The organism is Bartonella sp. AD24XZML, assembly GCF_042196485.1.
Classification (GTDB): domain Bacteria; phylum Pseudomonadota; class Alphaproteobacteria; order Rhizobiales; family Rhizobiaceae; genus Bartonella.
Genome location: NZ_JBHIQH010000052.1, coordinates 115,343 through 173,013, shown reverse-complemented (window position 1 = coordinate 173,013; position 57,671 = coordinate 115,343). Strand labels below are relative to the sequence as shown.

Sequence of the window (57,671 nt, the reverse complement as noted above, 5' to 3'; positions counted from 1 at the left end):
TACCCTTCATAAGCACCCTTACGAAATGAGCAAAAGAAAGCCCTAAGACATGGCTCTTTAAAAAGCAACACAAAACAAAGTCAAACAAGCAACCGATTATCCAGTATGAAAAACGTGCGACAAACAACCTTAATCCTCATTTGAAAGCTTCTTAATCAAAAAGGCTTCATTTTAAAAATTCTTCATTAAAGATGAAATATCTCACAGCCCCCACATTTATACAGCCCCTACATTCATCAAGGCATCTCTTATAAAAGCATCTTTTTATAAAGGCATTTTCCACTTATAAAAACAGCTTCTTTCGATAATGCATTCCGTCCTTTAAACGACATCCCCTCGTCTTATGATGAGATCCATTAAAACGGAAAATTTATACTCTATAAAGGATACTTACAAAGGAAATACCAAACAAAATAGCGAGATCATTCACAGTTTATTTTAAGCCGATAAATGATATTTTATTTGAAAATATAGGGCATCTTATGCTATTATAATAGAATGCGGAGGTTTGCTTTTTGCCGCTCTCTGCTACTCAATAGAAGACAACATATCTCTTATAAAGGATAAAAGTGTGCTTAACAGCGTGATGTATATCAAATATCTTGAGAAAGCGCCCAACAACAAAAAATAAGAGAACCCAAATAACAAGCTCCCAACTTAAGAAAACAATGACCTTTCAAAAGTGGAATTGAAAAATTTCCACAAAGCGCTCGTGAAAAAAGAGACAAATAATCCCATTAGAAAAAACTTCCTATTAGAAAGACGATGACATGCCCTTGAAATCCATTGTTATTTTTTCATTCACATTTGACAAAAATTTTCCTTCAATCTCTCAAGAACAGTTAAGAAATATTTAGAAAGCAAATAATCCGCTAGCAATAAAAAAATAAGCATGACAGGGGAGGAAAATAAGACTGATAGGGATAAGATAAAAAAGGTAAGAAACCACCTTAAAAATGATTTTTTCGCCCCACACCGTTGCTTTTCTTTGCATTTAAAACGCCTTTAGTATCGTTTGTTTTTTGATCTGCAACGGCTGATATTTCCCAGTATTTGCTCACTCCCCCAGTATTTTCCTCCTTTTAAGTATTTTCCCCCTCTTAAGTATTGGCTCCCTTTTAAGTATTTGCTCCCCCCAATATTTGCGCCAAGTGCTTTTTACATCACTGTCCCCCATCAACAGACAGTTTCTTTTTCATTCAAATGGTTAAGTTCATGAAAATACGTAAAAAACGCGGTAGATCGAGAATAACAGGAAAGCGAGAGCCCAATAGCTGTATTTCACGTGCCCAAAATTCCAGCGAATCTGCGCTTCAATCTGCGATTGAAATGCGTGCAAAACACTTTGGTTTAAGCTTCGAAGAAGCGAAAAATCCGCTTGTCGGAACCTATATTGGGCGTCTTTGTTTGCTTGGCTATAAAGAGGCTTCATCAGGCATCAGTAAAGAGCAATATGACACGGCGCAACAATACTTGCAAATTAGAAACGACTATTTATGTGCAAAAGGTTTACCAAACGGTTATTATGATGGTTTTATGCACAGCGCATCAGATGAGAAAGCAAAAAAGCAATGGGTCCAAAGAGCAACGGAACACTATGAAGATATGCAAGAAGCGATTAAAGAAGCACAATATCTACATCGTCAACACAACTTTCATGCGGCATTACACTATCTTGTTATAGAAGATCAACCGCTGCCTAATCTTGTTGGTTCGTTGCGTATTATTCTTGATGCCCTTTATAAACATTTTGACAGTTCTACCCAAAAGAGCCTTGGCTAAAACACCCATCATTTTCTCCCCCTCACAGGATAAAGATTCTCCCCCTCCTTTATAACATGCCTCTTTATAACCAGCGCCTTTATAAAGCCCCCCTTTGGCAAGTGACACTTGAGATCCACTGAGCATGCCCTTTCATAAAATTTCATGGGTTAACAAGCTTAAAAATATCCACCACGCCCTTTAAAAAAATACTTCAACTGTCAAAGAGACTTAACCTTATATCTACCCATGCCTCACTTATCCATGCCTCAAAGGACAATATTTCACGGCATATTCACGGCATGGGCAGGATAAATATTGCCCCCTCTTTAAAACAGCAACATTCTCCCCTCTACCCCCCATTGTAACAAATCACCCTCATCATACGCTTCCCCCAATATCGCGACATCCTTAGCTCTTCAGATAATTCATTATCGTCATTTTACGTCTTTTCTTGTACAATTCTATATGGCTCTTCTGATCTTATGACGGACAAGAGCTATGGCTTTTATTTCAGCATAATCTGGGTTTCTCATTCAAGATAAATAACGATAAAATATCCACTATAAATCAATAGCTTATCATTAAAATAACCCGTTTTTTTGACACAATTAAAAGCATCATCCTTTAAAGGAAAGAAAAAGCCCCTACCAACAATCTCCTCCATCATCAACAACGTATACCAGCAATCATCCCACCCCCATCACACCACCACTAATACGACAGCCAGCACAGCCCCAATCACCCTCACAAATCGCCAACACCTAAAGCTTTGCCCCAGCAACACCTTCCAGCCACCGCCTTCCCAATTTCATCAATAAAATACCACGGATTTCAAAACCACAATTTTCCCTTCATCTTGTCCCCTCCTTTCTCAAAGGAGAAAATGTTTTTTACCACATCAAAAACTTTTCCATTAAAACAAGATATTTTGCTACATAGCCAATGAATGAGCTTTTTTCTGTAGATTTTTTCCCGCGATAAAGGAGGAAAAATTATCGTTTTGCGGTTGACAGAATATGAAAAATCGTATTTAATGATAGATGCGGTAAGGGGTTTTCTGCGTCCAGATTTCATCATAAAATTTTCGCATTATTATAGGCTGTTATAAAACAGTGTGTCTCGCGACAATGTTTAAAACTTTACGGTTTGAAGGTATCTTTCGTCTTTTTCTGACTGTTTTCTTTTGCATCACCCAATTTGCATCACCAACAACTCTATAATTTTGAGATTTTCAAAACAAGCCGTATTCACGGGCTCCCAATAGAACGCCCTAATAACCCCCCATAAAATACCAATATAATACATCACAGCAATGATGAGCAATACACGCATAAAAATATGAAAACGGCATCATTATGCTCTCATCGCCTCACCTTTCAAGATGCAAAGGCTTGTTTTTCAAAACATTGTTTAGCCAGAATTGAAGAAGATAATATCACTTATTGATCATCAACATAGAGGCTAAGATTATGAAGCCACAAGATTCTCCCCCACCTCATTCCTCACAAACACCAGAAGGAGCAAGTGCACCTGAAGGAGCGCATGCAAATGCATCATTAGACACTCTTACTGCACATTTAGAACAGCTTAACATTGAAAAAATAAAAAACACCCCTTTCAACCGTGCAGAGTTAAAAGATATTGTTGCTGGTTTAGAACAGCATAATGCCGATGGCAGTTGGATCAAAAATTATTATGATATTTTAGATCTTTACATGATGCCAGCTTTGGTCGATCAAGCAAATCGTAAATATCCAGAGATGAATCTCAAACTTACAAGCCCCCCTGACGGCTTTGCCCTTGCACTCAAAGAAACGCTCGAAAAGGGCATAAAATCTTCTAGGCTGATCGTTAACGCACAAGATAGGGGAATTCATTTTGCGGTTGTCGATCATCAAACCATTGATAATAAAACATCTTTGATCTTTTTTGAACCGACCTTACTGCGTGACACGCTTCCCGCATTACTTGCATTAAGGACGCGACAATCCATTGAACATCACCAATTTCCGAATATTCATTTTGCCATGGTAGAAATGGATATTCAACGAAGCTCCTCTGAATGTGGGATGTTCAGCTTAAGCCTTGCCAAAAAGCTTTATCTTGAAGCTCAAAAATTAGAAAGACTACACAAAGATAATATTAAGGGTGTGTTATGTGAACCAGACACGCCTTTACCTGCTGAAAAATTAGATCCATATCTTCCAGCTCGTTTATACAAACACGTGCAAGGCAGAAGACGTCTTGGGGAGTATTTAACAGCCAACCCAGAAGCAGCACAGGAGAAAGTAAACAAAAAAGGCGAAACCCTAACCGAAAGATTTGAGAGAAGCCTGGTAGCAACAGAGACAAAAACTGTTTCTGTTTCACAACACAGAAAAAGAGCCACAGAATACAAATCTCTAATGATGTAATAAGCGTTTTGGCCAGAGCCATATTCCACATCCACAAAGAATGAAGCTCTGTAGCTTTACGGTAAGGCATAAATTGCTGTTAGCAAATCTTCTTTTCCCTTTGAAAGAGGTAAAGATGCAAACAGTAAGCAACGTGATCTCTTAAAAGATAAAAAGATACCTTACCTTTGACTCTGAAAAGCGTGGGATTTTGTCTTTCGTAATTTAAATAAAGATGATTTCATCTCTTTGTTTTTTCTAGCTAAAAATCTTTCCTGCAAACATTGTTTAGCCAGAATTGAAGAAGATAATATCACCTATCGATTATCAATATGGAGGTTAATAGTATGAAGCCACAAGATTCTTCCCTCCCTCATTCCTCACAAACACCAGAAGGAACAAGTGCAAATGAATCTTTAGAAGACCTTATTGCACGTTTAATGCAAAGTTCCATCCAAACAGAAGAAGAACATGTTGCACCGAGTTCTGACGAATTAAAAGATATTATTACAGGCTTAGAGAGAGATCTTGTCACCGGCCGTTGGATTAACTCTTATTATGAAAACACAGATATTAGATTGATGCCGGCTCTCGTAGAAAAAGCAAACAGCAAATATCCAGAAATGAATCTCAAATTGGCTCTTACAGCAGAAGAGTTTTCGCACGCACTAAAAGAAGTCGTTGAGAGCGACGCAAAATCTGCCCGATTTATAGTCAATTCAGGAAGCAAAATCCACTTTGCCGTCCTTGATTATAAAAAAGTTGATGACAAAATCTCTTTGATTATGCTTGAACCTACAACCTTTCAGAATATCACGGCTTGCAAACTAGGGATAAAAATAAATCAAACCCTTCAATGTCTTCAACTGCCTCCTTATTCTTTTACCACGGCAGAAATGGATATTCAGCGAAGCTCTTCTGAATGCGGGATGTTCAGCTTAAGCCTTGCCAAAAAGCTTCATCTTGAATCTGATAAATTAGCAAGATTGCACAAAGATAATGTTAAGGGTGTATTATGTGAACCCAATTCATCTTTATCTGCTGAAAAGTTAGATTCCTATCTTCCAACCACTTTTTATAAACACACACAAGGAAGAAGACGTCTAGAACACTATTTAAAAGCCAATCCCGATGCTGAACATGAAACAGTCAACAAAAAAGGCGAAACCCTGAGGGAGAGATTTGAAAAAAACTTAAGAGAAACAGAGGGAAAAACTGTTTCCGTTTCCTCCCACCAAAAAAGGCTCACTGAATACAAATCTTTAACGATGTAAGTGAGGCTTTTTCCATATTCCTATTCATAAAAGAACGAAGAGAGGCTGCTTTACAGCTAAGATTTCTCTAAACAAACCAGCTTTTGCGCTCATAAAACAAAAATAGCAATCAACTTTCCTCTTAAAGAAAAAACACCATTGTCCTATAAAAACCAGCCCCTCTTAAAATTGTATCAAAATTCTACAGCTCTTGTTAGCCTAAAGCTCTGTGTAACAATGAGACTATTTGGATAAGCAAAACGTTTGATACATAAAATATTTAATGCTTTCGTCTTCAGTAAAAGCATATGTCTTGTTTTTCTGAGAGTATCCACTTCGTATCTCAAACACCCCCACATCAATGCCATACGACCAAACAACCGCAATAGACCACACTTATCGTGCATCAACCCAACAGCTGCCCGCACCCCAAGAAGGCTCCATCAAAAACACCAGCCCAACCATTATTCCACTTGACCAACCATTACCCCACTTGGCCAACCATTCCCCATTCCCTAAGATGTCACAACCAACCTTTTGATTTCATAAAAGTTTCACATCTCTTCTGTTTTTGAAGCGTGAAAAAATTCATTTTTAATCTGTCAACCAGCCTCACGTTACCGTGAGGCTTTATTTTATGGAGAAGCAAATGAGAAAAATATCAGCAGCAGGGCTTGCACTCATTAAACAATGGGAAGGATTGCGTTTACATGCCCATAAAGATGCCATCGGGGTGTGGACAATTGGCTATGGTCATACCAGCACGGCTGGCAAACCGTTCGTTCACAAGGGCATGATCATTACTGAAAAACAAGCAGAAGAAGTTCTTTCTCAAGATTTAAGACAATTTGAAAATACCGTTGAAAAACATGTGACGGTTTCTTTAACGGATGAACAATTCGCCGCGCTCGTATCGTTTTGCTATAATATAGGAACATCGGCTTTTTGTAATTCGACCCTGCTCAAAAAACTCAATAATGGCGAATATGAAGCCGTCCCTGCTGAGTTACAAAAGTGGACTAAAGCAGGAGGAAAACGTCTTCACGGTTTAGTGCACCGTCGTGCAGCAGAATCGGGATTATGGGCAAAAGGAGCTTATGTTTCTCCCAACTACCAAACTGTAGAAACGCAAGCTCCAATGGGATTTTTCAAAGCAGAAGCGCTTACACCGATTATTGGTTCTTTTTCTGGACTTGGGGGCTTATTGGCAGGCAATGGTCCCATCCAATGGGCATTAGCAACCATTATGGTTTTAGCCGCCTGCGTTGGCATTTTCTTTGTGGCAAAACGGTTTCTGGAGCAGCGCTTATGATGTGGTGGTTGAAAAAAAATCTGATGATAACAGGAGCGGCTCTGACCGCTTTTTTTATCGCTTTAGCAAAAGCTTTCACTCTTGGAAAGAAAGTTGAACAACAAAAGCAAATAGAAAAAACGCTAAAGTCATCAACAACACGGCTAGAGGTGGAAAATGAAATTAATCAAAAAAGTGATGCTGATGTACGCGCTTCTCTTACTCACTGGTTGCGCGATAAAAACAATCAATGAGCCTTTTTCTTGCGTTGGTTGGATGCCCATTTATTTAGACAAAAAAGATCTCAATATCATCAGTTCAAATCTCGCAAGAGATATTTTAAAGCATAACAAACAAGGGGAAGGCTTGTGTGGGTGGAAACATGACTAGAAAAAAAACAGAAAAACAAACAGAGCTTACAGAAAAGGAAAAAGAAATCCTACAAGAAATCATCACAACGTATAAAAGTGTAAAAATGATGTCACGCTATACGAAGTGGATTATATTCATCATTTTCTTATTAGCACTTGATTTTTCACGGATCATAGATGTGCTGGGAAGTATTTTTACACAAAAATCGAATATTCAGCTCTAAAATAAATAAAAAACGTGAGACGTGTTAAATCTTTTAAAAAGATAAAAAGCCATTCGTTATTTTTTGAAAACATGGAGATTTTATTGATGATTTTTTCATGTCTCACGAGAATTTTTTACACGCCTCACAAACGTCGTGCTCTTCACAAACGCTTTCATGAAATGAATTTAGGGGTATGAAGAGAGATTTTTAACCAACGCGTAAGTCAGCAACTTTGGTAACATAAGAAAAGGATCATACCAACATACATTTTTTTAATAATCTATTGATATCCAAATGATTTTATACTCTTCATAAATAGCATTGCCAAGAATTTGTATTAAAAGATATTTCTTTTAAAGAAGTGCATAAACAAACAATGTAATGGTAGCCTTACATAAAGCCTCTCATCTTTACGTTGAATAAAAAAAGCAAGCCGGCTCCTCCCACCCTCCCAATGCCCTGCCTCCCAATTCCCTTATGTTCTATGCATAAAAGTCAAGTTGAAGAGAATATATGGAAAATCCTTGGCTCGAAAATATGAAAAGAAAGCATGAGGCTACAACAGAATTTCGCGTGCCTTTATCATCAGAAGCATTAAAAATTCTAACACAAGCGCGCCTATTGTCTCGTCATGATTTTTTCGGCTACCTGTCATGGTCCCCTTAGCTCAAAAATTGCTCCCCACTTAAGAATTTTCTGTCACAATATAGGCAACAAACAGAACTTGAGTATAACAATATGGGTTTGGCTCCAGTTTAGGTGATGAGCTTACCGAAAAAAAGATGAGAGCAAGGCGAAAAATTAGCTTTTATCTTTAAGCTTCTCAAATGGAGCAGTCCCCTCATTCCAAAAACTACCCAAACAGAAAAATGCTTGTCCCAGTATATAAAAGCCCTTTAACAGAGCAAACCCTTATTTTTTTCATACAAAAGCTTGAAATACCAGCATCTTATTCATAAAAAAACAAACCAGCCCCATCATGCTCTTTTCAACTCTGTCTTTCCAACGCTCAATAGGTACTAACTCTTAACTACTGACTCTTCTTAACTACTGACTTTTAATGATTAGGTTGGTTCATAAAAACCGTAGTGACCTCTCACCCTATGAAGCACAAACACAGGATTTTTTAACGGGGCATGCATAAACCTGAAATGAAAAAACAGAACTGTATTAGGAATAAATGATTATAAATCAAAGAGTTATATTTTTATTAGCACAATATTTTCAAAGGAAACCACGATCCCCGCACAATAGAAACATTTCATAAAAACAAGAGAAAAAGCCAAGAACCGAGAATGAGATTCATTCACAATAACGGTAGATCAACCAGTGGAGAATAGAACAATCCTATAAGATAAAGAAACTGTCATAAAAGGAAAAACTGTATGAAACGTGAAAAAGCATAAAAAAAACGGGCACAGAAGACCCGTTTCTTTATTATTTCTATGGAAAAGAGCTTAGAAATCCATTCCACCCATTCCGCCCATTCCACCAGCAGGCATCGGAGGCATTGGTGTATCTTTCTTTGGAACTTCAGCAACCATTGCTTCTGTTGTGATCAGAAGGCTCGCAATTGAAGCCGCATTCTGAAGAGCAGAACGCACAACTTTCACGGGATCAACAATTCCCAAAGCAATCAAATCACCGAATTCACCAGTTGCGGTATTGTAACCATAAGTGTCAGCATTATTTTCCAGCACTTTGCCCACAATAATAGCAGCTTCTTCACCAGCATTGCTTGCAATCTGGCGCGCTGGTGCTTGTAGAGCACGACGAACGATACTAATACCAGCTTCTTGGTCAGGATTACTTCCCTTAACGGTCAACGCATTTGCTGCACGCAACAATGCGGTACCACCACCAGCAACAATACCTTCTTCAACAGCAGCACGTGTTGCATTCAAAGCATCATCAACACGGTCTTTCTTTTCTTTCACTTCAACTTCTGTTGCACCACCCACACGGATAACAGCAACACCACCAGCGAGTTTAGCAAGTCTTTCTTGCAATTTTTCACGGTCATAGTCAGAAGTTGTTTCTTCAATCTGAGCCTTGATTTGATTGACGCGAGCAGTAATTTCAGCCTTTTGTCCAGCACCGTCAATAATGGTGGTGTTTTCTTTAGAAATATTCACTTTCTTTGCACGTCCAAGCATATCCAAAGTGACATTTTCAAGTTTAATGCCCACATCTTCAGAAATAACCTGTCCGGATGTCAAGATAGCGATATCCTCTAACATTGCTTTACGACGGTCACCAAATCCAGGAGCTTTTACAGCAGCAATTTTCAAACCACCACGCAATTTGTTGACAACGAGCGTTGCCAAAGCTTCACCTTCCACATCTTCAGCGATAATGAGAAGTGGTTTTCCAGACTGAACAACAGCTTCAAGCACAGGAAGAAGAGATTGCAAATTAGACAATTTCTTTTCGTGAATGAGAATGTAAGGATCATCAAGATCAGCGACCATTTTCTCAGCATTTGTGACAAAATAAGGGGAAAGATACCCACGGTCAAATTGCATTCCTTCAACGACTTCTAATTCCGTTTCAGCGGTTTTAGCTTCTTCCACGGTAATGACGCCTTCATTGCCCACTTTTTCCATAGCATCAGCGATCATTTTACCGATTTCAGCAGCGCCATTAGCGGAAATTGTTCCCACCTGTGCAATTTCTGCTGAAGTTTGGATTTTTTTTGCTTTTTTGAAGAGGTTTGCCACCACTTCTTCAACAGCAGCATCAATCCCACGTTTAAGATCCATTGGGTTCATGCCCGCAGCAACAGCTTTAACACCTTCTTGCACAATAGCTTGTCCTAAAACAGTTGCTGTTGTTGTTCCATCACCAGCAATATCATTGGTTTTAGAAGCAACTTCGCGCAACATTTGTGCACCCATATTTTCGAACTTATCTTCCAGTTCGATTTCCTTTGCAACGGATACACCGTCTTTTGTGATGCGAGGCGCACCGAATGATTTATCAATCACCACATTGCGACCTTTAGGGCCGAGTGTCACCTTAACAGCATTAGCAAGGATGTCGACACCGCGCAACAAACGCTCACGCGCTTCACGGCCAAATTTGACTTCTTTAGCAGCCATTTAATTTCTCCTTGGAGTTTTCTCAAAATAGTACACAATGAAAAATTAAGCGCTTCAATTAGCCCATAATTCCCATAATGTCAGATTCTTTCATAATGAGGAGGTCTTCCCCATTAATCTTGACTTCAGTTCCAGACCATTTTCCAAACAAAATACGGTCTCCTGTTTTGACTTCTAAAGGCACGCGCTTTCCGTTATCATCGAGAGCGCCATTGCCAACAGCAATCACTTCGCCTTCTTGGGGTTTTTCTTTTGCTGTATCAGGGATGATAATCCCACCAGCCGTTTTATTTTCAGATTCAACCCGACGGACAACGACACGGTCGTGAAGTGGGCGGAATTGTATATTAGCCATGTTTTAAATCCTTAAAACTGAACATAATTGCATTAATCTTAAAAGTTCTTGCTAGCACTCTCAAACTACGAGTGCTAGCATGTGTTAGATATAAAATCGGCATCTCTCAATGTCAAGAATAGTCATAAAAATAATTTCTCTAAATGAAGCTTCAAAGTCTTGCCTCTTATTGCACTTTCGCGTTATCTATCTTTTTTGAGAACCCGTGAACAAAAAAGGATCTTATCATGGTTGAAACACGTCAGGAAACGGATAGCTTTGGAACGATTTCGGTACGTCAAGATCGTTATTGGGGCGCACAAACTGAACGTTCTCTGCATAATTTTAATATTGGCAGTGAAAAGCAGCCTCTTGCCATCATCTATGCTTTAGTCCTTGTCAAAAAAGCAGCAGCGATTGTAAATATGGACAAAGGAAAACTACCAGAAAATATTGGAAAAGCAATTATTGCCGCCGCTGATGAAGTGCTTGCTGGCGATTTTGATACACATTTCCCACTATCCGTCTGGCAAACAGGTTCTGGCACACAAAGCAATATGAATGTCAATGAAGTCATTGCTAATCGTGCTAGTAAGATTTTGGGAGGAAAACTTGGAAGCAAAAAACCAATTCATCCCAATGACCATGTCAATATGAGCCAATCATCGAACGATTCCTTTCCCACGGCGCTTCACATTGCCACCACGTTGCAAACACGCCAACACTTATTGCCAATCCTTGAAGCTCTTATTGCGACATTAAAACAAAAAGAGCAAGAATTTGCAGATATCATTAAAATCGGCCGCACCCATACCCAAGATGCAACCCCTTTAACCTTAGGGCAAGAATTTTCAGGCTATCGTGCCGCATTAGAAGCCAATCTTCAACGCATTGAAAATGCTCTAACCGATGTCCAAATGCTTGCTCAAGGTGGTACGGCTGTTGGCACAGGGCTGAATGCGCCAAAAGGTTTTGACGTTGCTTTTGCGCAAACAGTGAGCACTCTCACAAGAATAACATTCCAAACTGCCAGCAATAAATTTGAAGCACTTGCCCATCATGGCGCCCTTGCGCATTTCCACGGAAGCTTGAATGCTCTCGCTGCTGATCTGTTTAAAATTGCCAATGACATTCGGTTTTTAGGCTCTGGTCCACGTTCTGGTTTAGGGGAACTCAGTCTTCCTGAAAATGAACCCGGATCTTCTATTATGCCCGGCAAAGTTAACCCCACGCAATGTGAAGCCTTAACCATGGTTGCATGCCAAGTTTTTGGTAATCACACCAGCGTAACCTTTGCCGCAAGCCAAGGACATTTTGAACTCAACGTTTATAAACCTGTTATTGGCTATAACGTTTTACAATCAATTACCCTTCTTGGTGATTGCATGCGTTCTTTTGATATGCATTGCATTCAAGGATTACGGGCCAATCGTGTTCATATTCACTCGCTCATGGAGCGCTCACTCATGTTAGTCACAGCTCTTGCACCAGAAATTGGCTACGAAAAAGCTGCTGAAATTGCCAAAGCAGCGCATAAAAATGATACAACTTTGCGCACCGAAGCATTAAAAGCAGGCGTTTTTGTAGAGGATTATGACCGATTAGTTGATCCCAAAAAGATGATTGCTCCCCAATAAACAACCCACTAAAAAAGATGCAAACATCTTAAAACAAATCTTTTTGTCAAAAGATCGGGGTGTAAACACCCCGATGATGACCGATAACAATTACCCACAGCGTTCATTTTAGACTCTGATCCGCATTTATGCTATGGGTGGTTTTGTTGCTTATATTGTACTTAAAAAGCACAACGATTTTGGAAAAGCATGAATAATCATGGCGCAACACCCAATGGCTATACTGGCAGAAAGTGATTTAAATGGATATGACCTTAAGGTGTTTTTCATTCTAGCTTCGCGTCTTGATTTTGAAAATCTATTAGCTATCAACCAAACAGAATTAGCTCAAAAAAATCGGTATTATCGGTATTAATAGACATAATTTCAATCGAAGTATAAAAAGATTAATGAATTCATCGTAGTTACGCTTTACAATGTTATCATTATTGATAACATTGGGTAGATAACTCTTATCTCAATAAGATAATGTGTTTATTTATAATGATAATCTAGCGTTATCCATATTGAACGAGAATCCTAAATACCGTAAGATTTTCTCATTTTAAATCGGTCCCATGTTGCATCAATCAAAATCACTGACTTGCACATCACAAACGCAATGAATGTATGAATAGAAATTGTATCCGATAAGGACAAAAACACCTCTAATGAACCACCTTAAGTGCCAAGGACTGTCACAACGGACAAAGGGACCTGTCACAACATTGTGGAGAGGACTGTCACAACACCCCACGAACTGGCAAATACTGGCAAATATAGTAATGGTACCGGCTTGCTCCTTTATGAAGCGTAAAAGAGATGCTCAATAGATTTATTATTATACCATTCACAATCGCTGTCATAAAATGGGTTTAGGAATATTGAGAAATGTCTCTTTTATGAAGCGTGAAGATGGGGGTGCTCAATAGAGGAACAGCTGTTGGAACAAAATTCAATGCACCGAAAGGTTTTGACCTTTGCTGAAACAATCAGCTCTCTAACGGGGATATACTTGACAGCTCGCAAGAAATTTGAGGCATTTGCCCATTATGGCGCCCTCACCCATTTCCACAAAAACCTGAATGCATGCGCTAATCTCTTTAAAATAGCCAACGACATTCAGTTTTTAGGCTCTCATCCACGTTCCAGCTTTAAGCGAACGAAAAGAAGAATTTATCGTTTACATGGCGCATAAGAAACCTCATGAGACTTGAGATTCTCGTACTTTTCTCCTTCTTATTCTTCGTATTCCATTCAATCAATCAAAACTATTCGCTTGGATTATCATAAGCAAAAGTGGCATATAGATAAAAAAAGAAATAAAGTCGCTCATCCTCTCAAGTGCTCAAAAGGCTATCGCAATACAAAGCTACGCAATATCAGAAACGAGCAACGAATATGATGGTGCCAATATGCATTTTTTACGATCAATTGAATATGTAAGCACATAGATGTCAATCATAATGGATAATACATTTAATAACAAAAAGTGTTTTAATATGTATAAAACAATGTTTTTTATATAAGTAAAAAGCTTATTTACTATACTATAATTTTTTCTAAAACACAGAGAACATTGAAAGAGTATAAAAAAATCCTGAAAAATCAATATAAACGCGGGATAATAGCATGAAAACAAGTTTTAAGAACGCTTAAATATGGATAATTATAGAGTTTTTGAGTGTTTTAGTTTTCATAATGATATTAAGTATAGATTTTTTTAACCAATTTGTATATAATACGATTTGTATCTGAAATAAATTGGGGACGTTTTTATGAAAACAAAATGTTTAGTTGCACTATCTATTTTCACCTTCATTACCGCTTCAACAGCGCAAGCAGCAGATACGGTAATCTTTAAGCAATCAGAACCGAAGGTTTCATTGCAAGATGTTTCATCGTCACGTATTTCACCGGTTACTGTTTCTGCGCCTTTTTCTTGGTCTGGTTTTTATTTTGGAGGACAAATTGGATATTTTTCCAATAAAAATACTCTAAATTACGCACAAGAAGCTAGGGACGGAAAATGGGCTTGGGTTGATAGAGATTTATCACCGAAACTATCAGGATTGAGAGCAGGTTTGTATGCAGGTTCTAATATTGATCTGGGAGATCTTGTTTTCGGTTTTGATACCGACATGGTCTGGTCTGGGAGGAAAAGCACCCAAACAGACAATGGAAAGAAAATTCTAGATGAATTAGACTCTATTAACATTGCCTTTAAAGACGCTGGGATTCCTATCATAAAATCTGCAGCTCAGGGTAAAACGATATCCAACTATGGTGACATTGTTGTTAGCAGTGTAACACTGAAAGAAAAATGGTCTGGTGCCACGCGCGCGCGTATTGGTTTTGCTTCCCATCGTCTTATGCCTTATATTGCAGGGGGTATAGCCTATACACAGATGCAATATATCATGTCACTTTTATCAAAATCGCAAGAAGATTCGACAATTTTTGCTTCTGGCAATGTGTTAGATGAGACAAAAACAATGTTTGGTTACACTGTTGGTGGTGGTTTTGATCTTGCAATGACAGATAATATTATTATGCGTACAGAATATCGTTATTCAGATTTTTTTAAAAAGAAATTTGCAAACGATAACCTTAAAATCTCTTCTCAAACGCATGATGTTCGCTTTGGTATCGCTTATAAATTCTAAGTTTTGTAGAAAAATTGAACGATTAAAAAACCCTGTTAAAAACGGGGTTTTTTAATGCCCCTTTCCCCCTAAAAAGACGTAGATTCTAAAAACCAGTACTAAACTGTAAACAAATAGTCACGAAACGATAAAGCCTCTCCCTCTTTTAAAGCAAGTTTCTATCCTCTCAGCCTTTCATGTCGTGCATTGGGAATATAAAAGCTTTACCATCATACCATTGGGCGCCATCGTAAAATAAATGAGAGCCGTTATTTAAGAGATATTTCTTTAAAATAAATATGGATATTGTGCATCATTGCAGTTTTATAAGATAATGTTGACTTGCCTCCCCGCTCTTAAAGGATAAAGATTCTAAAAACCCATTTTTAAACACCATGTCCGTTTATAAAAGCACAAAAACCCTTGGGGACTCTTGGGGGATTTGGGCGGGCTTCTCTGGGCTCCTCATGGAATGCCCTTAAACCTACAGCAAGACAAACACACTGAAAAATATCCAACACACACCGAAAAAATACTGTAACGTTTCAAGGAAGTATGCCCTATATTACCACACTTCAAACAACAGTATTTTACCGCTATTGTATGCCAGAGTGGAAAGAGGATATTGCGGTTCTCTGTTTATGTAATTTCTGTAACGGGGAGACAGCTTCATTTAGGGAGCACATGAAGTTTTCAAAGTAAAAACCAATTTCCAATCTTACCATTTCCCTCTGCTTTACGACTTTCAAAAGCCTCTAAAGCATAATCTTTTAAGCCTCTACTCCTGTCTTTTAAAGAGAGGAAATTACACATTACCCCATGTTTTTGTTTCTCACATATCTTTTTGGCGATCACACCCTTCATATCATACGGCAGCGCTTCAAACCAAACACACTCAAATTCAAGATACTTGGGTTGCCAATTCACATGCGTGTTTTAAAGAAACATCTCTCAAAACCCTCAAGCCCATTTTGCGACAGCACCCACAGGAATATAAAATCTATAGAGCACCATCTCTACACTTCAATAAAAGTGCAAGCTGGCACCATCCATCATACACTTTACCTCCAATGATGCCGTTCTATCAAACTTATGTAAATATANTCTTGATCATAGTGTGCGGCATGTGTTGAAAGATTTTCTTTTGTGGCAATATCTGCATAAAAAAAGCTTATGGGAACTTCCAATTTTTGGGCGATTTTGAGTAAACACCCTGCGCTTACACGATTGAAGCCTTTTTCATATTTTTGGATTTGTTGGAAACTGACACCTAAATAGCTTCCTAATTCTTTTTGAGAAAGCGCCATGGCAATTCTTTTTTGACGAATTCTTTTGCCTATCAGAATATCGATAAAATTTGGATCTTTGGTTTGCACTTCAAGCCCCCCTCCGGTTGCGAGCGCCCTCGCATTGGTATTCCGGGAGTCTAAAAGTACTGAATCCGAGTCAGTTTTTTTGCTTTTAGTGCTTAAAGCACCTGGACATAGCAAAAACTCCCGGAATTCCGGGATACCCACAAAAGTGGGCTCAATTGTACGCTCGGATTTAGGGCTTTTAGTTCCCTATTGGTCGTTGCGTATACGACCAAAATTACAGTATTCATTTATAAGGCAATTTCAGAAAATTGGCAAGAAAAATCAAAATAATCTCAAAGACTATAAGATTGGGTACTTTTTAAAAAAGTGCGAAATATGGATTGTAAATCGCGTCTTTTTCCTATCAAAATGTCGATAAAATTTGGATTTTTAGTTGGCACTTCAAGCCCTCCTGCGGTTGCAAGCGCCCTCGCATTGGTATTCCGGGAGTCTGAAAACACTGACTTGACTCAGCTTTTTGCTTTTAGTGCTAGAGCGCACCTGGACATAGCAAAAACTCCCGGAATTCCGGGATACCCACAAAAGTGGATTCAATTGTACGCTAGGGTTTAGGGCTTTTAGTTCCCTGTTGATCGCTGCGTAGACGATCAAAATATCTTTTAAATGATAAAGTAATTTCAGAAGATTGGCAAATGAAAATAGTTTTTATTTATAAACTTTATTTTTTAATGAGAGGCTTTTCGCCTCTCAAACTCTCCGGAACGCTCACCAAAATCATGAGATCAGACCGTTCTATCAAACTTATGTAAATGTGATCATTTCTGATTAAATATAATGTTGATTTCCTGCTTCTTTGAGGCTGGTTTCACCAAAGTCACAAGACGTTGGCCAGAGCCTTCCTCTCCACAGGCTGATACGGTGGAACTCACCGCCAAGTTTTTTAAATTAATCGCGGCATTAATGTCTCGATCATGGTGTGTACCACAATGAGAACATTTCCACTCACGTATGGTAAGAGGCAATTGTTCAATCTTACATCCGCAATGATGGCAGATCTTACTGCTCGCATACCAACGATCTGCAATAACAATCTGTCGACCATAGCGTGCGTCCTTATATTCCAATTGACGGCGAAACTCGAAAAAACTTTGATCTGCAAGGGCACGCGATAAATGCTTATTTTTCAGCAAACCTTTTACATGAAGATCTTCCAGACAAAATGTACCAAAACGCTGAATTAAATCTGTTGTAACCTTATGCAAATGATCTGTTCTGATATTACTTATCCGTGCATGAAGCTTAGCGAGTTTTTGTTTCTCCTTATAACGATTGCTCGAGCCTTTTTGCTTACGGCTTAGCCTTCGTGATAAGCGCCGTAAACGATTTAGCAAAGCCTTATAAGGTTTAACGCCTCCTATGGTTTCTCCTGTCGAAAGAGTTGCAAGTGCATTGATGCCCAAATCAAGACCAACAATAGCTTGGTTCTCGCTCAGTGACTCTTGATTATCTGTTTCAACGCTAAGACTTACAAACTACCGATCCGCTTTACGGCTAATGGTTGCTGACAAGATCTTTCCTTGAAATCGCAATTGTTCTCGCAGACGAACCCAACCAAGCTTGGGAATTCTTATCTTGAAACCTTGCAACTGTATTTGATCATTGGTCAAAGTAAAACGATCGTGCACTCCTTTCTTTCTAAAAGTGGGATATCGGCTTCTCCCTGAAAAGAAATTCTTAAAAGCCACACCCAATTGAATAATTGCCATTTGTGGAGCATTTTTAGTAACTTCCATCATCCATGGAAATTGTTCTCGTTTTAGAGAATTGAATTGTCTACGTAGCGCATAGTCATTAGGCTTTGGTAAATTATTATCTTTCTTCCATGCTTCATATTGCTGCTGCCATTCCTTCAGTGCCCAATTATAAGCAAAGCGCGCGCAACCACTGGCTCGAGCCATGTAGCTTCGTTGTTTATTGTTTAAGTCTAGAGCTATTTTGTGAGCAACAATCATTGCGATGCCTCTACAGCTTGACGAACATTCTCTAATAACCTTTGATTTTTTCTCGAACGACTTCCATAAAGACGAGCACTAAAGACAGTAATAATTTCTAAAACATCTTTGGCTAAATCCTCTTCAAAACTGCTTTCTTCCCCCTGATTAAGAATGACAACCTCAACTTGTTTGGCTTCACAAATGGCGAAGACTAATTCTGCACCAAAGCGCAATAAACGATCTTTATGCGTAATCACCAAACGACCTATCTCATTTTCAATGAGAGCATCCAATAAACGTTTAAGTCCCTTTTTACGATAATTCATCCCTGACCCCTAAATCAGAGATGAGTTCATAAGTCCAACCTTGGCTTGCGCAATAAAGCTCAAGAACCTGTTTTTGTCGCTCTAAATCGTCTTTTTGATCATGGCTCGATACACGCGCATAAGCAATGGTTTTTCTTTGTGACAGTTCTCTCGAATGAAAAAGCTCAGGTCTAAGCTTGGATAGGTCATAACGACGGTGTCCTCCTGCCGTATGCTTAGAAATAATTTTGCCTTCACCTTCCCAACGGCGCAAAGTGCTAATCGAAACACCCAAAACTTGAGAGGCCTTACCTATCCCAATAAATCTATCCATAATGTATATTATTAAAAAGATATAAATAGATTACAAGTAAGCCGTTAAAGCCCGCGTTTAATGAGGGGACTAACAATCCTAGGTTCTTAAGGTCAAGGAGACCATTACATGGCGCCTAACGGCGTCCTTGACCCCCAGAACTTAACGGCTTGTTTTGTCCCTCTCACGCGGCTCCGAAATCATGATTAGAAGGGGAGCTTATAGGGGGGTGATATCAAGCATATCAATTTATCAAGGTGTTTTTTAGAGTGTATGATGAGTATTTTAGGCTGGATTTTTTTGTCGCGTTTGATGAAATAATCTTGTTTGAGGGTNGCCTTACCTATCCCAATAAATCTATCCATAATGTATATTATTAAAAAGATATAAATAGATTACAAGTAAGCCGTTAAAGCCCTTGAAACGGCATAAGAGGCATTTTTATTCATTTTTTGTAAAATTTCACTCCACGCAAGCTCATCTAGCTTGTAACGTACGAGCGACATGATTTTTGTTGAATTACTATAAACAAACTTGAAATGAAAGAATCCTACGGTATTCGAGTTTTTCATTCAACATGCAAAACATTGAACACGGTCTATAAAACAACGTGATGCGCCATAACAGGATAAAGGAAAATATTTATGAAGTGGTGCGGGTGGTCGGACTCGAACCGACACTCCTCTCGGAACCAGATTTTGAGTCTGGCGCGTCTACCAGTTCCACCACACCCGCACACTGCTATAAAAGACAGGACTATAAAAGACAGACTTGTCGATTATTCCTTTGCACTATATGAAGAAGAACAGATTCGTCAACAGAAGACTTCTCATTTTTTAAGAATTCATATCATTTTCTTATCTATTTTATGAAATACTTTCTTTATTGGATTTCTCTATCGGATTTATAGCAATCTCATTTGTAAAGTGTTTACCTCTTAAATTTATAAAAAGCCTCATGATATTAAACAAATTAAAGCTTTGGACGATTTCTTTAGCAAATCGGCGTACAGCACCACACTGGCTTGGTTTCATTGCCTTTATTGAAAGTTCTGTTTTTCCAATTCCCATAGATGTTTTATATATTCCGATGCTTCTTATCCATCAAAAGCGGGTTTATCGTTATGCTTTGATTGCGACGATCTGTTCTGTATTAGGAGGCATTGCCGGTTGGTTTATCGGACATTTTGCCTATGATACCCTTGCCAAACCCATTTTAGAAATTTATGGTAAGGTTGAAAGTTTTGAATCTCTGAAAAATAGTGCAACCCTGCAATTTCTAATCATTTTACTGATAACATCAGGTTTTTTTCATCTACCCCCCATCAAGATTGTCACAATTTTGGCCGGTGTTATGAGTGTGCGTCTTGAATTTTTCATTCTTATTTGTACTTTTTCCAGAGGCGCTCGTTTTTATCTTCTCGCGTGGCTGATTAAACATTTTGGGCAAAAAGCAATGAATTTTCTAGTACAGCATTTTAAATGGATTGTTCTCATTGGTTGTGTTAGCCTCCTTTTAATTTATGGGATTTTCATAGCTTTTTTAAACAAGAAGCTTTTATAAGGAACAGACTTAATGGCATGCGTTTTGTCTTCTCACCCACTTTTACACAAGCACCTTCATCTTGAACCCAGCAGAAAAGAACAAAGTTTATGGGCTTTTTTTCTCGCTTTTTGCTTGTCTGCCACAATAGGGATTGCCCTTGGTTTTGAACATTTCGGAGGATATCTTCCTTGCGATTTATGTCTCATAGAGCGTTTTCCCTATTATGGTGCCATACCATTTTTGCTCTTAGCAGGTTTTGGAGCATGTTTTTTTCGCACAACTGCTTGGATACAACTTTTATTTTTGTGTGTTTTTGTCTTAATGTGCATCAGCCTTGTTTTAGCCGTTTATCATGCGGGTGTTGAATATGGCTTTTGGACAGCTCCCCTCAGTTGTGGTTTAAGCGCAGTGAGAAAAACCTCAGACATTAATCAGTTGCTTAACCAACTAAACAACATTCATCCTCCTTCTTGTTCTGAAGCATCCGCACGCTTTCTTTTTCTTTCATTTGCTGGTTGGAATGTCGTCTCAAGCCTATTTTTCTCCCTTATAAGCCTCTATATTACTTCAAAAGGGCTCCTTTCAGTCCATAAAAAACTCTAACCATAAAATAGAAACGAAACCGCGTGCACTCGTTCTCTCCAATCGCTTTCCACCAACAACCCTCCAGTCACCAATCCCCACCCAAAACCACCCACCGCCAAACCAACCCAACAACACCAACGAGTCACCAACATCCCTCCTCTAGCGTTGTACTCAAAAGACAAAAATGAGCAGATACATCCACTTTATGGTTTCACCTCTCTGTACTTATAAGCAACATTTTGATAAAAACTCGTGATAGAAAAGCCGTAAAATAATAAGTGAGGGGACCAATAAATATAAATGGTCTGCTATGGCTGAAGATAAGAACACAAAGCCTTCTACCCTATCACCTATTTCCTTAGATATAACCAAACTTGAAGAACCATGTGTTATGATGGAACATGATCATAATGCATGGCGCGAGCATATAAAAGAAAGGGATTTAAATGCTCCTTACGAAAAACCACCTCATATAAAACCACGAATCAAATCGGCCCCACGCATCAGGCAAGTTTTTTGGTGCGATTTTCCTCATGATTCGATACTCCCTGAATTTTGGAAAAAGCGGCCTGTTTTAGTGCTTTTTAAGAATGCAAAATTATATGGAAATGTGACAGTTTTACCTTTTTCAACGAAATCACAACCCAATAATCCCGCTGCGTATCCAATACAATCTCCTATAGAGAATAAAAAAGCATGGATTATCTGCAATTATGTCACAACAGTTTCTGTAAGTCGTTTAAGTTGCTCACGTACCGTTCCAAGGTTATCCTGCGAAGATTTTCATAAAGTTGTAGCTCTGATGCTCAAATATTTACCGCATTTACAGTATTGACTTTTGAGAAAAATAAGTGTATCTATATCACCATACACGGCATCAGTAATGGTGTCCGCTTCCCCGCAAGGGGAGATAGGAACGAAGGAGTGGGAAACCGCTCCTTTCGTCATTTTTGGTATTTTTTTGAAAACTTTTTAGCCATTTTTGCAAACTTCCCTAGAACATATCCAATATCCCTCCTCCACCGTTGTTGTTTTGAAATATCTGCGATTTGGGATAAGCAGAAAACAATATCCGTACTGTTGATCCGGTAAAGTTTCCCATGGAGATTACCGAGATATTGTACATACTTATCATTTCATTGCACAAAAAATCGTGCTGCCGTTGCTTAAACTTTATATGATTTTCCGCAATGGGAATATCTTTCCAAGATTGAAAAAAGCTTCGCTTTATATGACCACACCTCAAACGATCGTATTTTACGAGATAACAAAGAAAATTCTCTAATAAACCAGAAATCAACACCCAACCGATTTCTATCTCTTCACCAATAACAATTGTTTATTGCCCTAACCGCATTATTTCACCGGTCACATGACCTAACATAGCTTTTGCAGATAGACTTTTTCCTCTTCTCCTAGAAACGATCTATGCTATTTTGGGATTTACTGCTGAATTGCTTATGCTTGCGCTTTGAATACCTTTTTTCTCATTATACAAAAGGTAGATAAAAAAATAATTTCGTTTATCAGCTTTATTTTAAAGACACACCTATTTTTACAGGATACGTTTTCCTTTCTATCAGCCCTATCGCGTTCAATACACTTGTCGTTTCTAAACATGAACAACCAAGCATCACAATGGAGCAATAGACACCCATCACTTTCATGGGCACTTGCATTGACAAGAGATAAACAAGAGTATTGATCATCACACACGGAGCAAAAATCTATAGCGACTATGCCATAGACTTTCGCCACGCACGGGTTATTCTTAAAGCATATTTATGATGAGATAATCATTTATGACATCCTTTTTGTTGTGCCAAAGAACAAGTTTTGCTAACTAGTTTTACTATTGTGCAAATTTCTTAAGAAAAACTCTCACTGGGTCTATAGATAGCAAGATTTCTTTATGGAGAGCGCACATGACGCTCAGCTTTGACCTTTTCCATAACAAGGATAAGTTCAAACTTTAACCAACACGACAATACACCTACTCTAAACGATTTATGTACCACCTCATCCGCAACAGGCTGCTCCAATATTGGTGCATTTATCGGTGCATTGACTTGAGAATTTTTTGCACTTCCACGCACCGTAAAAAAAGAAAGTATTTTTATCATGTTGCACTCCATTTTAATTGATTTGGATTTTAAAATGACCAAAAAAATCAAACAAAAATAGAGAGGTAAGTTACGAAAACTACAGGGTAAATTTTACTGCCCCAAAATGTCTATTTTCCCCCGCCTGAACAGTCATTGGAACACTATAAAAATTATTTTCATTGAAAAACAATTACTTATAGTCTAGGGAAGAAAAGTAAAAATCTCCCCCAGAAAAAGAGATTATCTTCAAAATTATCAAAAAAAAAACAGCACAATTTTAGTGATCTTTTTATTTTTTTTCTTTTGATAAAAGAGAGCTGGCAGGTGTCTTAGGCGCCCCTCCGGTAGGTTCCCAATTCGCAACAGCTGCTAATTCCTCAATAACATCCTTTTTTAACTTACCATTTTTCTTATTGTATAAATCATATTGATCAGCATTCTGTTGCAACCATTTTGCAAGCGTTCCTTTAACAGTTTTACCACCCTCAACCTCACTCACCGCTTCCCATGCCGCAACAATAGCAGCAAGCTTTGGAGCATAACGTGGATGCGTTGGATCTTGAAACGCATATTTTTGGTCCTTAGTCTCAGCAGAATCATCCTCAGGGAAAAAAAATGGAGGGTACAGACCACGCGATGAAAGCCATTCTTTTAAATCATCAACGCGAACATATGAGGAATCTGCATCTATAAAATCCGAAAAATTATAGTACGACCATTCTATCTCTAATCGATTGCTTTTTCCCGCTTGAACGATAGCATGATAGGCTGCACGGAAATTAGCAGTTTTCTCTGATGATACGGAAAGGTTATCTTCGTAAATATCACTTTTTTCTGGTTCTAATTTGTTGACAAACAAATACTTTCCTGGATTTAATCCAACTATTAAAAGCGCTGCCTGCAGTATTGTTAGTTTTTCAGAAAGCCGCCAAAATTTCAAACCATCACTATTTTCCATATATGCTCCCTTTTTTCTGCACAATTTCGCTCTTTTTTAAAAACATCAAAAACGTTTGTTAACGCGTAGAGATTATGCACTTCTCACATTTCAACTCATCCCATACTTTAAATAAAACACAGCACCCACACCCCTCCTTGTGATACACAAGAAAATGATTTGAATTGCTTCAATATAAGAAGTTTTGAAGTGAGAGGAATCCTACTGAATTTTGGGCTTTCATACAAGATATCAGGCAAGTTACAAGGCGATAAATGCCCCTTCATAAAGCATAAATTCTTATGCGTGATCAAACAATTTGATATGATAATATCTCTTTCATTTATGCACTCCCACCCTTAAACCTGCCCCTGCAATTACAGCACAAAAGATAATTCGTTACATCAAATCCACCTAAATGCAAAAGCTGTAACAACGCTCAATGCGCGTAAATATCATAAGAATACTGTCTTACACCTCCACAAGCAGGATGATTGGCGTAAAACTGTACAATAAAATGCCATACCTATAATGAACCGTACTAAAGACTGTCGCAACATTGGGAGCTAAAGTGTATGATGATGCCAGCTTGCTCTTTTATGAAGCGTAAAGATTAAGAAGACTCAATGGAGTTTATATTATTTCATGGAAATTTTGCGGCTCTACCCTTCTATACTCTTCACGGGGCCCCCTCGCGAAATGGGCTTTTGTCCCTTGAAAAAGGTCTCTTTTTAAAGAATCATTTCAAATTCCAAGAGCTATTACAGTCTTTTGAACGCATCAAATGAATGATGGTGCTAGCTTATTCCTTTCCTATATTCTCGAGCATCAATACATTAAAATGCTCCATTCAAACATCCCTTTAGCAAAATAAAGCACATTATCTCTTAAATTTTTTCACGCAATTATTTCTTTCATGCGCCCCTTTCGTCTCCATTTGATAAATCTCCTTGTACTTTCTCAGCATCCCAGCACCTTTTTTCTCAGTGCAACCTTTTTGTAATTTGTCAGTTTTTAACTTTTAGATTGACTTTCGGTTTATTTTTCTTATGTTTTAGAATTATTCTAAAATGCAGAGGAACAGAAAATGTTGAGATCGTTTTTTTCATTTGTACAACGTAAAGCTCTGTCCTTTCGTTCAGCACAAAACGTGATACTTAAAGCGCTCAAAATAAAAGAGCAACATGCGGCGCTCTATTTAAAATATGCAAAAGCTCTAGAACCTTATTCCTCTAAGGAAGCCGCGGTTTTTACCGCCATGGGGCTTCAAGAGCTTAAAAATTATAAGCAACTTTTGTGCCTTTCTTGCCATAATCGTGCAAACACTATCGGTTCATTATGTGACAGAACTTCTCTTGTGAAAGGCAAGAGCCGCCATCCCTCCCAAAAAACAACAGCGGCAAATCACACCATAAAAAAACCTTCGAAAACGCAAAGACAAACACTTTTGACTTGGATTCAACCAGGTCTTGCAGGATTAATGGATGGCTCTGTCTCCACCCTTGCCCCCATTTTTGCCGCAGCTTTTGCCACGGGAGACACGCATCAAACTTTTTTGATAGGGCTCTCAGCTTCAATTGGTGCGGGACTTTCAATGGGTTTCACAGAAGCAGCCCATGATGACGGAAAATTATCAGGGCGTGGTTCGCCATTAAAAAGAGGTCTTGCCAGCGGCATTATGACAACATTAGGAGGACTAGGCCATACTCTTCCCTATTTGATCAACTCTTTTTATGTAGCGACAATTATTGCTTTTATCATTGTTTTTTTCGAACTCGGCGCCATCGTCTGGATTCAGAACAAATACATGTCCACTCCCTTTTGGCGCGCCTCTTTACAGGTTATCATTGGGGGAGCTCTGGTTTTTGCGACGGGTATTCTTATCGGTAGTATCTAAAAAATCTTATCTGTAACCATAATTTAGATCTCAAATAAGCGCATGCCCCTAGGCATAAGCCATCATTGATGATGCCATTATTGAAAAATGCCATTGATGATGTTAGGTGGTGTTGTGGAATATTTTAAGTCAGTAAGAGATGATAAGCAAGCTCTGGGGACAACCTATATCCACACACCTTTATCGACTTGGTTTTATAGATATCTTTTGTTAAAGTATCATTTTCTTCTAGACCTCATATTTTGGAAATGCCTCAATCATGTCGCACACTGAAACCAACGCCCCTCTAAACAATCATCCTGTCTCTTCTCAATCTTCACATGCCCAGACTTTATTTGTTCAGCGTCTTGCACACGGACAAGGTTTAGAACTTCCTTGCTACGCGACAGAGGGTTCTGCGGGTCTTGATCTACGGGCAGCAATTGGAGAAGAAGAAACGCTTGTTCTTGCCCCTGGGCAGCGGGCACTTATTCCAACAGGTCTCATTTTTCATTTATCACTTGGGTTTGAAGCACAAATACGTCCACGCTCTGGCTTAGCCTTAAAACACGGCATCACATGCCTCAACACTCCAGGAACAATTGATAGTGACTACCGTGGTGAAGTCAAAGTCCTTCTTATCAATTTAGGCCAAGAAGACTTTTCCATCCAACGGGGCATGCGCATTGCCCAAACAATCATCGCCCCCGTATCCCAAGTTAATGTTTGCACCATTGAACCAAAGCAAAATACCCAAAGCCATAACGAGAGCCGTGGAACAGGAGGTTTTGGTTCAACGGGACACACTTAAGAAGCTCTGAAAAATCGCTACTCTCAAAATAACACATACTTATTCCAACCACTCTTTCACTGGAAATTCTTTGAGCTTTTAAATTGCAGAGGGAATGCGCATTTGCTTTCAAAGTTTTTGCACTAAACTCACCTCTAAACAAGCATCTCTCAATTACGTCTCGTGCGCTATACAAAACTTCATTATCACCAGATACCCCTCCCCCATAACAAAAACATTGGCATTAAACATTGAGAGCTCACACACCGCTGGTAATGTCGACAATCTGTACATCATATTGATTTATAATAATAATGAATTGTCTTGCAACTTAAATGAGAAATCTCAATACTGTAAGATTGTTTCATGGCAAGCCTATTTATATTAAATCAATCAAAAGCATGTTTCTCACATTCCAAACGTGGCTAGCATGCAGATAAAAACTGAAAAAATACCTACAATAAATAGCACTATCACAACATTGGGAAAAAAATATAAATACGATAATGGTGCTCGCTTGCTCTTTTGTTAAGCATAAAGATGGTGATGTTTGATAGGTTTTTTATTATGCTACGGGGGCTTTACCGTTATACCATTTATGAACACCGCCGCAAAAAAGGCTTTAAGATGTATTAAGATACACAACAATCGCCTCTGCTGTTTTCTTGATCGCACCTCTTGCGGCAAGATGAGTAGAGCTTAATCCTAAAAAAACCGATTCAATATATGAACCCCCTGCATAATATCAAACCCATACGTATTTGGTTTAATAAATCCACGGAACCCTCATCAATTTCACTCCATGACTTTGAGTAATATGCTTTGCTTCCTGCAACAAAGGCTGTTTTTTATCACTAATCAGAGACATCGGCTGGAATATTAGCGTTTCCCGCAGGGCTCGTTGTTACGGCATCCACACGCCCCACAACGTTACCACCCGCTCCATCGACAGCAGCATCCGCTACCCCTGTTGTTTTATTATTGATCCCACCTCTTGAGACAAGATTGGTAGAGTTTTGCAATCCTACAAGACCGATTTTATTATATCCAGCCATGCGTATTTGATTTAATAAATCGATGACAGTACCATAATCAATTTCGCTATCCGCTTTGATTAAAATTTTTGCCTCTAAATTTTGCGTAGTTTCCCTCAACAAAGCTTCTCTCAAAGCTGCTTGTTCTACAAGATGATCACCAATGTAAAGAGAACGATCTTTTTGCAACGTAACATAAAGAGGTTCATCAGACTGAACCACTGAAGGTGCTTGAGTTATAGAAGGAAGCTGAACGGAAATGACAGACGTTGCCAAAGGCGCTGCAACCATAAAAACAATAAGCAACACCAATACAACATCAATAAAAGGGGTCACATTGATTTCACTTTGCAACCCACTCTCGTCTATATCCCAATCATTATTAAGGCTTGCTTTCATTTTTTATGACTTTTCTGTTGTCTTTGTCTATCAAGTTCACGGCTCAAGAGCCTTTCAAGAGCAGCAGCGATATCGCCTAAATCACTGCGATAACCACTCAAAGCACGCATAAGGCTATTATACATAACAACGGCGGGAATAGCCACAAAAAGCCCAACAGCCGTTGCGAATAAAGCTTCAGCAATTCCAGGCGCCACCACATCAAGTCGCGTTGTTTGAGACTGAGCAATCCCAATAAAAGAGTTCATAATTCCCCAAACAGTTGCAAAAAGACCAACAAAAGGAGCAATTGCGCCAATAGTTGCAAGAACAGCACTTCCACATGCAACACGGCGTGTAGCAGCCAGCAAGCAGCGTGACAAAAGTGAATGAACCCTTTCTTTTAAACCTTCATGAACATCGCGAACCCTAGCATCGCGAACATCGCGGGAAACATCTTCATATTGATTGCTCTCCTCATAAAAGAGAATATCTTCAATCGTTTGTGCCCTTTCCCCTGTACTGGTTTTTTCACCAGAGCTTTCGTTTATCCCTTCAGGAGCAGAAAAATGAACCTGTTGTGCAGAAAGATACACCTCTTTAAGGACTTCTTTGAGAAAAAATACACCAGCCCCTTTGCTTTCTTTCAAGCTAGCTGCCAAACGCGTAAGAGTCTGAGCATTTAGAACCAATTGAAGTTCATGACGTACTCTTCGTTTTACCAAAGTGATCTCAACAATTTTCACAAAAGCAATTGTCCAAGACACAAGTGAAGCAAGTAACAAAATAATGATAACCGCTTTCACCACCCAATCAGCAGCCATAAACATAGAAAGAGGAGAAAAATCATGCGTTGTCACTACAGCAGACATATTATCTAAAGGTACTGTTTCAGATTCCATTTTTATCTCACATTCTTGTGCTCTTATCTTTATTTATGAGCTGGGTCGTCACCCCGCATAGCATCACTGTTCCAAAATGCCACGACCCTTTTAACGTCACTTGTGTATTCCTCTTAAGAAAGAAAACTTGATAAATCAAGTATAGTTTTATTCCACAAGCTCTCTCTTAATTCTAAAGAAATCACTCAAGAAATTTTTCTCTAACAATTCAACAAGTTTATCTTACCCAATCAATTTATTGCATAAATTAGGCAAAATGATAAACTTACAAGAAGTATCGCATATAATATTTTCATTTATAAGAATAATTTATCATCGTTCCTGTTAAATAAATCTCTCATATCGCAAAGCTTTTCTCATTTCAGCGGCTCTTTTAAATCCAACAAAATATTTTCTTACATGAAACAAGCAGCAAAAATATCATAAAACTCTTGAAGAAAAGGATACGCACATCTCTAACAACCAGTGCACTAAAGTACCTTCTATCCAAATAAAAATATACCTTTTTTTAAAAAAAGAACTATTGCAATATCTTAAACTAACCAAAAGTATCATGGGGAGCGCGTGTTGCCCCCAAATACATAGAGAGCAAAGAGCCGCAATATTATTTTCTTTGCTTCAAAAGCATAAAAATGACAGTACTTCTGCCGCAAACTCACAATAACCATGTTTTTGACCTGTCACAAGCCTAAAAAATAAACCTCAACACGCTTTTTAAAAACTTTTATAAAAACTGTGCCATGAGAAACTGAAGAATGGTGCTAAATTCTTGCAAAAGCATAAGACAATTTTCAACAAATGCGACCCTTTACAGACAGAGCATATCGTATAGGAAAGATTTATTTTATCAAAAACAGTTTTAAATTCGACAAAATGAAAGGAACCAAAAAAAGCTTTTGGCGTTACTCAAGCAGTGAAAATTTTCACTCCAATGCAAATGATCACTATGAACACACCAATACAAATATAATGAATCAAGAGGGAAAAATACCATGGCCCATAATAAAACAACACAGCACGATAAATCAGCCGTAGAAAAAGACCAACAAAAAGACCTACAAGGACAATTAGAAAAGTTACGCACTGAAATTTCAGGGATTACCTCAACCCTAACAGATCTTGGTGCAAACAAATTCAACGCCGCCAAAGACAAAGCAGAAAAACTATATCACTCAGCGAAAGAAAGTGGTGAAGACATGATGTCTCAAGCAAAAGACAAAATCAGTGATCTTGAACAAACCATGAATCAATGCGTTCGCAAAAATCCTGGCAAAAGCGTTTTGTTTGCCGCAGGGATTGGTTTTATTCTTTCTCAATTACTACGTCGTTAAGCAATGCATAAGTTTATCGCTCCTCTTTTAAACCATCTTGTCGGTGGAGGGCTTAAAAGCACAGTCAAGCAAGTACGCCTCCAAGCAATTTTCTATGGGTTTATTGGCATTTCATTCTTCATGTCTTTGCTTTTTTTATGTACCATCGGTTTTATTGCGTTATGTTCTGTTATGCAGCCTCTTGCCGCTGCTAGTATCATGTTTTTAATTTGTCTTTCTCTTGCGGGATTAGGTCTTATTATCAGTCGCATTCTCAAAACTTATCAACGCTATGACCAACAAAAAAAGACAGAAGAACAACGCCATAAACTCATGACAGATGCGACCGTTTCCAGCCTTGCAGCTCTCAGTCAACATCTCCCTTTTGCCAAATTGAGTGTTCCCATACTCGGACTTGCAACTTATTTTCTGTGGAAAAAAGATAAAAAAGACCGCTTTTCAGAGTAAAATATGTAAAACTGTCACTCTAAATCCCCCCCTCAATGTGCTTTCTTTTATTATAAAAGAAAGCACATTTTTTTCCTCATAGCTTCTTTAGCTTCTTCAAGTGCCTGAAAAGAAATCCCCTTCATTTTGGTTAAAAGTTCCATAGAACCCTACACTCTCTTTCAGATTGCAACCCATGTTTCATGAACATGGCAACATGAGGCAAAGCTTACATTAAAAATTCTGGTTTAATTTGAAGCCATTTATTGTTTTTGAAGGCAAGGTGTTTTCAGCTTTACCTTTTCTCTATATTTTTATAAGCCTTTTTTTCATGACCAACGGTCACGTCATCGATTTGAATTTATTCATATTTTTCTGAACACTCATGTTTGTTACAATGACTATTTTGTTTAGGGGGAAAAACGCGCTCTCCCATAGCGCTGTAGTAAGCAACCTATATGCGTAAGCGAGCTTTAAACACAACAATTTTCCATAACGAACGTTATTCACCAAGGACTGCGTGGATTATAATTAACTTTTTTCTGATAAGATTTGCAGTAGAATATTGTCTTGATTTTTAAATAGCGCTTAAGAGGACGCTTTATCAATAATGGTCAATGGGATTATAGCTCCCGTGATCTCTTCGCCAATCTTCTGGTTGTTGAAATTGGCTCGACCATAAACCGTTTTGTGCTTTTTGAGCAGCAGATTGTAGAGTTTTATAGTCTGCGGGGGATGGAAAATGATGCTGATCTTTTGTCAACACCATCAACCCTTCTGCCAGCCCCAAACGTGCCAGATCAACTCCGTTAACAAAACATTGTGCATAATGAACCTGTTGAATGACACGTGCTTGCCGACAAGTAACCTTTTTATCCATTGTTTTTGAGACAAGCCACGCCGTAACAAAAGCACCGCATGGCCACTTAACTCCGTTGCGTGAGGCAAATTGTCGTGTTTCACAGCTTTCCACACCATATAATCGGATATCACGGATGATCTTTTTTCTCCATCCATCATCTACGAGCGTGATCATTTTAAAGGTCACACCACTTGTGACCTGTATAGCACCGGAATAGACCGGCACATTTTCTTCATAAAATTGTGATGCGATTGGTTCTGAATGCAATACCACATTTTGTTGGCTTGCGTCTTGTTGGTTTACATAATCTATCAATTGTGACTTCGGATTTTGAACGGAGTTTTCTATTGTCTTTTCTGATCCTTTTAAAAAAGAATTTTGAGTAAGTTGTTCATTATTTTTAATTAAATAAAAGTATCCTAAAATAGTAATACAAATTAATACAATATATTTAGGCGCTGCTCAAAGATGTTTTAAAAGTATTATTTTGAATATTACTATATTTTTTGTTTATTAAATAATAAAAGATTAAATATTATTAATTTATCGATAGAAAAATTTATTTTTTTCATTTATATGATTCCTGAATAATATTTTAACTATTAATTTTTCTATCAACTTAAACATAAAGCGGGGAAATTTTCATGAAAAACATGAATAATTCGTTCAGTTGTGAACATACCTTACAAAAAACTATTCTATCCAACACACAAAAGAAATGGTTAACAGCAGCATTGATGTTGTTTATTACCTTCATCGCACTGAGTGAACCAGCATTTGCTGCAGATGACTTCGGAAAAATTGAAGGCGCTCTTGATAAAATAATCTCAGCTTTAACAGGAAAAATTGCAACATCAATTGCCACCATTGCGGTTGCTGGTATCGGGCTTGCCTGGATTGCTGGTTATGTTGAAATGCGTAAAGCTTTTTTTGTTTGTGTTGGCATCAGCATTGTTATGGGTGCATCGCAAATTGTATCAATGTTGTCCAATTAAACTTTGCCTTTCAAAGCCATGAAAGAGCACGACAAGCTAACAGAAGATACGTTATTTCTTGCTTGCACGCGTCCCGCCATGATTGCAGGTGTGACGGTTGAAGCTATGGGATTAAATGGGATAGGAACGATGATATTGTTCATTATGGCGGGCAATATTTTTCTTCTAACCTTTGGTGTGATGTTGCATTTCATATTCAAGGAAATCCTAAAGCATGACCATAACAAATTTCGTATTCTTCTGACATGGCAAAAGACAAGTATTTTTGCCAGAAACTCTAGTCTATGGGGTGGGGGAAGTATTTCTCCATTACGATTAATTCGTAATTATGAGGAATTATAATGAATAGAACAGAGCGCAAGCGTGAAAAGCAGCCAGAGGCGATTATCCCTTACGTGCGCCATGTTAACAAGCATATCATTGCGCTGGATTCACGCGCTCTCATGATCGTTATTAAACTTGAAGGGATTAACTTTGAGACAGCGGATATTATTGATCTCAATGTGCTTCACGAACAGCTCAACAATCTGTTTAAAAACATTGCGGATGAACGGATAGCGCTTTATAGCCATATTATCAGAAAGCGTAAAACGATTTATCCGGATGGGACTTTCAGATCGGCATTTGCCAAGCAATTAGATGGTAAATATCGCGAGCGGATGGTTTCACAGGAGCTTTATCGCAATGATCTTTATCTTTCAATTTTGTGGAATCCACACGTTGATAAAACGGATAAATTAGTGGAATTTTTCAAACGTTTAGGCAAAGCCAAGCAAGAAAAGACAGAAGTTGATACAGAGTCCATTCGCAAGCTTGAAGATATTACAACAGATCTTATTCAAAATTTAGAGCGTTATGGTGCAAAAAGACTGAGCCTTTATGAACATGAAGGTAATATTTATTCGCAGCAAAGTGAGTTTATCCACCAATTGGTGGGAGGTCGTCGTGAACGTATCCCTCTCACATGGGGGACGATAGCTTCGACTGTTTACTCAGACCGTCTCATTTTCGGGAAAGAGATCATAGAAATACGCACTGAGTCAGGACAGAGATTTGCGGGCATGTTTGGTTGGAAAGAATATCCAGCAAAAACCAGGGTAGGCATGGCGGATGGTTTGCTCACCCTTCCCTTTGAGTTTATTTTCACCCAATCTTTTATTTTCAAGAGCAAAAATGCTGCCAAACAGATTATGGGGCGCAAACAGAATCAAATGGTCAATGCGGGAGATCGAGCAGGTTCACAAATTATGGAACTGGATGATGCGCTTGATGATCTTGAATCCAATCGTTTTGTTTTAGGGGAACATCATTTACCATTGGCAGTTTTTGCTGATACGCCGCAAGAGTTAGCGGATAATCTTGCCAAAGCGCGTTCTCGTCTTACAGATGGTGGGGCTGTCATTGCGCGGGAAGATTTAGGGTTAGCGGCGGCTTGGTGGGCACAATTGCCTGGCAATTATGCTTATCGCACGCGTTCTGGTGCGATAACAAGCCGCAATTATGCAGCGCTTTCTCCATTTCATTCCTTTCCGGTTGGGAAAATAGATGGCAATGTATGGGGACCAGAGGTCGCACTAATGAAGACCTCTGCTGGTTCACCATTTTATTTTAACTTTCACTTTGGAGATTTAGGCAATACGTTTGTTTGTGGTCCCTCTGGTTCTGGGAAAACGGTTATTGTTAATTTTCTTTTAGCACAACTTCAAAAGCATGATCCCAATATGGTCTTTTTTGATAAAGATCGCGGAGAAGAACTTTTTGCGAGGGCTGGTGGTGGCACTTATATGCCTTTGAAGAATGGTAAACCAACGGGCATAGCGCCGCTTAAGGGTTTAGATTATAACAATCCAGCAGATAGAGTTTTTTTTTACGGCAATGGATTATCAAGCTTGTTTCTTCTGAAGATCAAAAGATCAGTGAAGCGGAAAGACAAGATATTTCTGCTGCTGTTGACCAACTTGCCTTATTACCCAAAGAACAACGGACAATATCGGCCTTACAAATGTTTTTTGACACCACGCATAGAGAGGGGATAGCGGGTCGTTTAGAGAGATGGTGTAAAGGCAATGCCTTAGGGTGGGTTTTTGACAATCCTGATGATGACATTGGCATTGATGCAAAATTTATTGGTTATGACATGACGGATTTTTTAGACAATAATGAAATTCGTCCACCCTTGATGATGTATCTTTTTCATAGAATTTTGTCTTTGATTGATGGGCGTCGTATTATCATTGTCATTGATGAGTTTTGGAAAGCGCTAGAGGATGATTCCTTTAAAGCCTTTGCGCAAGACAGGCTGAAAACTATTCGTAAACAAAATGGTTTGATGTTGTTTGCAACACAATCTCCCAAAGATGCGATTAATTCAACCATTGCGCACACCATTATAGAGCAATGTCCAACACAGATTTATTTTCCCAATCAAAAGGGGAACCATGGGGATTATGTAGAAGGTTTTAAATTATCGGACAGAGAATTTAACCTGATACAAGCAGAATTAAGCCATGATTCACGGCGTTTTCTCATCAAGCAAGGACAAAGTTCAGTTGTCGCAGAACTGAACTTACGGGGCTTTGATGATGAAATAGCCATTTTAAGTGGCACCACCAAGAACATTGAACTTTTAGAGACCATTATAGATGAAGTTGGCAAATCTCCAGAAAAATGGCTTCCTATTTTCCAAGAAAGGTCAAAATAATGAAAAAACTTTTATTGGCAACAGCCGTCTATGCAGCTTCATTTGGCTTTCAAACAAATGCCTTTGCCATCGTGGTATTTGATCCCACAGCTGCTGCAAAATTGGCTGATCAATATAAACAAGCATTAAAGCAGTTCGAACAAGGCAAACAACAGCTTGATCAATTGAAAGGTCAGCTTAAACAATTGCAAGATCTCTCTAAATCCTTAAATGTCAAGCCTGACATCTCTGAATTGAAAGACATGTTTAACAAGCAAGGGAGCAGTGGCGCCCTCCCTTCTGACTTTAACCACTTTCAACAATCGATGGGCAGTGGCGGCGGTGGTGGCAGCAAAAACACGCAAAAATGGCAAGAAGAACTCTTATACAAAGAGCCCTCAGGGGGCGCTGGATCAAAAGAGGCAGTAGATGCTTTTTACGCACAGGAAGTGAAAAAAGCCGAACAGCGCATAGTAGGAGAAGCGGCAAAAGGCCAAGACGTCTACGAAGAAGCCAGTGAAACACAAAAAAACATTACCAAGCTCCTTGACGAACTCGGAAGTACTGAAGATGCGGGTAAAATTCAAGGCATTCAAGCACAATTATCAGCGATACAAGAAAAACTCCAAACACAAGTTCTCCAAATGCAAGCCGCCGCAATGATTCAACAAGCGGAATACAAAGCTGCCGAACAACGAGCTTACGAAGAATTTGCAGCGCGATATGCAGATTATGCCAAACAACTGCGTGGTCAATAAACGAAAAAGAAGGACTTGAACATGAATAAAGTTCTCATAACAACATTGCTACTTTGCACAGGGCTCATCACGGCTGGATGTGAAAAAAACTACAGCGTAGAAGAATTTAAAAAAGATGAAAAATTACGCCTAGAATGGGATGCTAAATGTGGATTTGCAGGGACTTCAAAAAATTGTGAAAACATGCGGTTAGCATTTTTAGAACTTGAAAAAGAATATGAAGCAAAAGCAGCAGAAAGAGAGCGTCAAGCGGAAGAGAACAATCGCAAAAGAGATGAAGAATTTATGGCTGAACAAAGAGCAAAGCGACGTGCTGAGGAAGAACGAAGAGCAAAAGAGCGCGCTAAAAGAGAAGCTGAACAACAACAAAATAACCATTAAGACATAATGAAGAGCGGAGCATCTCAATGGCAATAAAAAGCAAATCTCCTCGTATAGACAGCGATTCACTCTTGAATCTCTTATTGCGCTTTAGCTGCTCAACTTAAAAAGCCTTGTGTATTTTAGGCTTACATTTATGGCAACAATATGTCTGTGCCCTAGATTTATCATCACTGGTTGTAAAACAACCGATAACACAAGCAGAATTTAAAGATTGTTCTCAAACCTTGTAAAACTGAAAGAAAGAAGGGGAAATATTGATGAATAAAGTTCTCATAACAACATTGCTACTTTGCACAGGGCTCATCACAGCTGGCTGTGAAAAAACCTATAGCGTCGCTGAATTTAAAAAAGATGAAAAATTACGCCTAGAGTGGGATGCGAAATGTGGATTTGCAGGAACTTCAAAAAATTGTGAAAACATGCGGTTAGCATTCTTAGAACTTGAAAAAGAATATGAAGCAAAAGCAGCAGAAAGAGAGCGTCAAGCGGAAGAGAACCTTCATGAAGCATTTAAAAAAGCTAGAGCTAAAATAATGTCCGATCTTGAAAAAAGAGAAGCTGAATATCAAAAAAGGCAAGCTGAAGAAGAACAAAAAGCAAAAGAGAGCGCTGAACAACAACAAAATAATGATTAAATTATAAAAATACACAATGAACAGTGGAGCATCTAAATGGCAATAGAAAGCAAAGGCATATTTACTGAAATAGACAATATGTTAATGGAACCACTTACAAGGACAATGGATAACGCCATTAAGCATCTTTCATCAAGCTTAGGTGCTCCGCTTAAGCTGTCTTGTACAATTTACATTATATTTATGGGCTACAATATCATCTATGGGCGTTCTTCCATGCCCTTATGGGAATTTATAGTGACAACTTTCAAACTCGGCATCGTTGTTTCACTTGCTACAAACGCTGCTCTTTATAATGAGTGGGTCAGTGGTATATTTTTCCATGATCTGCCGAATGCCATTTCAAATGTCACACAAGGAGCACATGTGGATCGAAATGTATGGGACAATATGATAGGCAAAGCTGGAGCACAGGTTTTGGACGCAGCAAACCAGTACACAGGTCTGACTCAAATGGGGAAGTTTATCGCGACATGGATTGCTGGTTTTATCTGCCTAGTTGCTGCTATCCTTTTTTGTCTAGTCGGTTTTGTTGTTTCATTATTTGCTAAATTGGGTTTGTTTCTTGTCATATCAATAGGACCACTCTTCATAAGCCTCTATATGTTTTCCTCAACCAGAAAATTCACAGAAGCATGGTTAGGGCAAGTTGCAAACTTCATCATTTTATATGTGTTAGTCGTGCTGCTTGGTGGTTTATATGTTAACATTTCAATGAACGTTTTTTCAGGAGATATTAAAAATATCTTCACTACTTTAATTCAGTTCTTGGTTGTTGGTATTGGTGGTATTTTTCTTTTCCTCAGACTCCCTGATATCGCATCAGCTTTAGCCTCTGGGGGGGCTTCTCTTACAGGATCAGGACCAGTCGCTAAAACAACGGCTGAACTAAGTGGACGAGCTGCTAATGCAGCAACAAGGGGCATTAAAAAATTAGCATCACTATTAAAAAAGGTCTAAGTTCAAATGCGGGAATTTAAAAAAATTGGGATTATCTTACCATTTCTCTTTCTCAGTGGCTGTATGTCTTCACCAAACACGCTGAAGTCGCTGCCAAAATGTGATGGATATTCTAAGCGACCGCTCAACAAATCGATGTGGAATTGGGAAGGGAAAAACCCCACGCCCACGCCCATCATCATCAGTAACAACACACCCTCCACTATGAAAGAGGGCAAATTGGAAATGCTTCTCACACAAAAATTAACGGATGAAGAAATAAAATCCTACAAAGATTGCGGAAAAAAGGCATGAAAGAAAAAGAAGTAGAACAATACATTGCCGAAGCGCGCTCGTTTGATCAAGACCGCATGCTCGCCTCACGCCGCACCACCCGCGTCTCCCTTACCATTGCCGGCATCGCCGTTGCTGTTGCAATAATGTCTTCTCTCGCGGTCATCACCCTCACGCCCCTTAAAACCGTGGAACCCTTTGTCATTCGCGTCGACAATTCAACCGGCATTGTTGAAGTCGTAGAAGCCTTAAAATAAGGTCCCACAAACGTCGACGAAGCCATCACACGCTACTTTGCCGCAAAATACGTCCGCTGCCGTGAAGGTTTCACCACAGAAGAAACACAGCATAATTTCCAAACCGTCTCTTTTCTTTCTTCTTCTGAAGAACAGCAAAGATTTGCCAGCTGGTATGGAGCAAGAAACCCCCAAAGCCCTCAAATTCTCTATAAACATGCCGCCGTTACAATAACAATAAAATCAATCTCCTTTATCAATGATGATGTCGCACAGGTACGCTATTACAAAACCGTCCGTGATAACGAGAACAACAAAGAATTTATCACCCACTGGGTTTCAACGCTCACCTTTGAATATATCAATGCCCCTATCTCTGTCCAAAACCGTTTAATAAATCCTCTAGGGTTTATTGTTAATGAATATAGAACCGATCCGGAAGTGGTCAACTGATCATGAAAAAAAATTTCTTTTTCTCATTCTTAACATCGCTATTACCCTTTCTTTAACGCCTAGCCATGCCAGTGTTTTTCCCACCCGCGCGCCAAGCGATAGCCGCATTCGCTTTATTAATTATGATGCTTATAATGTCACAAAAATTATTGGCTCCATACGCTCATCCGTACAAATAGAATTTTCTGCCAATGAAGAAATTGCTCATGTAGCCATTGGCAACAGCGTTGCATGGGAAGTTGCACCAGCGGGTAATATTCTTTTTCTAAAGGCAAGAGAAGTCCAACCCATTACCAATCTCCAAGTCGTCACCACAAAGCTTGATGGCTCAAAGCGCTCCTATCAATTTGAACTCATCATTAAAGATGGAGAAATTTCCTCTGGACAAGAAACATATTTCCTTGTGAAATTTCGCTACCCACAAGAGGAAGCAGAACAAAGAAGACTTGCAGCCCTTATGCGACAAGAAAAAAAACAAGACCAGCGTATTGATAGTGTCTTCAACGCTTATGAAACCTACGGACCACGCAATTGGGCTTACACCGCTCAAGGATCGAGCACGCTCGAACCCTCCTCCGTTTATGACAATGGCAAAACAACAACATTTACATTTCCAGACAACCAAGAAATCCCTGCCATTTATATTGTCAGCAATGACGGTACAGAAGCGCTGATTCCCAAAACCACAAGAGGCAACATGGTGATTGTCCATGCCATTAGCGCACGCTTCACCCTAAGACAGGGAAGAAATGTTTTATGCATCTTTAATGAAGCCTATCAACCCAAAGGCGTTAATCCAGGAACTGGAACCACCTCACCAGCTGTTGAACGTAAAATTGCATCAGATCTTTAAATAAGCGGGAATTGAAGGGGACAACACATGAGTGATAAACCAATCATCGAAGATCGCGGATCTATTGGGGATGGCAAAAACAATAGCGCTAAAACCGCCGGCAAAAAAATAGTTGTCGCAATAGCCTGTATAGGAATCTGCGGCTATGTGCTCTGGAACATCTTATCCACCCCCACAGAACAAAAAGACACCGCAAAAGCTCATAAAAAACAAGCACAAAGCTTTCACAATTCCCTCGCCCCTTTAGAGCTCGCCCCCTCTGACCCGCGTGCAAACATAGCGCCAATAACCTTACCACCCCCACAACCACTCGCACCAGAACCCAAAAAAGATGACCCACTACTTGATGCCGCAAGACGTGCCCCTGTCTTAGCTTTTGCCAAAGGCTCTAAATCTCAATTAAAAGACATTGTCAACACGACTCTCAACCCCCTTGAAAAATTCCATGCCCTTGAAAATCTCGCGAATGCGCAAAATTCTCCTGCCCTTCAAGACACACAAAATTTTGCGACCCTCTTAAAACCTACCACAACAGAAGAAGCAAAAGCAAAAGCAAAACTCATCGGCAATAGAAACTTTATCATCGCCATGGGAACCTCTATCCCCTGTATCTTAGAAACGGCATTAAACAGTGAGCAACCAGGCTTTGCAAGCTGCATCATCAACCGTGATATCCTCTCCGACAATGGTCGCGTTGTTTTACTTGATAAAGGAACCCAAGTCATTGGAGAATACCGCGGTGGGATAAAACAAGGTCAATCCCGCCTCTTTGTTCTCTGGACAAGAGCAAAAACCCCAACCGGTGTCATCATCGACCTTGCCTCACCCGCAACAGACAGTTTAGGAAGAGCTGGTTTTGATGGCAACATCAACACCCATTGGTGGGAACGCTTTGGCTCTTCCCTTTTGTTGACCGTTATTGATGGTGCCACAACCGCCCTAACAAATAAAATAGTAGGCAATTCCAATAAAGAAGGTTCAAACAACTCTGGAGGCGGCGGTTTTGAAGGCGCAAACAACACTGGAAAAGATACAGCCACCGTTGCCCTTGAAAATCAAATCAATATCCCTCCTACCTTAGAAAAATTTCAAGGCGAACTGGTCAACATTTTCGTAGCAAAAGATCTCGATTTTTCCTCTGTTTATAAATTAACCATCACAGGAAAAAAGAGAAACGCTTTCTCGCGTTCTACGCCAGGCTATTCCTTTTTTTAATTCTCACGTTCAGAGTATATTATGCCAACAGCAAAAAACATAGAACGAGCCTCTATCGTTTTAACAAAATTAAAAATCTTAGATGACTTCCTCAATGATGAGAATTTATTTGAGATTGTTGTCAATCGCCCAGGCGAAGTGATTGTTGAGGGTCCAAATGGTTGGCAAACCCACATCTTAAAAGAGCTAACCTACAGCGAACTAGAAGGGATTGCGAAAGTTGTTGCTGCCTACACAACACAAAAAATTAGTGTAGAAAATCCCGTTCTTTCCGCAACACTGCCAAACAACGAACGCATACAAATTGTTATGCCTCCAGCTGTTGCAGCCAATACCATTAGCATGACCATTCGTAAACCTTCATCACGCACTTTTTCTCTTGAAAGTTTACATGAAAACAATCTGTTTTCTGTCGCCCAAAACACCAGTTTCACACCCACGCAACAAATGACAGAACGGTTATCCGAACTCTCTGATACAGACAAAGAGCTAACAGATCTCTTTATCGCCAAAGACTTTTGTACATTTTTAGAACGCGCCGTTATTACACAACAAAATATCTTAATATCTGGAAAAACCGGTTCTGGTAAAACAACCCTCTCCAAAGCTTTAATTGCAAAAATCCCTGACTATGAACGAATTCTCACCATTGAAGACACGCCAGAACTTGTCGTTCCGCACGCCAACAAAGTCCAACTCTTTTATTCAAAAGATAACCAAGGCTTAGCAAAAGCAGGCGCAAAAGAACTGCTTGAATCAGGCTTACGCATGCGCCCCGACAGAATCCTTCTACAAGAGCTGCGTGATGGTACAGCCTTTTACTATATCCGTAATGTCAATTCTGGTCACCCAGGTTCTATCACCACTGTCCACGCCTCAACAGCACTTGCAGCCTTCGAACAAATGACCCTTCTTGTCAAAGAAAGTGACGGTGGTGGTAATTTAGCGCGCGATGATATCCGCGGCTTGTTAATCTCGATGATCGATGTCATCATCCAATGCAAACGTTTGGAAGGAAAATTTCGTGTAACAGAAATCTATTACGACCCTTTCAAACGCCGTGATGCTTTTTAAAAACTGTCGAAATCACTTAAATAAATCATTCATATCTTTCGCGAAATATACATCTTATCCTTTTTTACTCTTTTCAAAAGTTTTAAGCGTTTCCGCATTAGAAACAGACATATCAAACGGCAATCCTCTTTCATCAACAACTTTAGCTAAAGAAATTCGTATGAAATCAGACACCGTAAGTCCTAAACTTGCTAATATTTCACCAGCTTCTTTTTTCAACTTCTTATCTATATTTGCTCGAACAACATCTTTTGAATCTACGGCTACACTCATAGTAAACCTCCTTTAGTTACCTTCTTATGTGTGGATCGAATGAGTTATAATAACAAGTTTCTAATGTTCTAAATTTATTTATCGCATAACATCTTTTGACTTTGTTTGCGCTATCACATTTTTTAGCTCTTGTGTATGTCTCTGTTGCAAAAATTTAACTGCTGTTTGAAGCTCGTTCACAAGCTTTTTATCTTGCGGCTGATTTTGGGGTATTGCTTTTGACAAGTCAAAGTCTTGTTTATGAATGGCATCCTGTCCAAAACGCTTATCTAAAGCACTTTGTAGCTTTAAAAACTCTTGATTGATCTTCTCTGGTATCTTCGAATAATTATCACGTCCAGCTTCAACATTTTTCATAAAAGTCACTGCTTCTTGTGAAAGTGACGGAACCTCTACTTTCAATCGCTCCCGCTCCCGTGTAACCCTATCCATATGTGTCTCATAAGAATTCTTATAAAAGGATTGAAGCTTTTTAATAGAAGAAAGTGCAAAAGGAACATGATAAAGCGCTTCTTTTCGTTCTTTTCCTGTAGCCTTTAATTTATCGATTAAACGATCTGACCCACGCAGTTCACCCGCTCTATCAGGTTCCCTTTCCAAAATATCAGGCAATTTATCGCCTTTACCTGCTAAAATCGTTTGTTCAATCTTAAGGGCAGCCTCTTGTGGATCTCTATAAATAAATGCTAAACGACTGTTTAACTCCTTAAACATATTAACATAAGATTTTTCATTCCTAAGAGCGCTTAGCGCTTTCTGTTCTAAATTAGAATTATCTATATAAGCAGCAAGGTATGGAGCTTTTTCTGTTGCTTTTGAAGAAACATTCAAATCTTTTTGTAATTGTTCAACCTTGGGATCTTCTTTTTGACGTTTAGCAAAACTTGTCTTTTCTCTATCCCAAGGAGTTTCAATCTTCTTTTTTTGTTGTTCCAAGCATTCTTTATTAAGATCAACGCAAAAAGCAATATTTTTGCCAATACCTTGAGAAACATCATCCCTTTTATTTTCTGTAAACTTGATAAGGTTCTTATAGATGAGTACAGACAGATATTCTGAATTACCAAAATGTGCTTCAATTGATGCACGTGTCATTTCTTGTCGCTCAATACCCTTCCAGTTGATATGATAACCAGCTTCACGAGCAAGTTGCACCATAAATTCACGCTGAGTACGCCCATTCCCCTCTCGAAACGGATGCAACGCATTCAACTCGCCCATGTAATATCCAGCCCTTTGGCTAAAGTCATAAGCGCCAAGACCACGCAGATACTGTTCTTTGGCAAGCTTTTGCGTAATCTTCGGTGCATAACTTTCAATCTGATTATAACTAGCAAATATACTATTACCTTTGGCAATATCCACTAAACGAATTTGTCCCGCCCATTCATATATGTCGCCAAACAGCCTTCTATGGATCTCTTTCATGTAATCCAGATCAAACTTACCACCAATAGGAGTATGTACAAATTCGAAAGATTTTACATAAGTAATAGTAGATTCTACACGCTGCAGTGTGGCTTTGTCTTTAATACCAAGCCGATTATACATCACACCAGTTTCAGGATCAGTATAAGAATCGCCGCTCCCCTTATACTTCTCCACGTCTTACACGCTCCATATAATCTGTGATGATATCACTTATTTCAAGTTCACCTATAATATAACGCTCTACTTGAGCAACAACCAGCGGATCTGGCTCTAATCCCTCTAAACGTTGGCTTGCCAATGCATTTTCAGCATAAATGCGACGCAGCTTAATTTCCTCTTCACTCAACATATAAAACCCTCATTTGCTTACATTTATTATAGCCAAACAGACTATAGAAACAAGATTTTATTCCTTGTCTTACCCCCGCGTCACATCTTTTGACCTTGTACGCTCATACGCATGATTTAGCTCTTGTATACGTCTCTGTTGCAAAAATTTAACCGCCGTTTGAAACTCTTTTATGCAATAAGACTGTTGTTAAGGAATTTTTTTGATAGATCATAATTTGTTTGCACAGCAAGCCAAGCACGTGCTGTGCTTACACCAAACATTTCAAGCTTAATAGCAAGATTAGCTCTCATAGCGGCTTTTTCATTTAAAACTCTAGAAAGTGCTACACGAGATATACCAAGCCACTCTGCTGCTTCATTAAAGGATAAACCAAGCTCTTTGATCACATCTTCATGCAATAATTCACCGGGATGTGAAGGATTCTTCATCATTGTTTAGATCTCCTTTTTGATGATAATCCAGATAATCAACCATTTCGACATCTATGCTACCAAAGCGAAATATTACGCGACAATTTCCATTTACAGTAATTGACTAATAACCCTTGAAATCACCCTTTAGCAGATGTAATCAAAAAGACGAATAACCCAAAATCTTTTGGCGATACATCTACTTCAAGAGCACTTAGAATACGCTTTAATTTTTGAGTATGGGCGGTTCTAATCCCTTCAGTCGTACCAGTATTATAGAAGGCTTCAATCCTTTTATGTTTAAATCTTAAAATGATAAATGAATATAGAGTGTACCCCTCCAAGATACAAAAAATGTTCATTATTTTTACATCACACGGCTTTTTTTACTTTATAAACATTAGAACTGTCGTGAAAAAATTGCTCATTTTCATCTCTTTCTCATTATTCTACTAATTATTGGAAAAGTATAAGTTCATAATTAGGAGGAGCTAAACGTAATAGGAGCGTATCATATCTCCAATTGGCAGCGGCACTTGAAATATCAAGATGATATAACCACAATGACCATTGCTGTTTGATATTCATGGGGCGCTGCACCCGCTGTATGTCCAGTAAAAAGAATGAATAATACTAATAAACTCTCCCCCCTACAAACTCTGTTAAACTAATAACCGGTTTACGAATAAGTAAAAGAAAAAGGAAAATCAAAAAAAGGCATATTTTTCATATCTTACGAACTATAGAGAACTCTATACGCATTGTAGTTATTAGAATTGGACTTTTCCCTTTTTTATTTAAGTTGTTCGTAGATAGAGTATCCATTACCGTTATTACATCACTAACAGAGTTAATAATCATACCTTTTGTAATTGCCAAAATCCCGTATTAAAATCAGACCTTTATTCAAAGATGATCTGATAATTTTCTCAAAAAATTCAAGATTCCTCAAGTGCAGTCCCCCATGCGTACATCATGATGAATAATAACATCCATCAACTCTGTCACGACAGTGTCCAATACTTCTCGTGCATCGCCTTCAGCCATAAGGCGGATAACCGGTTCCGTTCCAGAAGCGCGGATCACCAGCCGTGCCTCTTTTCCCAACCGTTTCTCTGCTTGATCAATGGCCGTTTTGACGGGATTTTTTTTCAGGACATTTTTATTTTTAATCGTTACATTTTTTAAAATTTGCGGTACAGGTTCAAACCGTTTACACAATTGGCTCATAGGGCTTTGACTTTCCTTCATACAGGCTAAAATCTGCAATGCAGCCACCAAACCATCACCCGTTGTACCAAAATCACTGAGCACGATATGGCCAGAAGCCTCACCACCAACATTATATCCCTTTTGGCGCATGGCATCGACAACATAACGATCTCCAACTTTTGTCCTTACAAGGTGCAATCCTTTGCTATTCAAGAAACGCTCTAGTCCAAGATTTGACATAATCGTTGTGACAACACCATTGCACCGTAATCGTCCCATTTTATGCCAATTTTCAGCAATTACAGCAATCAACTGATCTCCATCAACCGTTTGTGCTTTTTCATCAACAATGAGAACACGATCTCCATCTCCATCAAGAGCAATCCCCACATCAGCACGCACTTCATGCACTTTTCGTTTTAAAGAGCTTAAATCGGTTGATCCACATTTTTGATTAATATTGGTCCCATTGGGCTCATCATGAATAGCAAAAACCTCAGCCCCCAATTCCCATAAAGCACGGGGAGCTGCTTTATAAGCAGCCCCATTGGCACAATCCACAACAATACGCACAGTATCTAAGCGAACATCACGCGGCAAAGTTCGTTTGGCATATTCAATATAACGATAAATATCTCCCTCAACCCGTTTTGCATAACCAATTTCGGCAGAACTTGCTAAAGACTTTGAAAGATCTGTATCGATCAATTGTTCAATTTTCGCTTCCATATCATCTGAAAGCTTAAAACCATCAGGACCAAACAGTTTAATTCCATTATCATAGAACGGATTATGAGAAGCAGAAATCATCACCCCAAGATCCGCGCGCAAAGAGCGGCAAAGCATTGCAACAGCAGGTGTTGGCACTGGACCCAATAAAAAAGCTTCCATCCCCGCAGCAGTCAATCCTGAAACCAAAGCGTTTTCCAACATATAGCCAGATAATCGTGTATCCTTGCCAATCACCACACGATGAGATTGATGTTGTGAGCGAAATAAAACCCCTACAGCCATCCCCACCTTCATGGCAAAATCGGGTGTCATAGGAAATGAATTGGCTTTCCCCCGAATTCCATCTGTACCAAAATATTTTTGCACCATGCCTCTTTCCTTTAATATATAATTCTTCCCTTGGCTTTTCCTTAAAACCCTAACAAGCCCCCTTGGTACAATAGTCCTCCTCTCCCCGTATAAAATCAGATCATTGATCTTTAACCTTCATGCATTTAGACAATCAAGCCCCCTATTCACCATCTACACATCTAAACCACTCTCAAACAATTATGTTTACACCCTTACACATAAAAGCAATATTATCTCCTCAAAATGCTCTATACATCCCTTTAACACAACCAACGGATAATCTCACACACTTGCTAAATCCGTAAAGAAACCCAGCACCAAACCTCATACCCTACCAAATCAGCAAGGAAATCTATTGCCTAACCTTACAACCCCTACCACATTAGAAAAGCAACAGTCCACCTCGCCTTGTAGCATGCTAAAGCCGTCATCATACAACGGCTTTGCTTAATTTTTTGCTTCCATATTTTTGCAAATATTACAAGAAAGGCGCAAACAAAACTTGCGCCTTTCTCAAAGAATTTAGAAGTTTTCCTAAAACATCGTCACTCAAGCGATATTAAACAGTTCTTATTTTTCTTTATCATGTCCCGCAGTATTGGACTTCTTTTCAGCATTACTTTTAGAGCGGTTGACTGATTTTGTGTTACCTTTTGTGCTTTGCGCTTTTTTCTCAGTCTCATCCGATTGCACTTCTTTAGACTGAGCCTCCTTAGGCTCAACATTACCGGATTTTGCTGTTTTTTTCCCAACAGCTGCCTCTGCTTTACCTGCCTTGCCTTTATCGATCTCTTCTTTATGAAGCACTGTTTTAGGGGCTGCTTCAACATCTTTTTCATCTACCACTGTTATCTCTGCTCTGACCGTTCCAGTTTTTGGAACAGAAGACCCCCGTGGCGCAGCCCCCTCATCTTTCTGTGTGCGTGAAGGAGGCTTTCCTGCAATAACTTCGTTAATTTCAGCTCCCGTTAAAGTCTCATATTCCAACAAACCTTGTGCCAAAGCAAACCATTCTTTTCTTTTTGTTTTCAAAATGTTTGTCGCATTTTTATAGGCATCATCAATAAGCTTACGCACTTCCATATCAATCATGCGCGCTGTTTCTTCAGAAACATTTTGTGTTCGCGCAACAGAATGACCCAAAAAGACTTCATCTTGGTTATCGCCATAAGCTACATTTCCAAGCAGATCAGAAAATCCCCACCGTGTGATCATCGCGCGTGCTAATTTCGTCGCTTGCTCAATATCAGAAGAAGCACCGGAGGTGATATTTTCCTTTCCAAATTTCAATTCTTCAGCCACGCGTCCACCCATCATAATGGCCAGACGAGAAATCATCCAGCGATAACTCATAGAATAGCGATCGCCTTCAGGCAATTGCATCACCATTCCCAATGCTCTTCCCCTTGGAACGATTGTTGCTTTGTGGACAGGGTCAGCAACCGGCACATTAAGAGCCACAATAGCATGTCCTGCTTCGTGATAGGCAGTGAGTTCTTTTTCCTCTTGTGTCATAGCGGTTGAACGACGTTCAGCCCCCATCATCACCTTATCTTTGGCATCTTCGAATTCTTGCATGGTGACAACTCTTTTATTACGGCTCGCAGCCATAAGAGCAGCTTCATTGACCAGATTCATCAGGTCCGCACCGGAAAATCCTGGTGTTCCCCTTGCCAAAATTTTCAAATCAACGTTAGGCGCTAAAGGCACGTTGCGCACATGCACTTTCAAGATTTGTTCACGCCCAGAAACATCAGGGTTTGGTACAACAACTTGCCGATCAAAACGCCCTGGTCTTAACAAAGCGGGATCAAGTACATCGGGACGGTTTGTTGCGGCAATAAGAATAATACTTTCATTGGGCTCAAACCCATCCATTTCGACAAGCAACTGGTTTAAGGTCTGTTCACGTTCATCGTTTCCACCGCCAAGACCAGCCCCCCTATGGCGTCCAACAGCATCAATTTCATCGATAAAGATAATACAAGGTGCATTTTTTTTAGCCTGTTCGAACATATCGCGCACACGGCTTGCCCCAACACCAACGAACATTTCAACAAAATCAGACCCTGAAATGGTAAAGAATGGCACATTGGCTTCACCGGCCACAGAGCGTGCTAGCAAAGTTTTACCGGTTCCTGGAGGACCAACAAGCAAAACACCGCGTGGGATACGCCCCCCTAAGCGTTGAAATTTTTGTGGTTCGCGTAAAAATTCAACAATTTCTTGAAGATCTTGCTTTGCTTCTTCAACGCCAGCAACATCTTTAAAGGTAATACGCCCCTGCGCTTCATTAAGCAATCTTGCTTTCGATTTCCCAAATCCCATTGCACCGCGTGACCCATTTTGCATTTGCCGCATAAAAAAGACCCACGCCCCCACGATAATAATAACAGGCAACAAGGAAAAGAGGAGATTGAGGAAAATGCTATTTCCAGAGCTTTCAGGAATAGCTTTAACATTAACGTTTTTGCTTTCCAATTTTTGTATCAAACCTGGATCGCGAGGAGCATAGGTTGAAATAGCTCTATGTTCAATGGTTTTTCCTGTTAATTTTTGACCTTGAATGGTCACAGATTTCAACTCATTATTCTCAACTTTTTGCAAAAATTCAGAATAGGAGACTTCTCCACCACCAGAACGTTGGCTATCTCCATTAAAGAGAGAAAACGACACAATCAAAATCAATGCAATAACTCCCCAAATAAGGAGAGAGCGGTAATTGGAATTCATATTCAGCCCACTTAATCAAATATAGATTTCAAACAGTTCCCCTTAACATATAACCTTGTCAGTCCCTTGCCAAGGGATGAGAAGCTGTTTATTTTCTTTTAGAGTGATTTTCCTTTATCTTTTCACCTCAATATTAAAAAAAGGTTCCACAACATTCACCAAGGCAGCATCTTCTCGTGAGGAAAGCCAATCGAAAGGTGCCATAATCCGCTTGACGATAACATGTTTATGAACAACTGCTTGAGAAAGCAACTCTGGAATATCATACCCTTTATGATTTGAGATCATCAGCAGCGATTGTAAAGAGGGAAAATGAGGCTTTTCAAGCTCAAAATCGCTATTTTTTAATAAAAATTTCAGCTGTTCTAAATTTGCGGCTCCAACCTTTATAGCCTCATATCCATGATTTGTGATATGATAGCGCCCATCCCATATAAAAGTTTTATCTGGCTCAATGATAGCCTCTTTCATATTTCGCCCTTCACGCCACAAAGAAATTCCCTGCTTGTTATATTCAATAACAGAGCCCGCATAAGTAAAACGCTTCTTTTCTGGAGAATCGAGACAGAGTTTTTGAACAAGCATGCTTAATTTCTGATTGGGGAGCAAATAAAATCCCCCTCCCATCAGCACAGCAAAGAGCCCCACCACGAAAGGAAAACTGGAATGTTTCTGTAAAAATAGCGCAGGCTTTGCTATGAAACAACGCCCATGTTGGACAGTAATATCCAGCGCTAAGATCAAATCAGCAATATTTTTTGCTTGTTGACGACGCTGCAATGCGGCTTCATTTATTTTTTGAGCAATATAAGCCAATTTTTGTGGAGAAAGAGATTGACGCACGCGCACACGTTCAAAATTGCGATCTTCATTGGTTGGATCATCAATCCATGTTTGTCCTTGTAAACGTAAATAATTCCGTAATGTTTGGCGTTTTACACCAAGGAGTGGACGAATCAAACGCACTTTTCTATGCAACAACGCCTCACGCGGAATACAGGATAAACCACGCTCATAGAGGGGATCATAGTTTTTTTCGGCAATATTTTTTCTCGTTTCTCTGGTATGATCCTCATCATGTATACCCTCGGCTTCACCGCGCAAAAAACCGGCAAAACCGCCCGCAGAAACTCCATCACGCATAACAGCTTCACTATATAAAGCACCTCTATTCTTTTGGAGACGTTGATACCGCATTTGATAGGTTTCAACCTGATCATTGAGTGTATGGCCCGTCATAATAACTGATGCGCCATGTTTTTGTGCTTCTTTAACCAAGAGATTATAGCGTGCAACACGCGCGCTAGAAGCAATATGCGTCTTTGGCTTTTCGCCTTCCCATCGCACAGTGATATGTTGAATATCATGGACACGACAAATTTTCGCAACAGTTTCTGCCTCACACATCGATTCTTTACGCAATTGATGATCAACCGTGACAACAATCATTTCTGGAGGAAATACGAGAGTTTCCAAATGCTCTTTGACCAAAAACATCAAAGCCAAAGAATCACTTCCCCCTGAGACGGCAAGAATCAACTTCTGACATTGAATAAAATCCGATGTTTTAAAGAGATTTCTTGCCAGTCTAACGCACACCGAAAACGACCTCGCTGTTTATTTTGCAGGTTTACAAAAAACAGATGCTAATGTTTGTTGACGTTTTGATTTTTTCACAAAATGAGCACAATCGTCTTTATTTGGCTCAAGAGCGACCATACTTCTTGCTAATTTCAGCAAAATCTCGGAGGTATAGAGCTTCTTTTTATCTGCATACCATGCGGTAAGATAAACTTGTGCTGCTTCATGATAGCGTTTTTGCCCCAACAAAGATTCAGCCAACCAAAATAAAGCGTCATCACTCAAAGAATCTTTTTTGTAACGATTTTGAAAAGCGCAAAAGCTTTTTTCAGCATCAACATAGTTAGCAGAACGAATAAAATCATACCCTTCCTTATACAAAGCTTTAGAAGAAGAAAGATTGTCACTCTGATGTGCTTCAATTGGAGCACTTACTTCATGCGCTTTGTTAAAAGGTTGACTGTTTTCATGGTCATGGCTCTCCACCTTAGCTTCTACAGCAGCAACCTTTGTCTGATCACCTGTACTATGGTCCTGCTCCATCTCTTCTTTTACAGTCTGAGATTTTTCATCTACAGCAGACTTTTCAAAAGAACAAGAATAAACAGAAGAGGCTTCTGTATCAAAAAGCTCGTGAAACTGCTTGTTAACATTTTTTAAACTGTTATGCTCAAGCACCATTCGTATCTTATGCAAAAGCTTATCTAAATCATAATCTTTAAATAAAGCCTGTTGATTCTCTAAAATAATCCCTTGGTGCTCCGCAACACTAGTAGCTTTTTCCACCACATCAGATGCTGCTTTATCGGCTGCTTCAGGTGCTTCCTTCACAGCATCGACAGCCTTATTAACAGCGTCAGTGGCTTTTTCCGCTGCATCAGATGCTGCTTTATCAGCTGCTTCAGGTGCTTCCTTCACAGCATCGACAGCCTTATTAACAGCGTCAGTGGCTTTTTCCGCTGCATCAGATGCTGCTTTATCAGCTGCTTCAGGTGCTTCCTTCACAGCATCGACAGCCTTATTAACAGCGTCAGTGGCTTTTTCCACCACATCAGATGCTGCTTTATCAGCTGCTTCAGGTGCTTCCTTCACAGCATCGACAGCCTTATTAACAGCGTCAGTGGCTTTTTCCGCTGCATCAGATGCTGCTTTATCAGCTGCTTCAGGTGCTTCCTTCACAGCATCGACAGCCTTATTAACAGCGTCAGTGGCTTTTTCCGCTGCATCAGATGCTGCTTTATCAGCTGCTTCAGGTGCTTCCTTCACGTCATCAGTTGCCTTATCAACTGCATCAACTTTATCCGTATCATGTGCAGGATATTCGGAAGCCTTTCGTGCCGCACTTTGAACAAGTGAAGTAGAACAAGCTATGAAAACCCCCATATAAAAGAGTGTTTTCCAATTGATTTTACGATACATTTTTTTCCCCTTAAGAGCTTATTGAATAGTTGAAACAAACAATCTTCTTTTTAATGACTATTCATGTCACTCAACGTTGTCACAGCACGTCGATTTTGATTCCAACAGGAAATATCATCACATACTGCTACAGGTCTTTCTTTTCCGTAAGAAATTGTTTGAATCCGTTGTGCGGACACACCAAGAGACACCAAATAGTTTCGCACAGCAACAGCACGGCGCTGTCCAAGTGCCAAGTTATATTCACGTGTTCCCCTCTCATCAGCATGACCTTCGATCATAATAGAATAATAAGGATAATGAAGCAACCATTCTGCTTGGCGCGTTAAAATACGTTCAGCATCAGCATCAAGTGAAGAAGAATCGAGACCAAAAAACACGCGATCACCCACATTAACCGTAAATTCTTGTCCTGAGCCTGGTGACACCTGATTCAAACCAGCATCATTCATATAAGCGCCATTCATACCGTTAAGTGCACCAACATTTTTTTTGCCACACCCACCCAAGCATAGTGAGAAAAGAAAGAGGATAGCTAAGGAATGAGAGAGGTTTTTTTTGGTAGAGCGCATAGTCCGTTTCTCCTTGAATTTCGTAAAGAAGGGTAAATTCTTAAAAATATTTTTAAGAATAACCGTTAATTCCTAATGAAGAAGAAATTTTTTCTGTTTTTTCGTCCTCATTTTTACTTTTAAGTCTCTGCCAATTTTTCTTCTCTTCAGCCATTCCTCTAACATTTCCATAAGAAATGTTTCCCTTATGCGTCATGGCTTTTTATGCATCATCTTGATCTTGACGATTTTTTTGCAGCGCGTTCAGCTTTGCAAAAACTTTATCAGCGTCAAAAGTCTTATGCAGATTGTCTTCACTCTCATTTTCCTCTAGAGCAGCGTTTTCCGTCACAGAAGCGGGAAGCAACGACCTATCTTCTTCTGCAGCAACAGGGCGATTTTTCGCCGCACGCTGGAGCTCAAAATCTAAATCGATTTGCGAACACAAACCAAGCCCTACAGGATCAAGAGGAACCAAATTTGCACTATTCCAATGGGTTCTAAGGCGGATTTGTTCAATTGTCGCTTTTGTTGTCCCAATCAACCGTGCAATTTGTGCATCTTTCAACTCGGGATGGTTCGTAACCAACCATAGGATACCATTGGGACGATCTTGGCGTCGAGAAAGAGGGATATAGCGCGCCCCTTTACGTTTTTTTTCAGGAATATGCACCCTCGATTGAGAAATTTTCAAGCGTGCGTTTTGATCAGCCTCCACCCGTGCAATTTCACTGCGCGTCAATTGCCCAGAACTAATCGGATCTAAACCTTTAATACCATAAGCCGCATCACCATCGGCAATAGCTTTTACTTCCAAGACATGCAATTTACAAAATTCTGCAATCTGATCAAAAGAAAGAGCTGTATTATCAACCAACCAAACAGCTGTTGCTTTGGGCATCAAAAGTTGCGTTGCCATTTTTATAAATCCTCTTCTGCGCCTCTTCTATGAGGCAGGTTACCGCCCACTCAAGAGCTCTGGAACTTTTTTATATATATTTAGGTCTCTCCAACCACTCCTAAAACAAAGCGCGGCATGGAATAAACCATTTTGCTATGAGATTACACTCTGTTATAGCGTTATTTTTGCTCAACGACAAGAGATCTCTCTTGTAATGATCCTCAACTAAGATGTCTTTACCTTTAAGATGAATTTTCTTATAAAGTGTTTATTCGATTATTTCACCTCATGCTGTGGCACATTTATTCTGGTGGGATACGTGCTTTATCGCCTTAAATTCTAAGGAGTATCCAACTGGCAAAAAAGCCCTCAAATAGGAAGGAAAACTATGGCAGGCCATTCACAATTTAAAAATATTATGCACCGTAAAGGGCGTCAAGATGCAATGCGCTCGAAAATATTTTCTAAGCTTGCGCGCGAAATTACCGTAGCAGCAAAACAAGGTGCTCCTGATCCAGCCATGAATCCACGTTTAAGGCTGGCTGTTCAAAATGCCAAAGCACAATCGATGCCGAAAGATAATATTGAACGCGCAATTAAAAAAGCGTCAGGCGCCGATGTCGAAAATTATGATGAAGTACGCTATGAGGGCTATGGACCAGGCGGCGTTGCCGTCATTGTTGAAGCTTTAACTGATAACCGCAACCGCACCGCTTCAAATGTGCGCGCCGCCTTCACAAAATCAGGAGGAGCCTTAGGGGAAACAGGATCGGTCAGTTTCATGTTTAATCGGATTGGTGAAATAATCTATAAGCCAGAAGCAGGAACAGCCGATAACATCATGGATGCAGCAATTGAAGCCGGTGCCGAAGATGTGCAATCAGAAGAAACCGGACATCATATTACCTGCGCATTTGAAGATATTGGTGAAGTTTCCAAAACACTTGAAGCAAAACTTGGTGAAGCAGAATCGATTAAAACGATTTGGAAAGCCACCACCCTTGCACCAATAGATGAAGAAAAAGCTTTGTCCGTTTTACGACTGATTTCAACATTAGAAGAAGATGATGATGTGCAAAATGTTTATGCAAATTTTGATGTCAGTGATGAGATTTTGGCAAAATTATCTGTATAATTCCCATCATTTACACAAGCCCTCTCTTCATGCATGAGGGCTTCAAAAGCATCTGTCACCTCTCCTCTTTATCCGCACATATAAAAGCCCCGCATCAATAGCAGGGGAAAGCTGTCAGTGCAACAAAAAACCACAATCAATTCCAGAAAACATAACAAAAAAAGAAAGCATACAAAACTCTATAGCCTCACGCCTTTCTTACATGCCCCAAAGATTATCCCTATATTCCTCTCTATTTTATCTTGTTGTTCTTTAAGATTAACCTCCCCACCCTCAAGTAATGAAAATGATCTAGCCTGTAAACAATTAGGATTTTCTTGACGTATTCCTATGACGAATCACCCATGGAATTCATTTGAAACTTAAGGCGCAAAAAACACACACTCCCCTAAATATTCGCCACGCACCTAAAAAACACTTAGAATATATCAAGGAGGGTTTATACGCCCTATATCCTCACACCTCAAAGGGCAGTGTTTTTACAACATCACAGAATAAAAATAAGCAAATGGAAAGCCAGAGCTAATTGTTTAGCAAAGTATTGTACAAAAAGCCGATACATCTCTCTAATCTGTTGCGGATAAATTTTTGACTTTATGGCATTAACTTTGTGGCATCGTATATTTCTAAAATAACGTCATTTATCTTAAAAATCTCTCCTTTTGCTCTTACCAATCAATCAAGATTCAGATCTAAAACAACCGCGTACTTGAATAAAACACATCAGAGAGCAATAGCCTCCCTGACAAGACCAAACTCTTCACAAACAAAATTGAAGAGGAAGTTTAAAAATATATAGCGACACTTTGAATAAAAAGTTGAAATCTAGAGACCTCAGAATTTTCGACTCTATTTTTTCAAGGTCTTGTTTTGAATTTTTTTAAGCATTTTCCCCAAGGAAATTCCATTATCGATCAACAACCATAGATGATAGATGAAATCTACATAACTCCCCATGCCCATTATAATCAATTCCTTCTTTTAAATAATTAAAAACTATTGAAATTTTGTGTAAACTTGAGACTATATTCCTTCTATATTCTGTATTTTTACGCATTTTGTTTTATTGTATATTGAGCAAAGGCGACCATGCTGGATCCGAAGCATCATTGGGGGTAGGGAGTTGTCGTTCATTGCGTCCCGTAATATCAATCGTATAGATTTTTGGTCCCATACCGGGATTTTTGCGAAAGAACATCAGCACACGACCATTGGGGGCCCAAGTTGGTCCTTCATTGTGAAACCCTGTGGTTAAAATTCGTTCTCCTTGCCCATCAGGGCGCATAACACCGATAGAAAATTGTCCGCTTAATTGTTTTGTAAAGGCGATATAGTCACCCCGTGGAGACCAAATAGGTGTTGAATAACTCCCATCGTTTGAAGAAATACGTTGAATATCACTCCCATCCGCATTCATTTTATAGATTTGCGGCTTTCCACTACGATCTGAAGAAAAGACAATTTGTTTTCCATCCGGTGAATAAGAAGCAGAAGTATCAATAGCAGAAGTTGTTGTAAGTCGCGTCATCGTACGGGTTCGTAAATCCATAGTGTAAAGATTGGCACTCCCATCATTTTGTAACAAACTCATGATAACTTTTTGTCCATCAGAAGAAAAACGTGGAGCAATTGTCATGTTATTAAACGTTCCGATCAACTCTCTTTGCCCCATTTCAATTTGTTGGAGATAAACATGAGGTACTTGATTGTCCTCATAAGCCATATAGGTCATTTCTTGTCTTTTTGGGGAAAAACGCGGTGTAAGCACCAATTCACTTCCATCAGACATATAAATCAAATTTGCGCCATCTTGATCCATCATTGCTAAGCGTTTAATGCGTGCATTTTGGGGGCCTGTTTCATCGATAAAAACAATTCGTGTATCAAAATAACCACTTTCTCCTGTCATTTCACTATAGATCTCATCTGCGATCATATGTGCCACACGCCGCCAACGTTCTGTCGCGGTATAAAAACGCCGTCCTTTCAATTGTCTTTGTCCAAACACATCCCATAAACGAAAATCGACCCTCAAACGTCCATCGATTTCTCTCATGACTTGCCCAGTAACTAAACCTTGCGCTTTTATTTTCTGCCAAGAAGCAAAATGCGGTTGTTTATTAGGATTAGAAATGTTTTCAAAAAAATTTGCTTTATCAAGCGGTAAAAAAAGCCCCGACCGTTCAAGATCGGCTGTCACCACAGCAGATATTTTCAACCCAATCGAATCATTGGAAATAAAGTCTGTAATTGCAATGGGAATGGGATTAAAATCAGCGCTCGAAATAGTTCCTTTCAATTGCGCATAACCCGATGAAATACTTGAAAGCCACAACCCACAAGTGACAATAAACCAAGCAAAACCTTTATGTCTCGTTATAGTCATCATGGAATGTGTCCT

49 protein-coding genes, 1 tRNA gene and 7 pseudogenes are annotated in these 57,671 nt (G+C 39.3%); 32 read left to right on the top strand and 25 right to left on the bottom strand.

Annotation, left to right across the window (positions count from 1 at the left end; genetic code table 11):
- Window positions 1-1,215: 1,215 nt before the first annotated feature.
- The 8 genes and pseudogenes from ACFIMX_RS05350 to ACFIMX_RS05315 form a co-directional block, all read left to right on the top strand.
- Entirely contained in the window at window positions 1,216-1,782 is a 567-nt protein-coding gene (locus ACFIMX_RS05350) for a hypothetical protein (protein ID WP_375694136.1), read from the top strand.
- 1,451 nt (window positions 1,783-3,233) lie between these two features.
- Window positions 3,234-4,178, top strand: a complete 945-nt coding sequence (locus tag ACFIMX_RS05345; protein ID WP_375640320.1) for a YopJ/AvrA family T3SS effector serine/threonine acetyltransferase — start codon at window positions 3,234-3,236, stop codon at window positions 4,176-4,178.
- A gap of 326 nt (window positions 4,179-4,504) precedes the next feature.
- Window positions 4,505-5,431 carry a YopJ/AvrA family T3SS effector serine/threonine acetyltransferase gene (locus ACFIMX_RS05340; protein WP_375640322.1) on the top strand — a complete coding sequence of 309 codons (927 nt, stop codon included), beginning with the start codon at window positions 4,505-4,507 and terminating at the stop codon, window positions 5,429-5,431.
- A 628-nt stretch (window positions 5,432-6,059) separates the two neighbouring features.
- Window positions 6,060-6,722: a lysozyme gene (locus tag ACFIMX_RS05335; protein WP_375694135.1), complete on the top strand. Its 663-nt coding sequence runs from the start codon at window positions 6,060-6,062 to the stop codon at window positions 6,720-6,722.
- Entirely contained in the window at window positions 6,719-6,955 is a 237-nt protein-coding gene (locus tag ACFIMX_RS05330) for a hypothetical protein (protein WP_375606489.1), read from the top strand. The genes ACFIMX_RS05335 and ACFIMX_RS05330 overlap by 4 nt, the downstream gene beginning before the upstream one ends.
- A complete protein-coding gene (locus ACFIMX_RS05325) occupies window positions 6,879-7,091 on the top strand; it encodes a hypothetical protein (RefSeq protein WP_375640324.1) in 213 nt (70 codons plus the stop codon). The genes ACFIMX_RS05330 and ACFIMX_RS05325 overlap by 77 nt, the downstream gene beginning before the upstream one ends.
- Window positions 7,084-7,296: a hypothetical protein gene (locus ACFIMX_RS05320; RefSeq protein ID WP_375640325.1), complete on the top strand. Its 213-nt coding sequence runs from the start codon at window positions 7,084-7,086 to the stop codon at window positions 7,294-7,296. The genes ACFIMX_RS05325 and ACFIMX_RS05320 overlap by 8 nt, the downstream gene beginning before the upstream one ends.
- A gap of 493 nt (window positions 7,297-7,789) precedes the next feature.
- Window positions 7,790-7,920, top strand: a pseudogene (locus ACFIMX_RS05315) (integrase); the annotation flags it as partial.
- An 815-nt stretch (window positions 7,921-8,735) separates the two neighbouring features.
- Here the strand turns inward: ACFIMX_RS05315 and groL are convergent.
- Window positions 8,736-10,379 (bottom strand): chaperonin GroEL, encoded by a 1,644-nt coding sequence (gene groL / locus ACFIMX_RS05310; RefSeq protein WP_375606493.1) that lies wholly within the window; start codon window positions 10,377-10,379, stop codon window positions 8,736-8,738.
- 58 nt (window positions 10,380-10,437) lie between these two features.
- Entirely contained in the window at window positions 10,438-10,734 is a 297-nt protein-coding gene (gene groES / locus ACFIMX_RS05305; protein ID WP_005774667.1) for a co-chaperone GroES, read from the bottom strand.
- Between the two features lie 227 nt (window positions 10,735-10,961).
- Between groES and fumC the strand changes: the two genes are divergently transcribed.
- The 4 genes and pseudogenes from fumC (at window position 10,962) to ACFIMX_RS05285 (ending at window position 14,995) form a co-directional block, all read left to right on the top strand.
- Window positions 10,962-12,350 (top strand): class II fumarate hydratase, encoded by a 1,389-nt coding sequence (gene fumC / locus ACFIMX_RS05300; protein WP_375640327.1) that lies wholly within the window; start codon window positions 10,962-10,964, stop codon window positions 12,348-12,350.
- Between the two features lie 199 nt (window positions 12,351-12,549).
- Window positions 12,550-12,705, top strand: a complete 156-nt coding sequence (locus ACFIMX_RS05295) for a hypothetical protein (protein WP_375640328.1) — start codon at window positions 12,550-12,552, stop codon at window positions 12,703-12,705.
- A gap of 557 nt (window positions 12,706-13,262) precedes the next feature.
- Window positions 13,263-13,479, top strand: a pseudogene (locus ACFIMX_RS05290) (lyase family protein); the annotation flags it as partial.
- Window positions 13,480-14,107: 628 nt separating this feature from the next.
- Window positions 14,108-14,995, top strand: coding sequence for an outer membrane protein (locus ACFIMX_RS05285; protein WP_375694134.1), 888 nt, complete (start codon window positions 14,108-14,110; stop codon window positions 14,993-14,995).
- A gap of 1,085 nt (window positions 14,996-16,080) precedes the next feature.
- On the opposite strand, the pseudogene ACFIMX_RS05280 reads toward ACFIMX_RS05285, so the two are convergent.
- From ACFIMX_RS05280 to ACFIMX_RS05260, 5 genes and pseudogenes are all read right to left on the bottom strand, one after another.
- A pseudogene (locus ACFIMX_RS05280) lies at window positions 16,081-16,350 on the bottom strand (helix-turn-helix domain-containing protein); the annotation flags it as partial.
- Between the two features lie 755 nt (window positions 16,351-17,105).
- A pseudogene (locus ACFIMX_RS05275) lies at window positions 17,106-17,810 on the bottom strand (RNA-guided endonuclease InsQ/TnpB family protein); the annotation flags it as partial.
- Window positions 17,811-17,822: 12 nt separating this feature from the next.
- On the bottom strand, window positions 17,823-18,248 hold the full coding sequence (locus ACFIMX_RS05270) for an RNA-guided endonuclease InsQ/TnpB family protein (RefSeq protein WP_375617914.1): 426 nt from the start codon (window positions 18,246-18,248) through the stop codon (window positions 17,823-17,825).
- A gap of 50 nt (window positions 18,249-18,298) precedes the next feature.
- A pseudogene (locus ACFIMX_RS05265) lies at window positions 18,299-18,923 on the bottom strand (IS607 family transposase).
- A gap of 629 nt (window positions 18,924-19,552) precedes the next feature.
- Window positions 19,553-19,637 (bottom strand) — tRNA-Leu (locus tag ACFIMX_RS05260).
- A 222-nt stretch (window positions 19,638-19,859) separates the two neighbouring features.
- Here ACFIMX_RS05260 and ACFIMX_RS05255 point away from each other — a divergent pair.
- Complete coding sequence (locus ACFIMX_RS05255) at window positions 19,860-20,465, top strand: YqaA family protein (RefSeq protein WP_375617913.1); 606 nt, start codon at window positions 19,860-19,862, stop codon at window positions 20,463-20,465.
- Between the two features lie 12 nt (window positions 20,466-20,477).
- Window positions 20,478-21,050: a disulfide bond formation protein B gene (locus ACFIMX_RS05250; protein WP_375617912.1), complete on the top strand. Its 573-nt coding sequence runs from the start codon at window positions 20,478-20,480 to the stop codon at window positions 21,048-21,050.
- Here the strand turns inward: ACFIMX_RS05250 and ACFIMX_RS05245 are convergent.
- Complete coding sequence (locus ACFIMX_RS05245) at window positions 21,047-21,178, bottom strand: hypothetical protein (protein ID WP_375694133.1); 132 nt, start codon at window positions 21,176-21,178, stop codon at window positions 21,047-21,049. The two genes, ACFIMX_RS05250 and ACFIMX_RS05245, sit on opposite strands and share 4 nt — an antisense overlap.
- A gap of 164 nt (window positions 21,179-21,342) precedes the next feature.
- On the opposite strand from ACFIMX_RS05245, the gene ACFIMX_RS05240 reads away from it, so the two are divergent.
- Complete coding sequence (locus ACFIMX_RS05240; protein WP_375694132.1) at window positions 21,343-21,867, top strand: type II toxin-antitoxin system PemK/MazF family toxin; 525 nt, start codon at window positions 21,343-21,345, stop codon at window positions 21,865-21,867.
- A gap of 1,075 nt (window positions 21,868-22,942) precedes the next feature.
- On the opposite strand, the gene ACFIMX_RS05235 is transcribed toward ACFIMX_RS05240, so the two are convergent.
- Together ACFIMX_RS05235 and ACFIMX_RS05230 are read right to left on the bottom strand one after the other, a co-directional pair.
- The gene (locus tag ACFIMX_RS05235) at window positions 22,943-23,155 is read right to left on the bottom strand and encodes a hypothetical protein (protein WP_375617909.1); all 213 of its coding nucleotides are present in this window, start codon (window positions 23,153-23,155) and stop codon (window positions 22,943-22,945) included.
- A 271-nt stretch (window positions 23,156-23,426) separates the two neighbouring features.
- Window positions 23,427-24,095, bottom strand: coding sequence for a hypothetical protein (locus ACFIMX_RS05230; RefSeq protein WP_375694131.1), 669 nt, complete (start codon window positions 24,093-24,095; stop codon window positions 23,427-23,429).
- 1,066 nt (window positions 24,096-25,161) lie between these two features.
- On the opposite strand from ACFIMX_RS05230, the gene ACFIMX_RS05225 reads away from it, so the two are divergent.
- Both ACFIMX_RS05225 and dut read left to right on the top strand, forming a co-directional pair.
- Window positions 25,162-25,971, top strand: coding sequence for a VIT1/CCC1 transporter family protein (locus ACFIMX_RS05225; protein WP_375694130.1), 810 nt, complete (start codon window positions 25,162-25,164; stop codon window positions 25,969-25,971).
- 259 nt (window positions 25,972-26,230) lie between these two features.
- Window positions 26,231-26,761, top strand: a complete 531-nt coding sequence (gene dut, locus ACFIMX_RS05220) for a dUTP diphosphatase (protein ID WP_375694129.1) — start codon at window positions 26,231-26,233, stop codon at window positions 26,759-26,761.
- Window positions 26,762-27,594: 833 nt separating this feature from the next.
- On the opposite strand, the gene ACFIMX_RS05215 is transcribed toward dut, so the two are convergent.
- Together ACFIMX_RS05215 and ACFIMX_RS05210 are read right to left on the bottom strand one after the other, a co-directional pair.
- On the bottom strand, window positions 27,595-28,173 hold the full coding sequence (locus tag ACFIMX_RS05215) for a biopolymer transporter ExbD (protein WP_375694128.1): 579 nt from the start codon (window positions 28,171-28,173) through the stop codon (window positions 27,595-27,597).
- A complete protein-coding gene (locus ACFIMX_RS05210; RefSeq protein WP_375617904.1) occupies window positions 28,170-29,054 on the bottom strand; it encodes a MotA/TolQ/ExbB proton channel family protein in 885 nt (294 codons plus the stop codon). The genes ACFIMX_RS05215 and ACFIMX_RS05210 overlap by 4 nt, the downstream gene beginning before the upstream one ends.
- Before the next feature lie 992 nt (window positions 29,055-30,046).
- On the opposite strand from ACFIMX_RS05210, the gene ACFIMX_RS05205 reads away from it, so the two are divergent.
- Window positions 30,047-30,385 carry a YqjD family protein gene (locus ACFIMX_RS05205; RefSeq protein ID WP_375633396.1) on the top strand — a complete coding sequence of 113 codons (339 nt, stop codon included), beginning with the start codon at window positions 30,047-30,049 and terminating at the stop codon, window positions 30,383-30,385.
- 3 nt (window positions 30,386-30,388) lie between these two features.
- Entirely contained in the window at window positions 30,389-30,832 is a 444-nt protein-coding gene (locus ACFIMX_RS05200) for a hypothetical protein (protein WP_375667389.1), read from the top strand.
- Between the two features lie 583 nt (window positions 30,833-31,415).
- Here ACFIMX_RS05200 and ACFIMX_RS05195 read toward each other — a convergent pair.
- Entirely contained in the window at window positions 31,416-32,120 is a 705-nt protein-coding gene (locus ACFIMX_RS05195) for a nuclease (RefSeq protein WP_375694152.1), read from the bottom strand.
- 197 nt (window positions 32,121-32,317) lie between these two features.
- Here ACFIMX_RS05195 and ACFIMX_RS05190 point away from each other — a divergent pair, with 197 nt between their 5' ends.
- The 12 genes and pseudogenes from ACFIMX_RS05190 to virB11 all read left to right on the top strand — a co-directional run bounded on the left by ACFIMX_RS05190 (window position 32,318) and on the right by virB11 (window position 42,189).
- Window positions 32,318-32,668 carry a TrbC/VirB2 family protein gene (locus tag ACFIMX_RS05190; protein WP_375694127.1) on the top strand — a complete coding sequence of 117 codons (351 nt, stop codon included), beginning with the start codon at window positions 32,318-32,320 and terminating at the stop codon, window positions 32,666-32,668.
- 18 nt (window positions 32,669-32,686) lie between these two features.
- On the top strand, window positions 32,687-33,010 hold the full coding sequence (locus ACFIMX_RS05185; RefSeq protein WP_375617900.1) for a type IV secretion system protein VirB3: 324 nt from the start codon (window positions 32,687-32,689) through the stop codon (window positions 33,008-33,010).
- A pseudogene (locus ACFIMX_RS05180) lies at window positions 33,010-35,369 on the top strand (VirB4 family type IV secretion/conjugal transfer ATPase). The gene ACFIMX_RS05185 and the pseudogene ACFIMX_RS05180 overlap by 1 nt, the downstream one beginning before the upstream one ends.
- A complete protein-coding gene (locus tag ACFIMX_RS05175; protein WP_375694126.1) occupies window positions 35,369-36,106 on the top strand; it encodes a type IV secretion system protein in 738 nt (245 codons plus the stop codon). Before ACFIMX_RS05180 ends, ACFIMX_RS05175 begins: the two are co-directional and overlap by 1 nt.
- Before the next feature lie 21 nt (window positions 36,107-36,127).
- Entirely contained in the window at window positions 36,128-36,487 is a 360-nt protein-coding gene (locus ACFIMX_RS05170) for an EexN family lipoprotein (RefSeq protein WP_375694125.1), read from the top strand.
- A 260-nt stretch (window positions 36,488-36,747) separates the two neighbouring features.
- Window positions 36,748-37,125 (top strand): EexN family lipoprotein, encoded by a 378-nt coding sequence (locus tag ACFIMX_RS05165; protein ID WP_375694124.1) that lies wholly within the window; start codon window positions 36,748-36,750, stop codon window positions 37,123-37,125.
- 36 nt (window positions 37,126-37,161) lie between these two features.
- On the top strand, window positions 37,162-38,085 hold the full coding sequence (locus ACFIMX_RS05160; RefSeq protein WP_375694123.1) for a type IV secretion system protein: 924 nt from the start codon (window positions 37,162-37,164) through the stop codon (window positions 38,083-38,085).
- 6 nt (window positions 38,086-38,091) lie between these two features.
- The gene (locus ACFIMX_RS05155; protein WP_375694122.1) at window positions 38,092-38,379 is read left to right on the top strand and encodes a type IV secretion protein VblB7; all 288 of its coding nucleotides are present in this window, start codon (window positions 38,092-38,094) and stop codon (window positions 38,377-38,379) included.
- Window positions 38,376-39,047: pseudogene (locus ACFIMX_RS05150) on the top strand (virB8 family protein). The gene ACFIMX_RS05155 and the pseudogene ACFIMX_RS05150 overlap by 4 nt, the downstream one beginning before the upstream one ends.
- Entirely contained in the window at window positions 39,013-39,900 is an 888-nt protein-coding gene (gene virB9, locus ACFIMX_RS05145) for a P-type conjugative transfer protein VirB9 (protein ID WP_375694121.1), read from the top strand. Before ACFIMX_RS05150 ends, virB9 begins: the two are co-directional and overlap by 35 nt.
- A 27-nt stretch (window positions 39,901-39,927) precedes the next feature.
- On the top strand, window positions 39,928-41,115 hold the full coding sequence (gene virB10, locus ACFIMX_RS05140; protein ID WP_375678428.1) for a type IV secretion system protein VirB10: 1,188 nt from the start codon (window positions 39,928-39,930) through the stop codon (window positions 41,113-41,115).
- 21 nt (window positions 41,116-41,136) lie between these two features.
- Window positions 41,137-42,189 (top strand): P-type DNA transfer ATPase VirB11, encoded by a 1,053-nt coding sequence (virB11, locus tag ACFIMX_RS05135; RefSeq protein ID WP_375679731.1) that lies wholly within the window; start codon window positions 41,137-41,139, stop codon window positions 42,187-42,189.
- 54 nt (window positions 42,190-42,243) lie between these two features.
- Here the strand turns inward: virB11 and ACFIMX_RS05130 are convergent, their stop codons facing one another.
- From ACFIMX_RS05130 to ACFIMX_RS05080, 11 genes are all read right to left on the bottom strand, one after another.
- Window positions 42,244-42,462, bottom strand: coding sequence for a type II toxin-antitoxin system RelB/DinJ family antitoxin (locus tag ACFIMX_RS05130; protein WP_012755118.1), 219 nt, complete (start codon window positions 42,460-42,462; stop codon window positions 42,244-42,246).
- Window positions 42,463-42,540: 78 nt separating this feature from the next.
- A complete protein-coding gene (vbhT, locus tag ACFIMX_RS05125; protein ID WP_375694120.1) occupies window positions 42,541-44,067 on the bottom strand; it encodes a type II toxin-antitoxin system protein adenylyltransferase VbhT in 1,527 nt (508 codons plus the stop codon).
- Complete coding sequence (locus tag ACFIMX_RS05120) at window positions 44,054-44,242, bottom strand: antitoxin VbhA family protein (protein ID WP_375617883.1); 189 nt, start codon at window positions 44,240-44,242, stop codon at window positions 44,054-44,056. The genes vbhT and ACFIMX_RS05120 overlap by 14 nt, the downstream gene beginning before the upstream one ends.
- Window positions 44,243-44,412: 170 nt before the next feature.
- Complete coding sequence (locus tag ACFIMX_RS05115) at window positions 44,413-44,676, bottom strand: HigA family addiction module antitoxin (protein ID WP_375617882.1); 264 nt, start codon at window positions 44,674-44,676, stop codon at window positions 44,413-44,415.
- Window positions 44,677-45,603: 927 nt separating this feature from the next.
- Window positions 45,604-46,968 carry a phosphoglucosamine mutase gene (gene glmM / locus ACFIMX_RS05110; RefSeq protein WP_375694119.1) on the bottom strand — a complete coding sequence of 455 codons (1,365 nt, stop codon included), beginning with the start codon at window positions 46,966-46,968 and terminating at the stop codon, window positions 45,604-45,606.
- A 552-nt stretch (window positions 46,969-47,520) separates the two neighbouring features.
- On the bottom strand, window positions 47,521-49,683 hold the full coding sequence (ftsH, locus tag ACFIMX_RS05105) for an ATP-dependent zinc metalloprotease FtsH (protein WP_375694118.1): 2,163 nt from the start codon (window positions 49,681-49,683) through the stop codon (window positions 47,521-47,523).
- A gap of 114 nt (window positions 49,684-49,797) precedes the next feature.
- Complete coding sequence (gene tilS, locus ACFIMX_RS05100) at window positions 49,798-51,282, bottom strand: tRNA lysidine(34) synthetase TilS (protein WP_375694117.1); 1,485 nt, start codon at window positions 51,280-51,282, stop codon at window positions 49,798-49,800.
- 18 nt (window positions 51,283-51,300) lie between these two features.
- Entirely contained in the window at window positions 51,301-52,683 is a 1,383-nt protein-coding gene (locus tag ACFIMX_RS05095; protein WP_375694116.1) for a hypothetical protein, read from the bottom strand.
- Window positions 52,684-52,733: 50 nt separating this feature from the next.
- Window positions 52,734-53,255 carry a peptidoglycan-associated lipoprotein Pal gene (gene pal / locus ACFIMX_RS05090; protein ID WP_375617878.1) on the bottom strand — a complete coding sequence of 174 codons (522 nt, stop codon included), beginning with the start codon at window positions 53,253-53,255 and terminating at the stop codon, window positions 52,734-52,736.
- 52 nt (window positions 53,256-53,307) lie between these two features.
- Window positions 53,308-53,451, bottom strand: a complete 144-nt coding sequence (locus ACFIMX_RS05085) for a hypothetical protein (RefSeq protein ID WP_375613210.1) — start codon at window positions 53,449-53,451, stop codon at window positions 53,308-53,310.
- A gap of 6 nt (window positions 53,452-53,457) precedes the next feature.
- Complete coding sequence (locus ACFIMX_RS05080) at window positions 53,458-54,153, bottom strand: DUF1013 domain-containing protein (RefSeq protein WP_375617877.1); 696 nt, start codon at window positions 54,151-54,153, stop codon at window positions 53,458-53,460.
- Window positions 54,154-54,523: 370 nt separating this feature from the next.
- Here ACFIMX_RS05080 and ACFIMX_RS05075 point away from each other — a divergent pair, with 370 nt between their 5' ends.
- Window positions 54,524-55,270 carry a YebC/PmpR family DNA-binding transcriptional regulator gene (locus ACFIMX_RS05075; RefSeq protein ID WP_254492472.1) on the top strand — a complete coding sequence of 249 codons (747 nt, stop codon included), beginning with the start codon at window positions 54,524-54,526 and terminating at the stop codon, window positions 55,268-55,270.
- 1,063 nt (window positions 55,271-56,333) lie between these two features.
- Here ACFIMX_RS05075 and tolB read toward each other — a convergent pair.
- Window positions 56,334-57,659, bottom strand: coding sequence for a Tol-Pal system beta propeller repeat protein TolB (gene tolB, locus ACFIMX_RS05070; RefSeq protein WP_375694115.1), 1,326 nt, complete (start codon window positions 57,657-57,659; stop codon window positions 56,334-56,336).
- Window positions 57,660-57,671: the final 12 nt, after the last annotated feature.

Coding starts and splice junctions, on each gene's coding strand:
- ACFIMX_RS05350 (WP_375694136.1), top strand. CDS start 1,216: ATGAAAATACGTAAAAAACGCGGTAGATCGAGAATAACAGGAAAGCGA.
- ACFIMX_RS05345 (WP_375640320.1), top strand. CDS start 3,234: ATGAAGCCACAAGATTCTCCCCCACCTCATTCCTCACAAACACCAGAA.
- ACFIMX_RS05340 (WP_375640322.1), top strand. CDS start 4,505: ATGAAGCCACAAGATTCTTCCCTCCCTCATTCCTCACAAACACCAGAA.
- ACFIMX_RS05335 (WP_375694135.1), top strand. CDS start 6,060: ATGAGAAAAATATCAGCAGCAGGGCTTGCACTCATTAAACAATGGGAA.
- ACFIMX_RS05330 (WP_375606489.1), top strand. CDS start 6,719: ATGATGTGGTGGTTGAAAAAAAATCTGATGATAACAGGAGCGGCTCTG.
- ACFIMX_RS05325 (WP_375640324.1), top strand. CDS start 6,879: ATGAAATTAATCAAAAAAGTGATGCTGATGTACGCGCTTCTCTTACTC.
- ACFIMX_RS05320 (WP_375640325.1), top strand. CDS start 7,084: ATGACTAGAAAAAAAACAGAAAAACAAACAGAGCTTACAGAAAAGGAA.
- groL (WP_375606493.1), bottom strand. CDS start 10,379: ATGGCTGCTAAAGAAGTCAAATTTGGCCGTGAAGCGCGTGAGCGTTTG.
- groES (WP_005774667.1), bottom strand. CDS start 10,734: ATGGCTAATATACAATTCCGCCCACTTCACGACCGTGTCGTTGTCCGT.
- fumC (WP_375640327.1), top strand. CDS start 10,962: ATGGTTGAAACACGTCAGGAAACGGATAGCTTTGGAACGATTTCGGTA.
- ACFIMX_RS05295 (WP_375640328.1), top strand. CDS start 12,550: ATGGCGCAACACCCAATGGCTATACTGGCAGAAAGTGATTTAAATGGA.
- ACFIMX_RS05285 (WP_375694134.1), top strand. CDS start 14,108: ATGAAAACAAAATGTTTAGTTGCACTATCTATTTTCACCTTCATTACC.
- ACFIMX_RS05270 (WP_375617914.1), bottom strand. CDS start 18,248: ATGGCTCGAGCCAGTGGTTGCGCGCGCTTTGCTTATAATTGGGCACTG.
- ACFIMX_RS05255 (WP_375617913.1), top strand. CDS start 19,860: ATGATATTAAACAAATTAAAGCTTTGGACGATTTCTTTAGCAAATCGG.
- ACFIMX_RS05250 (WP_375617912.1), top strand. CDS start 20,478: ATGGCATGCGTTTTGTCTTCTCACCCACTTTTACACAAGCACCTTCAT.
- ACFIMX_RS05240 (WP_375694132.1), top strand. CDS start 21,343: ATGGCTGAAGATAAGAACACAAAGCCTTCTACCCTATCACCTATTTCC.
- ACFIMX_RS05235 (WP_375617909.1), bottom strand. CDS start 23,155: ATGATAAAAATACTTTCTTTTTTTACGGTGCGTGGAAGTGCAAAAAAT.
- ACFIMX_RS05230 (WP_375694131.1), bottom strand. CDS start 24,095: ATGGAAAATAGTGATGGTTTGAAATTTTGGCGGCTTTCTGAAAAACTA.
- ACFIMX_RS05225 (WP_375694130.1), top strand. CDS start 25,162: ATGTTGAGATCGTTTTTTTCATTTGTACAACGTAAAGCTCTGTCCTTT.
- dut (WP_375694129.1), top strand. CDS start 26,231: ATGTCGCACACTGAAACCAACGCCCCTCTAAACAATCATCCTGTCTCT.
- ACFIMX_RS05215 (WP_375694128.1), bottom strand. CDS start 28,173: ATGAAAGCAAGCCTTAATAATGATTGGGATATAGACGAGAGTGGGTTG.
- ACFIMX_RS05210 (WP_375617904.1), bottom strand. CDS start 29,054: ATGGAATCTGAAACAGTACCTTTAGATAATATGTCTGCTGTAGTGACA.
- ACFIMX_RS05205 (WP_375633396.1), top strand. CDS start 30,047: ATGGCCCATAATAAAACAACACAGCACGATAAATCAGCCGTAGAAAAA.
- ACFIMX_RS05200 (WP_375667389.1), top strand. CDS start 30,389: ATGCATAAGTTTATCGCTCCTCTTTTAAACCATCTTGTCGGTGGAGGG.
- ACFIMX_RS05190 (WP_375694127.1), top strand. CDS start 32,318: ATGAAAAACATGAATAATTCGTTCAGTTGTGAACATACCTTACAAAAA.
- ACFIMX_RS05185 (WP_375617900.1), top strand. CDS start 32,687: ATGAAAGAGCACGACAAGCTAACAGAAGATACGTTATTTCTTGCTTGC.
- ACFIMX_RS05175 (WP_375694126.1), top strand. CDS start 35,369: ATGAAAAAACTTTTATTGGCAACAGCCGTCTATGCAGCTTCATTTGGC.
- ACFIMX_RS05170 (WP_375694125.1), top strand. CDS start 36,128: ATGAATAAAGTTCTCATAACAACATTGCTACTTTGCACAGGGCTCATC.
- ACFIMX_RS05165 (WP_375694124.1), top strand. CDS start 36,748: ATGAATAAAGTTCTCATAACAACATTGCTACTTTGCACAGGGCTCATC.
- ACFIMX_RS05160 (WP_375694123.1), top strand. CDS start 37,162: ATGGCAATAGAAAGCAAAGGCATATTTACTGAAATAGACAATATGTTA.
- ACFIMX_RS05155 (WP_375694122.1), top strand. CDS start 38,092: ATGCGGGAATTTAAAAAAATTGGGATTATCTTACCATTTCTCTTTCTC.
- virB9 (WP_375694121.1), top strand. CDS start 39,013: ATGAATATAGAACCGATCCGGAAGTGGTCAACTGATCATGAAAAAAAA.
- virB10 (WP_375678428.1), top strand. CDS start 39,928: ATGAGTGATAAACCAATCATCGAAGATCGCGGATCTATTGGGGATGGC.
- virB11 (WP_375679731.1), top strand. CDS start 41,137: ATGCCAACAGCAAAAAACATAGAACGAGCCTCTATCGTTTTAACAAAA.
- ACFIMX_RS05130 (WP_012755118.1), bottom strand. CDS start 42,462: ATGAGTGTAGCCGTAGATTCAAAAGATGTTGTTCGAGCAAATATAGAT.
- ACFIMX_RS05120 (WP_375617883.1), bottom strand. CDS start 44,242: ATGTTGAGTGAAGAGGAAATTAAGCTGCGTCGCATTTATGCTGAAAAT.
- ACFIMX_RS05115 (WP_375617882.1), bottom strand. CDS start 44,676: ATGATGAAGAATCCTTCACATCCCGGTGAATTATTGCATGAAGATGTG.
- glmM (WP_375694119.1), bottom strand. CDS start 46,968: ATGGTGCAAAAATATTTTGGTACAGATGGAATTCGGGGGAAAGCCAAT.
- ftsH (WP_375694118.1), bottom strand. CDS start 49,683: ATGAATTCCAATTACCGCTCTCTCCTTATTTGGGGAGTTATTGCATTG.
- ACFIMX_RS05095 (WP_375694116.1), bottom strand. CDS start 52,683: ATGTATCGTAAAATCAATTGGAAAACACTCTTTTATATGGGGGTTTTC.
- pal (WP_375617878.1), bottom strand. CDS start 53,255: ATGCGCTCTACCAAAAAAAACCTCTCTCATTCCTTAGCTATCCTCTTT.
- ACFIMX_RS05085 (WP_375613210.1), bottom strand. CDS start 53,451: ATGACGCATAAGGGAAACATTTCTTATGGAAATGTTAGAGGAATGGCT.
- ACFIMX_RS05080 (WP_375617877.1), bottom strand. CDS start 54,153: ATGGCAACGCAACTTTTGATGCCCAAAGCAACAGCTGTTTGGTTGGTT.
- ACFIMX_RS05075 (WP_254492472.1), top strand. CDS start 54,524: ATGGCAGGCCATTCACAATTTAAAAATATTATGCACCGTAAAGGGCGT.
- tolB (WP_375694115.1), bottom strand. CDS start 57,659: ATGATGACTATAACGAGACATAAAGGTTTTGCTTGGTTTATTGTCACT.